53 protein-coding genes and 1 pseudogene are annotated in these 56,270 nt (G+C 72.3%); 12 read left to right on the top strand and 42 right to left on the bottom strand.

Annotated features, from left to right (window positions below; genetic code table 11):
* Positions 1-57: 57 nt before the first annotated feature.
* The 7 genes from ETD85_RS11555 to ETD85_RS11525 all read right to left on the bottom strand — a co-directional run bounded on the left by ETD85_RS11555 (position 58) and on the right by ETD85_RS11525 (position 6,302).
* Positions 58-552: a DinB family protein gene (locus ETD85_RS11555; protein WP_138689650.1), complete on the bottom strand. Its 495-nt coding sequence runs from the start codon at positions 550-552 to the stop codon at positions 58-60.
* Positions 506-1,120: a hypothetical protein gene (locus tag ETD85_RS11550; RefSeq protein ID WP_138689649.1), complete on the bottom strand. Its 615-nt coding sequence runs from the start codon at positions 1,118-1,120 to the stop codon at positions 506-508. The genes ETD85_RS11555 and ETD85_RS11550 overlap by 47 nt, the downstream gene beginning before the upstream one ends.
* Positions 1,121-1,234: 114 nt before the next feature.
* Entirely contained in the window at positions 1,235-1,615 is a 381-nt protein-coding gene (locus ETD85_RS11545; protein WP_138689648.1) for a hypothetical protein, read from the bottom strand.
* 31 nt (positions 1,616-1,646) lie between these two features.
* On the bottom strand, positions 1,647-2,840 hold the full coding sequence (locus ETD85_RS11540; protein ID WP_138689647.1) for an alpha/beta hydrolase family protein: 1,194 nt from the start codon (positions 2,838-2,840) through the stop codon (positions 1,647-1,649).
* 95 nt (positions 2,841-2,935) lie between these two features.
* The gene (locus ETD85_RS11535; RefSeq protein ID WP_138689646.1) at positions 2,936-4,375 is read right to left on the bottom strand and encodes a S41 family peptidase; all 1,440 of its coding nucleotides are present in this window, start codon (positions 4,373-4,375) and stop codon (positions 2,936-2,938) included.
* On the bottom strand, positions 4,372-5,430 hold the full coding sequence (locus tag ETD85_RS11530) for an ABC-2 transporter permease (protein WP_138689645.1): 1,059 nt from the start codon (positions 5,428-5,430) through the stop codon (positions 4,372-4,374). Before ETD85_RS11530 ends, ETD85_RS11535 begins: the two co-directional genes overlap by 4 nt.
* Complete coding sequence (locus ETD85_RS11525; RefSeq protein ID WP_138689644.1) at positions 5,427-6,302, bottom strand: ABC transporter ATP-binding protein; 876 nt, start codon at positions 6,300-6,302, stop codon at positions 5,427-5,429. The genes ETD85_RS11530 and ETD85_RS11525 overlap by 4 nt, the downstream gene beginning before the upstream one ends.
* Positions 6,303-6,583: 281 nt before the next feature.
* On the opposite strand from ETD85_RS11525, the gene ETD85_RS11520 reads away from it, so the two are divergent.
* Complete coding sequence (locus tag ETD85_RS11520; RefSeq protein ID WP_138689643.1) at positions 6,584-7,132, top strand: dihydrofolate reductase family protein; 549 nt, start codon at positions 6,584-6,586, stop codon at positions 7,130-7,132.
* A 7-nt stretch (positions 7,133-7,139) separates the two neighbouring features.
* On the opposite strand, the gene bla is transcribed toward ETD85_RS11520, so the two are convergent.
* Complete coding sequence (gene bla, locus ETD85_RS11515; protein ID WP_138689642.1) at positions 7,140-8,033, bottom strand: class A beta-lactamase; 894 nt, start codon at positions 8,031-8,033, stop codon at positions 7,140-7,142.
* 271 nt (positions 8,034-8,304) lie between these two features.
* Here bla and ETD85_RS11510 point away from each other — a divergent pair, with 271 nt between their 5' ends.
* Positions 8,305-9,000 carry a helix-turn-helix domain-containing protein gene (locus tag ETD85_RS11510; protein WP_138689641.1) on the top strand — a complete coding sequence of 232 codons (696 nt, stop codon included), beginning with the start codon at positions 8,305-8,307 and terminating at the stop codon, positions 8,998-9,000.
* Between the two features lie 519 nt (positions 9,001-9,519).
* Here ETD85_RS11510 and ETD85_RS11505 read toward each other — a convergent pair.
* Positions 9,520-10,011, bottom strand: a complete 492-nt coding sequence (locus ETD85_RS11505) for an RrF2 family transcriptional regulator (protein WP_138689640.1) — start codon at positions 10,009-10,011, stop codon at positions 9,520-9,522.
* A gap of 80 nt (positions 10,012-10,091) precedes the next feature.
* Between ETD85_RS11505 and ETD85_RS11500 the strand changes: the two genes are divergently transcribed.
* Complete coding sequence (locus ETD85_RS11500) at positions 10,092-10,835, top strand: SDR family oxidoreductase (protein WP_138689639.1); 744 nt, start codon at positions 10,092-10,094, stop codon at positions 10,833-10,835.
* 18 nt (positions 10,836-10,853) lie between these two features.
* Here the strand turns inward: ETD85_RS11500 and ETD85_RS11495 are convergent, their stop codons facing one another.
* On the bottom strand, positions 10,854-11,909 hold the full coding sequence (locus tag ETD85_RS11495) for a class I SAM-dependent methyltransferase (protein WP_138689638.1): 1,056 nt from the start codon (positions 11,907-11,909) through the stop codon (positions 10,854-10,856).
* 147 nt (positions 11,910-12,056) lie between these two features.
* Positions 12,057-13,361: a S1 family peptidase gene (locus ETD85_RS11490; protein ID WP_170246625.1), complete on the bottom strand. Its 1,305-nt coding sequence runs from the start codon at positions 13,359-13,361 to the stop codon at positions 12,057-12,059.
* Positions 13,362-13,551: 190 nt separating this feature from the next.
* Here ETD85_RS11490 and ETD85_RS11485 point away from each other — a divergent pair, with 190 nt between their 5' ends.
* Positions 13,552-13,932 (top strand): hypothetical protein, encoded by a 381-nt coding sequence (locus ETD85_RS11485; RefSeq protein WP_240779095.1) that lies wholly within the window; start codon positions 13,552-13,554, stop codon positions 13,930-13,932.
* A gap of 76 nt (positions 13,933-14,008) precedes the next feature.
* On the opposite strand, the gene argG is transcribed toward ETD85_RS11485, so the two are convergent.
* The 4 genes from argG to ETD85_RS11465 form a co-directional block, all read right to left on the bottom strand.
* The gene (gene argG, locus ETD85_RS11480; RefSeq protein ID WP_138689636.1) at positions 14,009-15,457 is read right to left on the bottom strand and encodes an argininosuccinate synthase; all 1,449 of its coding nucleotides are present in this window, start codon (positions 15,455-15,457) and stop codon (positions 14,009-14,011) included.
* 141 nt (positions 15,458-15,598) lie between these two features.
* Entirely contained in the window at positions 15,599-15,910 is a 312-nt protein-coding gene (locus tag ETD85_RS11475; protein WP_138689635.1) for a transcriptional regulator, read from the bottom strand.
* The gene (locus ETD85_RS11470; RefSeq protein ID WP_138689634.1) at positions 15,910-16,383 is read right to left on the bottom strand and encodes a hypothetical protein; all 474 of its coding nucleotides are present in this window, start codon (positions 16,381-16,383) and stop codon (positions 15,910-15,912) included. The genes ETD85_RS11475 and ETD85_RS11470 overlap by 1 nt, the downstream gene beginning before the upstream one ends.
* Before the next feature lie 96 nt (positions 16,384-16,479).
* Entirely contained in the window at positions 16,480-17,538 is a 1,059-nt protein-coding gene (locus ETD85_RS11465; RefSeq protein ID WP_240779094.1) for an NAD(P)-dependent alcohol dehydrogenase, read from the bottom strand.
* A 100-nt stretch (positions 17,539-17,638) separates the two neighbouring features.
* Between ETD85_RS11465 and ETD85_RS66770 the strand changes: the two genes are divergently transcribed.
* Positions 17,639-19,915 (top strand): LuxR C-terminal-related transcriptional regulator, encoded by a 2,277-nt coding sequence (locus tag ETD85_RS66770; protein ID WP_138689633.1) that lies wholly within the window; start codon positions 17,639-17,641, stop codon positions 19,913-19,915.
* Position 19,916: 1 nt separating this feature from the next.
* On the opposite strand, the gene ETD85_RS11455 is transcribed toward ETD85_RS66770, so the two are convergent.
* The 23 genes from ETD85_RS11455 to ETD85_RS11345 form a co-directional block, all read right to left on the bottom strand.
* Entirely contained in the window at positions 19,917-20,651 is a 735-nt protein-coding gene (locus tag ETD85_RS11455; protein ID WP_138689632.1) for an MBL fold metallo-hydrolase, read from the bottom strand.
* 110 nt (positions 20,652-20,761) lie between these two features.
* Positions 20,762-21,265, bottom strand: a complete 504-nt coding sequence (locus ETD85_RS11450; protein WP_138689631.1) for a MarR family winged helix-turn-helix transcriptional regulator — start codon at positions 21,263-21,265, stop codon at positions 20,762-20,764.
* Positions 21,266-21,330: 65 nt separating this feature from the next.
* A complete protein-coding gene (locus ETD85_RS11445; protein ID WP_138689630.1) occupies positions 21,331-22,974 on the bottom strand; it encodes an FUSC family protein in 1,644 nt (547 codons plus the stop codon).
* 85 nt (positions 22,975-23,059) lie between these two features.
* On the bottom strand, positions 23,060-24,271 hold the full coding sequence (locus tag ETD85_RS11440) for an MFS transporter (RefSeq protein ID WP_206058245.1): 1,212 nt from the start codon (positions 24,269-24,271) through the stop codon (positions 23,060-23,062).
* 269 nt (positions 24,272-24,540) lie between these two features.
* Positions 24,541-25,131, bottom strand: a complete 591-nt coding sequence (locus tag ETD85_RS65655; protein WP_138689629.1) for an alkylhydroperoxidase domain protein — start codon at positions 25,129-25,131, stop codon at positions 24,541-24,543.
* The gene (locus tag ETD85_RS65650; RefSeq protein WP_138689628.1) at positions 25,128-25,718 is read right to left on the bottom strand and encodes a CMD domain protein; all 591 of its coding nucleotides are present in this window, start codon (positions 25,716-25,718) and stop codon (positions 25,128-25,130) included. The genes ETD85_RS65655 and ETD85_RS65650 overlap by 4 nt, the downstream gene beginning before the upstream one ends.
* Positions 25,715-26,707 carry a putative FMN-dependent luciferase-like monooxygenase gene (locus tag ETD85_RS11425; RefSeq protein WP_138689627.1) on the bottom strand — a complete coding sequence of 331 codons (993 nt, stop codon included), beginning with the start codon at positions 26,705-26,707 and terminating at the stop codon, positions 25,715-25,717. The genes ETD85_RS65650 and ETD85_RS11425 overlap by 4 nt, the downstream gene beginning before the upstream one ends.
* A 419-nt stretch (positions 26,708-27,126) precedes the next feature.
* Positions 27,127-27,693 (bottom strand): RrF2 family transcriptional regulator, encoded by a 567-nt coding sequence (locus tag ETD85_RS11420; protein ID WP_138689626.1) that lies wholly within the window; start codon positions 27,691-27,693, stop codon positions 27,127-27,129.
* A gap of 61 nt (positions 27,694-27,754) precedes the next feature.
* Entirely contained in the window at positions 27,755-28,696 is a 942-nt protein-coding gene (locus ETD85_RS11415) for a sulfite exporter TauE/SafE family protein (RefSeq protein WP_138689625.1), read from the bottom strand.
* A gap of 73 nt (positions 28,697-28,769) precedes the next feature.
* The gene (locus tag ETD85_RS11410; protein WP_138689624.1) at positions 28,770-29,570 is read right to left on the bottom strand and encodes a GntR family transcriptional regulator; all 801 of its coding nucleotides are present in this window, start codon (positions 29,568-29,570) and stop codon (positions 28,770-28,772) included.
* An 86-nt stretch (positions 29,571-29,656) separates the two neighbouring features.
* On the bottom strand, positions 29,657-30,790 hold the full coding sequence (locus tag ETD85_RS11405; RefSeq protein WP_138689623.1) for an MsnO8 family LLM class oxidoreductase: 1,134 nt from the start codon (positions 30,788-30,790) through the stop codon (positions 29,657-29,659).
* On the bottom strand, positions 30,787-31,821 hold the full coding sequence (locus ETD85_RS11400; protein ID WP_138689622.1) for an LLM class flavin-dependent oxidoreductase: 1,035 nt from the start codon (positions 31,819-31,821) through the stop codon (positions 30,787-30,789). The genes ETD85_RS11405 and ETD85_RS11400 overlap by 4 nt, the downstream gene beginning before the upstream one ends.
* Positions 31,818-32,993 carry an LLM class flavin-dependent oxidoreductase gene (locus tag ETD85_RS11395; RefSeq protein ID WP_138689621.1) on the bottom strand — a complete coding sequence of 392 codons (1,176 nt, stop codon included), beginning with the start codon at positions 32,991-32,993 and terminating at the stop codon, positions 31,818-31,820. The genes ETD85_RS11400 and ETD85_RS11395 overlap by 4 nt, the downstream gene beginning before the upstream one ends.
* Entirely contained in the window at positions 32,990-34,339 is a 1,350-nt protein-coding gene (locus ETD85_RS11390; protein ID WP_138689620.1) for an NtaA/DmoA family FMN-dependent monooxygenase, read from the bottom strand. Before ETD85_RS11390 ends, ETD85_RS11395 begins: the two co-directional genes overlap by 4 nt.
* Positions 34,340-34,381: 42 nt before the next feature.
* Positions 34,382-36,013: a dipeptide ABC transporter ATP-binding protein gene (locus ETD85_RS11385; RefSeq protein ID WP_138689619.1), complete on the bottom strand. Its 1,632-nt coding sequence runs from the start codon at positions 36,011-36,013 to the stop codon at positions 34,382-34,384.
* A gap of 19 nt (positions 36,014-36,032) precedes the next feature.
* On the bottom strand, positions 36,033-36,827 hold the full coding sequence (locus ETD85_RS11380; protein WP_138689618.1) for an ABC transporter permease: 795 nt from the start codon (positions 36,825-36,827) through the stop codon (positions 36,033-36,035).
* Position 36,828: 1 nt separating this feature from the next.
* Positions 36,829-37,740, bottom strand: coding sequence for an ABC transporter permease (locus tag ETD85_RS11375; RefSeq protein WP_138689617.1), 912 nt, complete (start codon positions 37,738-37,740; stop codon positions 36,829-36,831).
* Positions 37,737-39,347: an ABC transporter substrate-binding protein gene (locus tag ETD85_RS11370; RefSeq protein ID WP_138689616.1), complete on the bottom strand. Its 1,611-nt coding sequence runs from the start codon at positions 39,345-39,347 to the stop codon at positions 37,737-37,739. Before ETD85_RS11370 ends, ETD85_RS11375 begins: the two co-directional genes overlap by 4 nt.
* 87 nt (positions 39,348-39,434) lie before the next feature.
* Positions 39,435-39,788, bottom strand: coding sequence for a hypothetical protein (locus tag ETD85_RS11365; RefSeq protein WP_138689615.1), 354 nt, complete (start codon positions 39,786-39,788; stop codon positions 39,435-39,437).
* Positions 39,789-39,964: 176 nt separating this feature from the next.
* A complete protein-coding gene (locus ETD85_RS11360) occupies positions 39,965-41,332 on the bottom strand; it encodes a hypothetical protein (RefSeq protein WP_138689614.1) in 1,368 nt (455 codons plus the stop codon).
* 199 nt (positions 41,333-41,531) lie between these two features.
* Complete coding sequence (locus ETD85_RS11355) at positions 41,532-42,572, bottom strand: endo-1,4-beta-xylanase (RefSeq protein WP_138689613.1); 1,041 nt, start codon at positions 42,570-42,572, stop codon at positions 41,532-41,534.
* 130 nt (positions 42,573-42,702) lie between these two features.
* Complete coding sequence (locus tag ETD85_RS11350) at positions 42,703-43,332, bottom strand: NAD(P)-dependent oxidoreductase (RefSeq protein ID WP_138689612.1); 630 nt, start codon at positions 43,330-43,332, stop codon at positions 42,703-42,705.
* On the bottom strand, positions 43,329-43,790 hold the full coding sequence (locus ETD85_RS11345; protein ID WP_206058244.1) for a DUF6640 family protein: 462 nt from the start codon (positions 43,788-43,790) through the stop codon (positions 43,329-43,331). The genes ETD85_RS11350 and ETD85_RS11345 overlap by 4 nt, the downstream gene beginning before the upstream one ends.
* Positions 43,791-43,913: 123 nt before the next feature.
* Between ETD85_RS11345 and ETD85_RS11340 the strand changes: the two genes are divergently transcribed.
* From ETD85_RS11340 to ETD85_RS11330, 3 genes are all read left to right on the top strand, one after another.
* Positions 43,914-44,555: a TetR/AcrR family transcriptional regulator gene (locus ETD85_RS11340; RefSeq protein WP_138689611.1), complete on the top strand. Its 642-nt coding sequence runs from the start codon at positions 43,914-43,916 to the stop codon at positions 44,553-44,555.
* Positions 44,556-44,647: 92 nt separating this feature from the next.
* A complete protein-coding gene (locus ETD85_RS11335; protein ID WP_240779093.1) occupies positions 44,648-45,910 on the top strand; it encodes a cytochrome P450 in 1,263 nt (420 codons plus the stop codon).
* Positions 45,911-45,969: 59 nt separating this feature from the next.
* Positions 45,970-46,581, top strand: coding sequence for a TetR/AcrR family transcriptional regulator (locus ETD85_RS11330; protein ID WP_138689610.1), 612 nt, complete (start codon positions 45,970-45,972; stop codon positions 46,579-46,581).
* Between the two features lie 29 nt (positions 46,582-46,610).
* On the opposite strand, the gene ETD85_RS11325 is transcribed toward ETD85_RS11330, so the two are convergent.
* On the bottom strand, positions 46,611-48,290 hold the full coding sequence (locus ETD85_RS11325; RefSeq protein WP_138689609.1) for a glycerol-3-phosphate dehydrogenase/oxidase: 1,680 nt from the start codon (positions 48,288-48,290) through the stop codon (positions 46,611-46,613).
* 97 nt (positions 48,291-48,387) lie between these two features.
* Here ETD85_RS11325 and ETD85_RS11320 point away from each other — a divergent pair, with 97 nt between their 5' ends.
* Both ETD85_RS11320 and glpK read left to right on the top strand, forming a co-directional pair.
* The gene (locus ETD85_RS11320) at positions 48,388-49,197 is read left to right on the top strand and encodes an MIP/aquaporin family protein (protein ID WP_240779092.1); all 810 of its coding nucleotides are present in this window, start codon (positions 48,388-48,390) and stop codon (positions 49,195-49,197) included.
* 80 nt (positions 49,198-49,277) lie between these two features.
* Positions 49,278-50,795 (top strand): glycerol kinase GlpK, encoded by a 1,518-nt coding sequence (glpK, locus tag ETD85_RS11315; RefSeq protein WP_138689608.1) that lies wholly within the window; start codon positions 49,278-49,280, stop codon positions 50,793-50,795.
* Positions 50,796-50,803: 8 nt separating this feature from the next.
* Here the strand turns inward: glpK and ETD85_RS11310 are convergent, their stop codons facing one another.
* Positions 50,804-51,211: a hypothetical protein gene (locus tag ETD85_RS11310; RefSeq protein WP_138689607.1), complete on the bottom strand. Its 408-nt coding sequence runs from the start codon at positions 51,209-51,211 to the stop codon at positions 50,804-50,806.
* Positions 51,212-51,226: 15 nt separating this feature from the next.
* Complete coding sequence (locus tag ETD85_RS11305) at positions 51,227-53,386, bottom strand: hypothetical protein (protein ID WP_206058243.1); 2,160 nt, start codon at positions 53,384-53,386, stop codon at positions 51,227-51,229.
* A gap of 191 nt (positions 53,387-53,577) precedes the next feature.
* Between ETD85_RS11305 and ETD85_RS11300 the strand changes: the two genes are divergently transcribed.
* A complete protein-coding gene (locus ETD85_RS11300) occupies positions 53,578-54,519 on the top strand; it encodes an AraC family transcriptional regulator (protein WP_138689606.1) in 942 nt (313 codons plus the stop codon).
* On the opposite strand, the gene ETD85_RS11295 is transcribed toward ETD85_RS11300, so the two are convergent.
* Positions 54,516-55,664 carry a DUF418 domain-containing protein gene (locus ETD85_RS11295; protein WP_138689605.1) on the bottom strand — a complete coding sequence of 383 codons (1,149 nt, stop codon included), beginning with the start codon at positions 55,662-55,664 and terminating at the stop codon, positions 54,516-54,518. The two genes, ETD85_RS11300 and ETD85_RS11295, sit on opposite strands and share 4 nt — an antisense overlap.
* 160 nt (positions 55,665-55,824) lie before the next feature.
* On the opposite strand from ETD85_RS11295, the pseudogene ETD85_RS64585 reads away from it, so the two are divergent.
* Positions 55,825-56,270 (top strand): annotated as a pseudogene (locus tag ETD85_RS64585) (proline-rich domain-containing protein); the annotation flags it as partial.

Here is a 56,270-nt window from a genome sequence, read left to right as displayed (position 1 = left end):
CGAGCAGGGCGGCACCGCCTGTGCCGAGGCACTCAGGGCGCTGACGTAGCTCCGTGCTCAGCGGCCGGTGGTGCCGTCGAGCTGTTCGCGGAGGATGTCCGCGTGTCCGGCGTGCCGGGCGGTTTCGCTCGTCATGTGGGCGATGACCCATCGGAGCGTGTGCCGGTTGCCGTCGACCGGCACGGCGAAGCGCGCGTCCGGGCCCCCGGCGGCGCGGATCGCGCGGTCGCTGTCCTCGATCGCCGCCCGGTAGTCCCGCAGCACGTCGGCGGCGGTGCGGGAGGGTGGGACGGCCATGCCGTGCTCCCCGTCCGCGGACCAGGCGGCCCCGGCGAGGTGGTGGCCGAACCAGTACCGCTCCGCCTCCGCCAGGTGCTGGACGAGGCCCAGGATGGAGGTGCCGCTGGCGACCAGGACGCGGCGCAGCTGCTCGTCGGACAGCCCACCGGCCTTCTTCAGCACGCAGTGCCGGGCGAACGACAGGAACGCCATGGCGGTGTCGAGCTCACCCGCGTCTACGCGTGGCACCGGCTCCCGCTGGGTCTCCGCCATGCCACCACGGTAACGCGGACGCGGGCGGGCCACCGGCGCGCTGCAACCGGCTGGTCCCCCAGGAGCTCATGACGAAGAACCCGTCGTGGGCCGAACACGCGCCGGGAGGCCGGTCGAAGGTGGGGACGGAGGGGATCGGCGGGGTGAGGCCGGCCGGGAAGTCCGAGCCGCCCGCCTGGAACAGGACCCCCTCCAGGATCTGCCCGGCGCCGGGGACCTCGACGCCGCGTCTGCCGTCCGGCGCGCGAACGGGTCTCGTGCCCTCGGGCCACACGGGAAAGAACGTCCTGAACCGGTTCGTCGGGTTGTCTTCCCGTTGAACGACCAGGCAGGACTCGCTCTCCACCCACCGGAGCCGGCCGGTCAACGGCATCAGGTTGGAGTAGAAGGGCCCCCGATAGACGACGATGGCCGGGTCGGTGCCGACGACGGCATGGCAGGTGCGATCGGACGGGCACGGCGAGGGCGGCGGGACCGCCCCGGTGGAAGGGGCGCTTCGGCCGGCGGTGCAGGCGGTCAGGGTCGCGGCCACGGCGAGCATTGCCGCGATGTCCCGCAGTCGCCTCATCGGAGCCGACCTTCCGGTCATGGAGCCGGCTGGACCGCACCGAAGGTATCGCGGCCGAGCTGGCCCGAGCCGGCCGGACGCTGCGTCGCGGCGGAGCTGGCCCGGTCGCCGCCGTCAGGGGAGGAACTCGCCCCACATGGGCAGCGGATCTCCCTTCACCCAAGGTCTCGCGACCCCCAACCAGGCACCGCGTTCCACGTCGCCCAGGACCTCGCGGACGGGGCAGTCCAGATGGAAGCGAAGCTCCTCGTCCTCCCCTTCGCGCCAGTCCGGCCAGGGTCGCTCCCACGTGGCGCCCTCCTCCGGCCGGGCAGAGTTGATCGGAAGCCCGGCGGCGAGGAAGGCGCGGTGGTCGTTGGCGAACTCGACGCCGTGTTCCGCCTCGATCTGGGCGAACTCCCGGTCGGTCAGACCCGGCCTGATCTCACAGACCCCGGACAACGCCAGGCGTCGGGCGGCTTCCCGCCCGAGATCGACCGCCGCTGGATGCAGCACGCCGTGCACCTTACCGAGTGGCCTGCCATTGTCAATCGCACGTCTTCCGGTCCGGGTCGCAGAGTTTGACCTCGGGGTAGCGTGGCGACGGCTTGTCCAGCAGGGGTTGCGGCTGGTGACGCAGGTGCAGGTCGAGGAAGGCCCGGACGTACGTGCGGGTGATCTCTGTGGAGCGGGCCGCGGTCAGATCGCCCGGGATGGGGATGCCGAGCGGGCCCGCCAGCAGGGGAACGTCGGTGAAGGACTGGTGATCCGCGCCGGGCAGCGCGAGCCAGCGTTTCCAGCCGGTCAGGAGGTTCCAGTCGCGCTCCCACGAGTTGTCGCGGCCTCCCAGCAGGTGGCCGGCCGAGCCCATGAACAGGAACGGCCGCGACAGCCCGCTCTTCGGGATCCGGGCGTACGTGGTGCCGTCCATGTCGATCCCCGCCCGTATCCGGGGGTCCGCCAGCATCGCGGCCACCGCGCCGGCTCCGCCGATCGACTGGCCGGCCATGGCGATCTCGGAGGTGTCGATCAGGGAGGAGCCCGGCCACTTCGCCTTCGGCCCGGTCAGCTGGTCGAGGACGAAGGAGACGTCGGCTGCCCGGACCCCGGCCACCTTCGTGCCGAAGCCGAAGTCCGAGTCGCTGTCGCAGGCGACGCAGTCGGCGACCCGCCCGCCGGGGAAGGTCGTGGCGTAGTTCTCGTAGGTGTGGTCGACGCCGGCCACCACGTACCCGCTGCTGGCCAGGTCCTCGGCCAGCGAGGTGAGCGTGCTGCGGGGCATGGTGAACCCCGGGGAGAGCACCACCAGCGGCAGGCTGCCCTTGCGCCCGGCCGGTCTCGCGTCGCTGAAGGCGTTGGTACGTGTCTTGCTCAGCAGGTCGTACGACGTGGTGGCCACCCTCTTGCCCTTCAGGAGGAGCTCCGACTCCTTCGGCGTCATGTAGGGGGCCCGCTGCCCCGCACGTGCCCGCGTCGGATACCACAGGGTGACCATGAGCTCCCTGGCCTGGTCCTCGGGCACCCAGGGGTCGGGGCGGCCGGTGTCCTTCAGCTGCAGGACGGTGGTCCCGACCGGGTGCTCGCCGATGGGCGCGGGCAGGATCGGGGTCCCGGTGGCGGCCGACGGGCGGGCGGTCGCGGCGGACCGGGGAGGAATGGGCGTGGAGCAGGCGGCCGCGGCGAGGACGACCAGCCCGGCGGCGGCGACCAGGCCGCGACGCGCCTTGGTGGCATGACTCATGAAGCAGTCCGTCCTTTCTGTGGGACGACCTGACGGCAAGGGATGGGCCCGGATCACCCGGGCCGCAGGGTCGGGGCTCTGGCCAGCTGCAGGGATCACCCGGGCAGCAGGGTCAGGGCTCTGGCCAGTGCGGGGTCGCGCCCGGCGGCGGCGTCCTGCGGGGTCAGCGGCACGTGGTGGTCGGGCGCCACGCCGATCCGGTCGATCTCCTCCTGGTCGGGCGCCAGGTGGTGCAGCGACGGGAAACTCAGCATGACGCCGTTGCCGAGGCGGTACGGCTGGGCGGGGCCGGCGACGATGCCCGCGGTACGCGTACCGACCAGCTGACCGAGGCGGAGATCCTTGACGGCGGCGCTGAAGTGCTCGCACGCCGAGGCGCAGCCGCGGTCGGTGAGCACCACCAGGGGCAGGTCGAGCAGCGCGACGCTGTCGTCGGTCCGCATGGTCTGGCAGGTCCCGTTCACGGCGCACTGGTACGCGGTCACCTTGCCGTGGGCGAACGCGCTCAGCAGCCGGGTCGCCTCAACGGGGCTGCCGCCGGTGTTGCCGCGCAGGTCCAGCAGCACGCCGGTGAGCGTCCGGCCGGTCCCCAGCCTGGAGATCGCCCTGAACACCCGGTCCGCGGCGTCGGGCGCGAACCCGCGGAGCCGCACGTAGGCGACGCCGCCCCGCAGCAGCTTCGGCGTCACCGCCTGCATGGTGGCCGGGTCGGGCTGGAACAGGCCGGGCTTCAGCGTCACGCTCCAGCGGCGGCCGGTGTCCTGCCGCAGCAGCCGGAGCCGGACCGGAGCGGCCTGCGGGTACTGCGGGTAGAGCGCGATGACCGCGGCCGGGGTGACGTCTCCGTCGATGAAGGGGGCCGATCCGTCGACCGACTCGATGACGTCGCCGGGGCGCAGGCCGGCGGTCTCCGCCGCTCCGCCCTGGACGGCCGTGACGAACAGCGGGGGCAGGGCGGCTCCCGGGTTGGCGTTCACCTCGGGGCCGGCGCTGGCCTTGAGGCCCAGGCCGTACAGGTCGCCGTCGTAGTAGCCGGGCGGCCGCCGGCCGCCGCGAAGCCAGCGGGCATGGTTGTCCCCCAGGCTGGCCACGATGGCCTCCAGGGTGGCGGCGGCCAGCTTCTCCTGCAGGTCGGCCTGGCCCGGCAGCCCGCCGGTGACCTGCCGGTAGACCGCCTCGAACGCGGCCCAGTCGGCCTTGCGGTCACCGGTCAGCGCCGGCATCGTGGCGTCGGGCAGGTCGCGCCCGCTGCGGTTGAGCTCCTGCGTGAAGGCGATGAATCCCGCGGTCAGCAGCGAGCGGGTGTCCAGCGTCGATCCGCTGTAGTAGTTGGCGAGGATACAGAGGTAGGCCTGCTCGATCACGTCGATCGTGGTGGGCGTCTCCGGCGGTGTGGCGGCGCCCCCCTCGGGCGACGCGCAGGCGGGAGATCCGGTGCCAGCCGTCGCGCCGGGCAGGCTGCGCGGCGGCGTCTGGCCCGTGCAGGCGACCGCCATGAGGAGGACGAGCCCCGCCGTCACGGCCTTGACGGTCATGACAGTCGCCTTCTGATCCACCGGAAGCAGAGGCCGGCGAGGCCGAGCGTGAGGAGGGAGTAGAACCCGGTCTCGATCCACTGGAAGGGCCAGAACCGCTCGAAGGGCTGGTAGGTCGCCCCTTGCCGGTAGCCCAGCCGGTTGATCTCGGCGATGCACCCGTCGAAGCCCTGCCGGCCCTGCGGCTCTATCGCGGACGGTGCGCAGGGTCCGGAGGTCATGGACACCTGGACGGGCCCGCCGGTGACGTCGCCGATCGGGCGTCCGGACGGATCGAGCAGGCGGCTGGACAGGACCCAGGCACCCACGTGGCCGGGGATGGCCTGCTCCAGCATCAGTCGCGGAGACGAAGCGCCGTGAGGCATGCCGAACGAGTCCACGTTCGCCGGGTTGAGCTCGAAGGTCGAGGTGATCGGAGGGAGCAGGTGGGGCCGTACCGTCAGCGGCAGGAGGATCTGGAGTGCGGCGAAGATGGCCAGGGTGAGGGCCATGGCGGGCAGGGTGCGGCGGACGAGCATCCCCACGGTCACGCCGAGGACGAAGGCGAAGGCCGCGTACCCCATGGGCGCGATACCGCGCGCGCTGAACACCAGGGGGTCCATCAGCCCGAAGCCCGGTGCGGCGGACTGGTCCAGCGGGCCGGACCACCAGGTCACGGCGAGGCTGCACAGCCCGGCGGCGGCCACGGTGGCCAGGCCGGTGACGGTGAGTTTGACGGCCAGCCAGCGGGTGCGGGTGATGCTCTGGTTCCAGACCAGCAGGTGGGTGCCGGTCTCCAGCTCGCGGGCGATCAGCGGCGCCCCCCAGAAGAGCCCGATCAGGCCCGGCAGGACCAGCACGATGACGGTGGCCCCCAGGAAGGCCATCTGGTACTCGTCGAAGAACCTGTCGAAGAAGCGCGTGCAGTCGGCGTTCTGGGTGCAGGAGGTGATCCCGGTGGCGTAGCCGGAGGCCAGGCCCGGGCCGGTCAGTGCCAGGACGGCGGCGAGCCCGGCCAGCAGGACGGCCATCATCGCGGCCGCGCCGCGGAGCTGGCGCCAGGTCAGCCAGATCATCGCTGCACCTCCAGGTCGGCGGCGGACTTGTCCATGTACGCCAGGGCGAGGTCTTCCAGGCTGAGCAGGCTGACCGTCCAGGCGGGGTCCAGGATCGGGGCTTCGGTGCGGACGATGATGGTGCTCTGCCGGTCGGTGTGGCGGGCGGAGACGACCTCCTGGTCGGCGGGCAGCCGGGCGGGGTCGCGGCGCGGGCCGGTGAGCCGGTGATGGGTGGCCAGGAGCTTGTCGACCTCTCCCGTCACCAGGACGCGCGAGTCGACCAGCACGATCAGGAAGTCACACGTCCGTTCCAGGTCGGAGATCAGATGGGAGGAGAGCACCACGCTGAGCTCGTGCTCCGCGACGGCCTCCATCAGGCCCTGCAGGAACTCGCGGCGGGCGAGCGGGTCGAGCGCGGCGACCGGCTCGTCCAGGATCAGCAGCTCCGGCCGTTTGGCCAGGCCCAGGGTGAGCGCGAGCTGGGCGCGCTGGCCGCCCGAGAGCTTGCCCGCCCGGTGCGCGGGATCGAGGCCGAGCTGCCCGATGCGTTCCCGGGCGAGCGCGGCGTCCCACCCGGGGTTGAGCCTGGCTCCTAATCGCAGGTGGTCGGCCACGCTCAGCCCCCCGTACACGGGGGTGTCCTGGGCGACGAACCCGACCTTGGCCAGTTGCGCCGGACCGCTCGCGGGCCGGCCGCCGAGGACGGTGATGTCGCCCGACGTCGGCGCCAGCTGGCCGCCGGCCAGCTTCAGCAGCGTGGTCTTGCCGGCGCCGTTCGGGCCGACCAGCCCGACGACGTGCCCGGCCGGAATGTCGATGGTGCAGTCTCTCAACGCCCATCGCTTGCCGTACTTCTTGCCCAGTTCCCGGGCCTGTAGGACAGCGGTCACGCTACGTCCTCCTGAGAGGCGGTCCGAAAGGTGGTCACGGACGGGGCCTCGATGCTTCCGTCGTCGAGGGGTGATCGCCGGCAGTGCCGCCACGTCCGTCCGGATGGAGCTCGATCACTAAAGCTCCATTTATCTAGCTTCCTAGCACTTTAGGATCATGGCCGTCAGCTGGCGGTTAACGAATGCCGTGCCACCTCCCGGCGCTGTCGCTTCTGTACAAGACTCGAACGCGTCTTCCCATCTAGCCTCGTGGCGATCCCGATGGACTGAGGAGCAACACAATGGGCAAGATCATCTCCAGCTTCTTCATCTCCCTGGACGGCGTCGTCGAGTCGCCGGACCAGTGGCACTTCCCGTACTGGAACGACGAGATGGGCGCCATGGTCGAGGCGGGCATGCAGAGCGCGGCGGGTTTCCTGATGGGCCGCAAGCTGTACGACGAGTGGTCCTCCTACTGGACGACGACCGACCAGGACCAGGACGCCGCCAGGGCACTCAACAACGCTCAGAAGTGGGTGGTGTCGAACAGCCTGCAGAAGGCGGACTGGGCCAACACCACGATCGTCTCCGGCGACGTCGCGGCCCGGCTGCGCGAGCTCAAGGAGCAGGTCGAGGGGGACATCCAGATGTCCGGCTCGGCCACGACCGTGCGCTGGCTGCTGGCCAACGGGCTGATCGACGAGCTGGCCCTGCTCGTGCACCCGATCGCCGTCGGCCATGGCCGGAGGCTGTTCGAGGACACCCCGACCTACCCGCTGAAGCTGGTCAGGTCCGAGACGTTCGAGACCGGCGTGCTCAACCTGACCTACGCCCCGGTCGTGGCCTCGTGACGGGCGGTCAGAGCTTGCCGAGCCCGCGGGCCAGGATGGCGGCGGTCTTCGCGATGGCCTGGTTGTCGGTGGGCAGGCCCGCGGAGCGGTTGGTGTAGATCGCCATGATGATGGGCGCGGCGCCCTTGCCCGGCCAGATGACGGCGATGTCGTTGCCGCCGCCGAACCCGTCGGAGTTGGTGCCGGTCTTGTCGCCGATCGTCCAGGTCTTGGGCAGTCCGGCGCGGATGCGCTCGTCGCCGGTCCTGTTCGCCAGCAGCCAGGCGTTGAGCTGCTCGCGGTCCTTGTCGTGCAGCGCCTGTCCGGTCGTGAGCACGCGCAGGTCGGCGCTGATGGCCGCGGGCGTGGTGGTGTCGCGCACGTCCTTCGGCGTCCAGTCGTTGAGCTCGGGGTGCCAGCGGTCCATCCGCGAGGCCGAGTCCTTCAGCGTACGGAAATACCTCGTCAGGCCCGCGGGACCGCCGATCTGCTTGAGCAGCAGGTTGGACGCGGTGCCGTCGCTCCGGGTGACGGCCGCCGCGCACAGCCGGCCGACCGTCAGACCGTCCTTGACGTGCTTCTCGGTGACGGGCGAGTTGGGCTTCATGTCGGCGGCCGTCCACTTGACGACCCTGCCCATCAGGCCGGGCGCGGAGGTACGGGCCTTCTGCAGCACGGCCGCGCAGAGGGGCGCCTTGAACGTGGACAGCATCGGGAAGCGCTCACCCGCCCGGTAGGCCACCGTCTTACCGGTGGCCGTGTCGATGGCGTACGCGCCGATGCGGCCCTTGAAGGAGACCTCCAGCTTGCGCAGGTCCTTCCTGGCCCGGGCCTCCCCTTCGGAGACCGCCGCCGAGGCGGTGCCGCCGGCCAGGAAGGAGATCGCCAGGGCGGTCGCGGCCGCGAGCCGGGAGTAACGCATGTCGGATCCTTGCTGATCGCCTGTCTGAGCTCAGGAGCGAGCCAAGCAGATGTGATCAGCCGCTGTCTAATAGCGATCTCGGGCGTCCGCCGATATCGATTTCCCTATGAAGGCAGGTCAGGCGGGTCGCGCGCGGGCCGCGGTGAAGCGGTTGCTGTAGTGGTCGGCGTTGCCTACCGGGCGGCCACCAAGGAGCTGCGGGACGAGGCTGCGCGCACTGTGTGACGGGTAGCCTGCCCCAAAACGGATTTAGCGCGACATAATCGCTCAGGTGGGGTTGGAAGTCGAAAGCCGGCCGTCCGAGTCGCCGTACATCGAGCGGGTGTGGCGCAGCCGCAGCGATGGCGTCGATCAGATGACCTCGATCGCCGCGTCCCGCTGGGACCTCGTCTTCTGGGAGCAGGGCGGTCAGGTCTGCGTGGGCGTGCAGGGGCCGGTGTCGAGAGCGAGCCCGGCTCCGGTGCCGGCCGAGGCCACGTTCTTCGGGATCAGCTTCTCGCTCGGCACGATGATGCCGCATCTGCCGGTCCACGGGCTCGTGGACGGTTCCGCGGAGATTCCCGATGTGACGCCTGGATCGTTCTGGTTGAAGGGTTCGCACTGGCGGCTGCCTGACTACGACAACGCCGAGTGGTTCGTGCGGCGGCTCGTACGTGAAGGCGTCCTGGACCGTGACCCGATCGTCGCGGACGTGCTTCGCGGGGCGGCGCAGGAGGTGTCCGAGCGGACACTCCAGCGGCGCTTCGTGGCGGCGACCGGCCTCACCCGCGGCGCCGTCCGCCAGATCGACCGGGCCAGGCAGGCGGCGATCCTGATCCAGCGCGGCGAGCCGATCCAGGAGGTGGTCCACCGGCTCGGCTACTTCGACCAGCCGCACCTGGCGCGGTCGCTGACCCGTTACGTCGGGCGGACCGCCACGCAGTTGAGCGTCCGCCAACCGCCGGAGCCGTTGTCGCTGCTGTACTAGACCTGTCACCTGGGCTCGACGCGGCACGCGTCGGGGATGCGAGCACACAGGACGGGAAGTCCGCTCCCCGCGTCCAGCACCACCCGATCGCCCAGCGGCCGGACCAGCTCGACCACGGCTCGCCGACGCGGCCGACGCCCGCGCACATGCCGCCGCCGCCCCGAGAGGTGACCACGATCCCCAGGACCACCACGTCCGGCGGTCGATCGGTCCTGGCAGGTTCGAGAAGCGCAGCCGCCACGCGGGCACGGTCGCCAGGCCGCGTCCTCCTGCTCGATCTTCCTGGCCACCTTCGGCGACATCTGGCTCAGACTCCCGATGGGGACGAAGCCGTCACGCCAGATCTCCGCGGCCCCTCCGTTCCGCCAGCTCCGGAGGCCAGTGCGGCCAGAGCCTCGAACGTCGGCGGTGCGGCCGGCAGACGGCTGCCGGCCAGGAGCGTCAGCATCGCCAGAAGTGTCACGGCTAATCGAAGCATGTGGTGATCTTGGCAGAATGCCGGGTACGGTCACCGGTCCTTCAGCGGGAGGGTGTGGAGCGGGGGATGGCGGCCAGACGGGAGCGGGTCCTGGCCGGAGCCGACGGGGGCAGCTCGGCGAGGATGTCGGCGAGCGAGACCCCCTCCAGGCTGCGCCGCCACGCGCTGTGCGCCTCGGCCATCTTCTCGGCAAGGATGCAGGTGCGCCGGCACTCCTCCTCGGGCAGCGCTCCGCGCCCCTGCTGGCGGATCTCCTTGCACTGGTAGGGCGGGGAGGCGCCGTCGACCGCCCTGACGATGTGCAGCAGCGTGATGTCGGCCGCCGGCCGGGCGAGCTGGAATCCGCCGCGCGGGCCGGTCGTCGCGGCGAGCACACCGGCCCTGACCAGCGCCTGCAGCTGTTTGGCGAGATAGGGCGCGGGGAGGTCGTAGTAGTCGGCGAGCTGGGCCGCCGACGCGGTGGCTCCCGGCTCCAGCTGCGCCAGTGTCGTGGCGCAGTGCAACAACCATTCGGTGCTCGCAGGCAGCTTCACAGCTCACAGGATATCGCGGATATTGAGGATCTATTTAGTCCGAGATAGAGTCGGCGCGTAACGCCAATTGAGGAGAGATCATGCGGATCGCAGTAGCCGGAGCCACCGGCAACATCGGAGCCTTGACCGTCGCCGCCCTCGAACGGGCCGGGCATGACGTCGTGGGCATCAGCCGCTCACTCGGTGTGGACCTCCTGACCGGCGAAGGGCTCGACGACGCCCTCGCCGGCGTCGAGGCGGTGGTCGACGTCACCAACGCGCCGGCCACCGATCAGGAAGGAACGGTGGAGTTCTTCGCCACCACCACGCGCAACCTGCTCGCCGCCGAGGAGCGGGCCGGCGTTCGGCATCACGTGCTGCTCTCGATCGTGGGAGTCCACCAGGTTGCCGGCAACCCGCACTATGCGGGCAAGCGGGAGCAGGAGCGCCTGGTCGCCGCCGGTCCGGTGCCGTGGACGATCGTGCCGGCCACGCAGTTCCACGACTTCGCGGCGATGGTGGCGAGCTGGACCGAGCGCGACGGCGTCGCCACGATCGCGCCGCTGCTCGTGCAGCCGATCGCGCCCGCGGACGTGGCCGGCGTGCTCGCCGAGATCGTCGCGGGCGAGCCCCAGGGCCACTACGCGGACGTCGCGGGGCCCGAGCAGCAGGACCTCGTCGACCTGGCCCGGCGCACCAACCAGGCCCGCGGTCACGAGGTGCGGCTCGTGCCCACATGGTCGGGGTTGTTCGGCCCGGAGATGGCCGGCAACGTGCTGCTGCCCGGCGACGGGGCCCGCATCGCCCCGACCACGTTCGACGACTGGCTCACGAAGCAGGGATGACGCTTCCGGCGGGAGCGGTCAGGGCCTGACCTCGTAGACGATGTTGAACGGGGTCTCCGCCACGCGGGCGAACCGGCTGAACCCCGCGTCGGCCGTCAGCTGCCGGATCGGCTCCTCGCCGGCCTGCGCGCCGAGCGCGTAGCCGCCCTCCTGCGACAGCGCGTTCGGCACGCACAGGAACGCCGAGAACGCGTAGTAGACGCGGCCCACCGGGTTCATGTTCTCGCTCACCGAGCCTCCCGCGGCCGGCTCCACGATCATCCAAGTGCCGTCCTCCGCCAGCTGCTCGCGCACGCGCCGGGCCGCCCCGAGCGGGTCCCCCATGTCGTGCAGGGCGTCGAACGTGGTCACCAGGTCGTACGGGCCGCCGTCGAAGTCCTGCGCGCCGGCCAGCTGGAACCGGACGCGGCCCTCCAGCCCCAGGTCCGAGGCCCGCTTGCGGGCCTGCTCGACGGAGTCGCCGTGATAGTCGGAGCCGGTGAACACCGACTCGGGGTAGGCCTGCGCCATCAGCGTCGTCGAGGCGCCGTGCCCGCAGCCCACGTCGGCGACCCGGATCCCGGCGCGGAGCTTGGCCTCGACGCCGTCGAGCGCCGGCAGCCAGGCGGCGACCAGGTTGGCGCTGTAGCCGGGCCGGAAGAAGCGCTCGCACCCGGCGAACACGTCCGCGTCGTGCCGGTGCCAGCCGACGCCCTCCCCTGTGCGGAACGCCTTCGTGATCTCCGGCTCCGCCTTCAGCGCGCCGAGTGCGAGCTGGAACGCGCCCGGCATGAAGACGGGGCCGTCCGGATCGGTCAGGGCGAACGCCTGCTCCTCGGTCAGGGAGTACTCCTCCGTCCCCGCGTCGTACGTGACGTATCCCCCAGCGGCCTGGCCGCGCAGCCACTCCTCGACGTAGCGCGGGGCCGTGCCGGTGCGTTCGGCCAGCTCACCGGCCCGCATCGGCCGGTCGGCGAGCGCGCGGTAGAGCCCCAGCCGGTCGCCTATCACGACGCCGCCCGCGGCCATCGTGGCGCCGAGATCCCCTACGAACTTGTGCAGAAACTCCATGAGTCGTTCTTCGTTGACTGCCATGTTTCCCCCTCTATCTCCTCCGTGCCCCGCCCACGGTTGATCAGGCGCTTCACCCGACCCCCCAAGACAACCGCCCGGCCCGGCATCGGCCCAGCTCCACTCAGGACGCGAAGTCCCGGCATAGTGGTCCGGTCGAGGGCGTGCGGGTCAGGCGGCGTTCCTGGGCGTCCTGTCCCGTCCGGCCGCGATGGCCTCGCGGGTGTCGCGGAGATAGCCGGCGACGTACGGGTGCGCCGGGTACAGCGCGCGCACCTGGCGGAACTTGGGCAGCGCCGCCCGGTAGCGCCTGGCGAAGAAGTCGTCCAGCGCGGCGCCGTAGATCAGCGAGGTCCTGGACTGGACCGGCTTGACCCCGGCGGCGGCGAGGTGCTTCTTGATGATGCCCACGGGCAGGATGTAGCTCTGGTTCTCCTGGGCGTCGTCTCCCGTGCCCGCGATCAGCGTGCCGATCACCCGGCCGCGCTTGTCGAACACCGGGCCGCCCGAGTTGCCGCCGTACGAGGGGGCCTGCGCCTGGATGTAGGGCACGCCGGAGATGGTGGTCCGCCTGGCGTTGAAGGCGCCCTGCGTCAGCGCCGGGTACATCTTCGACTTGGGGTTGAAGGCCGGGCTGGTGGTGATGACCCCGGGGAACCCGTTGATGTAGAGCTCGTCGCCCACCTGCACGTCGGAGTCGGAGCCGAGCTGCAGGGTGGGCAGGTTCCTGGCGCCGTTCAGCTTGAGCAGGGCGAAGTCCTCGCCCGGGTAGTCCAGGCCCCTGGCCACCAGCCGCAGCGGGGTCACCTTGGAGGTGGCGTCCCGCCCGCCGCCGGGCAGGGCGCGTACGACGCCGATGCCGCGGCGGACCCCGACCACCCGCATGTTCTTGGTGTTGAACCCGCTGAACAGCGTCCCGGCCAGCCTGACCATCTCGTCGTCCGGCTGGGCGACGCCGACGATGCCCTTGAGGTAGTTCTTGACCTCCTGGGCGTTGATGACGGGCAGCACCCCCTGGCCGAACCGCTGGCGCAGGAGCTTGTTGTCCAGGCCGACGCAGTGCGAGCCGGTCACCATGTACCCGTTGGGGGTGATCCACCATCCGGTGCAGTGGCCGCCGACGCTCTGGTTCTTCAGCTTGATGTTCTGCTTGGTCGGCTTGAGGTAGCGGCTGACGTTCGATGAGGCCGTCCGCAGGATCCACTTGATCTGGCTCTGGTGGTCGGCCGGGATGCGCCCGGCCTTCGCGTGCTTGCGCGCCTTGGCGGTGAGCGCGTCGAACGCCTTGGTCCGGGTCGGCAACGGCACGAGCACCGTCCCCGTGTATCGCAGCTCGATCAGGACCACCGCGGGGTCACTGCGGGCCGCCAGCCGGGTGCCGACCGCCACGTCCTCTGGTTTCGAGACCTGTTTCGCGCCGTCGGCCAGCGCGTTTCCCTGCGCTAACGTGGCCCCGGCCAGGATCGCGCCCGTCATCGCCATGAGTCTCACTACCGGCTTGCCCATCGTCACACCCTGTCTCTCCGTCGTTCCCGTGACCGGAGTGTGCGGCGGCCCGCTGGCAGTCTGCTTGTAATCCACATACGGGCGATGTCACGGGATGGAACGGAATGTCACATCACGGCGCGTGGTGATCAGGACCTTCGCCCGGCGCTATCATGCGACCGTGACCCGTTCACGGCCGCGGCTGGCGGCGTTGCCGTGCGAGCTGGTCTGGGCGACGACCTGGATGGAGGACGCGAACGAGTGCGTCGCGCCGCGGCTCGGCCTGCCGCCGTTGCCCGTGGTCACCTGGCCGGAGCCGTCCGACGTCGATGTGCTGGACGCGTGGGACGGGCTGCACGGCAAGACCCGCACGCTCGTCGGCTGGGCGGCGGGGCGGCCGTTCGCCTGGGTCGACGACGAGCTCACCGACGCCGACCGGGCGTGGGTGTCCGCGCACCACCGCGGACACGCCCTGCTCCACCGCGTCGACCCCGGCCGGGGTCTCGGCGAGGCCGACTACGCCGCGCTGGCGGATTGGCTGCGCCAGGTGAGCGGCCCCTGACGCTTCTCAGCCATGTACGGTCACCGTCCCGCTCGATACGGATCAGGACGCCTGACCCCCGGGTACGGCGCCGGCATCAGTCGGTGCCGGACTCCATCGCGGCGTGGTCGAGCAGCGCCTCGTCGGCGGGGACCTCGCCGCGGGAGGCGATGGCCTCCGCCCCGCCCTCCGGCATCTCGCCGATCAGCCCGGTCGAGGGGGCCGGCGCGGCGACGATCAGCGTCGGGTGCGGGCCGCCCAGCAGGCCGAGCCCGGCGTACTGCTCCAGCTTGGCGCGCGTGTCGGCGATGTCGAGGTTGCGCATCGTGAGCTGGCCGATGCGGTCGACCGGCCCGAACGCGGAGTCCTCTGTCCGCTCCATGGACAGCTTGTCCGGGTGGTAGCTGAACGCCGGCCCTGACGTGTCCAGGATCGAGTAGTCCTCGCCGCGCCGCAGCCGCAGGGTCACCTCGCCGGTGACCGCCGTGCCGACCCAGCGCTGGAGCGCCTCGCGCAGCATCAGCGCCTGCGGGTCCAGCCAGCGGCCTTCGTACAGGAGCCGGCCGAGCCGCCGCCCGTCGCTGTAGTAGCTGGCGAGGGTGTCCTCGTTGTGAATCGCGTTGACCAGCCGCTCGTAGGCCGCGTGCAGCAACGCCATTCCCGGCGCCTCGTAGATGCCACGGCTCTTGGCCTCGATGACCCGGTTCTCGATCTGGTCGGACATGCCCAGGCCGTGCCGGCCGCCGATGGCGTTGGCCTCCAGGACCAGGTCCACGGCGGAGGCGAACTCCTTGCCGTTGATGGTCACCGGCCGCCCCTGCTCGAAGGCGATCGTGACGTCCTCTGTGGGGATCTCGACGTCGGGGTCCCACGAGCGGACGCCCATGATCGGCTCGACGATCTCGATGCCCGCGTCGAGGTGCTCCAGCGACTTGGCCTCGTGGGTCGCGCCCCAGATGTTCGCGTCGGTGGAGTAGGCCTTCTCGGTGCTGTCCCGATAGGGCAGGCGGCGGGCCAGCAGCCACTCGGACATCTCCGTACGGCCGCCGAGCTCGCCGACGAAGTCGGCGTCCAGCCACGGCTTGTAGATCCGCAGCGAGGGGTTGGCGAGCAGGCCGTAGCGGTAGAACCGCTCGATGTCGTTGCCCTTGAAGGTCGAGCCGTCGCCCCAGATCTGCACGCCGTCCTCGAGCATGGCGCGCACGAGCAGGGTGCCGGTGACGGCGCGCCCGAGCGGGGTGGTGTTGAAGTATGTACGGCCGCCGGACCGGATGTGGAACGCCCCGCAGGCCAGGGCCGCGAGCCCTTCCTCGACGAGAGCGGCCCGGCAGTCGACCAGCCGGGCGACCTCCGCGCCGTACGCGGTGGCACGGCCGGGCACCGAAGCGATGTCAGGCTCGTCGTACTGGCCGATGTCGGCGGTGTAGGTGCACGGGACGGCACCTTTCTCGCGCATCCATGCGACCGCTACGGAGGTGTCGAGGCCGCCAGAGAAGGCGATGCCGACACGTTCACCGACAGGCAGAGAGTTGAGCACCTTGGACACGAGTAGAAGTATATACATACCGATGCATGGCCATGCAATGCCGGGGCCCGCCGAACATGAAGTGATGTTCACGAAATCACCCCCGGACTCCGGCGTCCGGGGGTGCTCGGCAGCTCGTTCCGACCTGGCGCTTCTTTGTGCTCAATCGGGCCGATCGGCAGGCAGGCGGGCGGCGGCGACGATCCGCTCCAGTGCGGCCGCGTGCCGGTGGAACGCCGCCCGCCCTTCGGGGGTCAGCCGTACGTACGTCCGCCGCGCCCTGCTCTCCTGCCCCTTGCGGACCTCGACGTATCCGGCGCCGGCCAGCGCGGAGACCTGCTTGGACAGCGCCGAGTCGCTCGTTGCGACCGCGTCGCGCAGGAAGCCGAAGTCCACCCAGTCGGCCGGGGCGAGCACGGCGAGGACGGACAGCCGCGCGGGCACATGCAGGAACTCATCGAAACAGGGATCCATCAGCCGCGCCTGGCATCGTGCCGCATGATCGCCAGGTGGGCCCGGCGGGTCAGGGGCGTGGCCAGGACGTACGCCACCGTCGCCGCCACACCCCCGGCCATGCCCTGCGACAGCAGCCCGTGGGCCGGTAGGCCGAACAACGCCCAGGAGGCGATCCTGAAGACGATGTAGACCAGCAGGACGCCGGCGGAGATCGCCGACTGCAGCCCCAGCAGGGGAAGGCTTCCCTTCATGCGGGCGGAAGCCCGGCGCTCGTGCACGATCGCCACCCCGACGAACAGGCCGAAGCCGAGCACCATGGACAAGGTGCGCCAGGAGTTGTCGAGATCGGTCCCGCCGAACCCGATGAGCAGCCCCACCGCCCCGAGCAGCACGTAGGGGAGGGTGAAGTTGTGGCGGACGATCTCGTCGTGAGTCTTGCCCTGGAGCCGGCGGATGTCGTCGAGTGAAGACTGGGCGTCAGTGGGGTTCATAGAGCCATCCCTGATCATATGTCCACTTTCCTCTGAGGAAAGTAGCACACACTTTCCTCAGAGGAAAGTCGTCACCCCGACGCCTTCCTCGCCGGCTCAGACAGTGATCACGACCTTGCCCCTGGCGTGTCCGCGCTCGACGTACGCGACCGCCTCGGAGATCTGGTCCAGCGCGTACGTCCGGTCGATCACCGGCGCGATCTTGCCGGATTCGAGCAGCTCGCCCAGGACCGCGAGATCGTCCCTGCGTACCTGGGCCAGGAAGAAGACCAGCCGCTGCGGCACGATCCGGGAGAGCGCCATCAGCTTGAGCATCCCGAGCACCGGGCCGAGCCACAGGCCCTCGAAGGGGGCGCATTCCACGAGCACGCCCTTCCGCACGAGTACGCGCCGGTTCTCGGTGATGGTCCGGTTCGCCACCAGATCGAGCACGATGTCGTAGCGCTTGCCCGCGCGGGTGTAGTCCTCCTTGGTGTAGTCGATGACGTGGTCGGCCCCCAGCGACCGGACCAGCTCCACGTTGGGCGTGCTGCACACGCCGGTCACCTCGGCCCCCAGCGCCTTGGCCAGCTGCACCGCGAACGTCCCCACGCCCCCCGCCGCGCCGTTGACCAGCACCCGGTGGCCGGGCCTGATGCGGCCCTTGTCGCGCAGCCCCTGCAAGGCGGTGAGCCCGCCCATCGCCACGGCCGCCGCCTGCGTGAAGGTCAGGCCGGCCGGCTTCGTGAGCAGCATGTCGTCCCGGTGGAAGATCGCGTACTCGGCGAACGACGCGCTGCGCGCCTTGAGCGGGACCCCGCTTCCGCCGTACACCTCGTCCCCGGGCCGGAGCCCGATGACGTTCCTGCCCACCGCCTCGACGCGGCCCGCCACGTCGTTGCCCAGCGCGTTGACCTTGGGGCGGGCCAGGCCCATCGACAGGCGGGCGACGTAAGGGGCGCCCCTCATGCCGTGCCAGTCCAGCGGGTTGACCGCGGCCGCCCGTACGCGGACCAGCACCTCGTCGTCTCCGACGGCGGGCACGTCGGTCTCCTCGATCTGGAGGACCTCGGGCGGCCCGTAAGCGTAGAAACGGACCGCCTTCATGGTGGAGGGAAGGGGGCCGGGCTCGACGCGGCTGACCCCCGCTTGCTGCATCGCTGCTTTCTCAGCCATGGTTCTCAGGGTCGGGCAGCATGCCGGGCGGCGAAATCACGGAAATTCGTGATTGGCGGGCCAGCCGCGCCGCACGGCCGGTAGTAGTGTCCGACGCATCATGGCCAGACCCCCGCGCCGCCTGGGAAACCTGCCGGCTGAGGCGACCAGCTTCGTCGGCCGCCGCCGCGAGCTCGCCGAGGTCAGGAGGAAGCTCTCCGAGGCCCGGCTGGTCAGCCTCGTCGGCCCGGGCGGGGTCGGCAAGACGCGCCTCGCGCTCCGGCTGGCGGGCGATCTCGGGCGCGCGTTCCCCGGCGGCGCGTGGCTGGTCGAGCTGGCCGAGGTACGCGACTCCGCGCTGGTCGCCGACGCCGTCCTGGCCGCGCTCGACCTGCGCGGCCAGGCCGCGGCCACGCCCTCGGCCCAGCTGCTGTCCCACCTGCGGGACAAGAGGCTGCTGCTGGTGGTGGACAACTGCGAGCACCTGCTGGCGCCGGCCGCCGGGCTCGTCGCGGACGTCCTGCGGGCCGCGCCGGGCGTACGCGTGCTCGCGACGAGCCGGGAGCCGCTGTCGGTGCCGGGAGAGCACGTGGTCCCCGTGCCCTCGCTCGACCTGCCCCGGGACGGCGTGCCGCTCGCCAGGCTGCGGCAGAACGAGGCGGTCCTGCTGTTCGCGGCGCGGGCCGCGGCGGCCTCCGGGGCGTTCGAGCTGACCGCGGCGAACCAGGCGGCCGTGGCCGACCTCTGCCGCCGCCTCGACGGCCTGCCGCTGGCGATCGAGCTGGCCGCCGTACGGACGCGGGTCCTGACCGCCGAGCAGATCCTCGACCGGCTGACCGACCGGTTCGGCCTGCTCACCGGCGGCGGGCGGGCCGCGCTCCCCCGCCACCAGACGCTGCGCACCACCATCGACTGGAGTCACGACCTGCTGGCGGCGGGCGAGCAGGCGCTGCTGCGGCGGCTGTGCGTGTTCGCGGGCCGGTTCACGCTGGAGGACATCGAGTCGGTCTGCGCGTACGGGGACGACGTGCCTGCCGCGTACGCGCTGGACCTGCTGTCCTCGCTCGTCGACAAGTCGCTCGTGCTGAAGGAGGACGTCCGGGGCCTGGCCTGCTACCGCCTGCACGAGTACGCCGGGCTCAGGCTGCGCGCGGCCGGCGAGCACGAGGCCCTCGGGCACCGGTACGCCGGCTACTACACCACTCGGTGCTGGAGAGAGGCGGCCACGGCCCGGCAGCGGCTCGCCGAGTGGCTCGACTGGATGGACCTGGAGATCGACAACCTCCGGTCGGTCCTGCGCGGCTGCGTGACCGGCGGCGACTCCGGCCGCGGCCTGTCCCTGGTCTACGCCGTCGGCTACTACTGGGTCACCCGCGCCGCCAACGAGGGCGTCCGCTGGCTGGAGGAGCTGCTCGGCTCCGGGGGCGGCGATCCGCACGGGCGGGCGCAGGGGTGGTTCATGCGCGGCTTCCTGGGCGTGCTCCAGTCGGACGCGGCAGCCGCCAGGCCGGCGCTCGACGAGGCGGTGACCTGCGCGCGGGAGGCCGGGCTGCGGCCCGTCCTGGCGCAGTCGCTCTCGCTGGCCTCGATCGCCGCGAGCATGGCGGGTGACCGGCCGGCCTCCGTCCGGCTGGCCGCCGAGGCGCGCGCCGCCACGGACGGGCTCGGCGACGACGCCGCCACGCTCATGTTCCTGCAGTCGCGGGCGCTCGTCGGGCTGTTCGACGGCGAGCTCGACGTGGTCAGGTCCGTCGCGGCGGAGGGCGTGCGCCTCGGCCGGGCGACGGGCGACCTCTACAGCCTCGACATGATGCTGCTGAACCTGGGGGCCGCCACGCTGATCGCCGGCGAGCTCGACGAGTCGGAGCCGCTGCTCACGGAGGCGTTGCGGATCGCGTACCGGATCGACGATCGGGTCGGGCAGTACGTCCTGCTCGACGCCCTGGGCTGCCACGCCGCGGGCTCCGGCCTGGCGCGGCGGGCGGCGCGGCTGCTGGGGGCGGCGGAGACCGTACGGGCGGGAGCCGGGGCGAGCCTCCTCCCCTACCTCGCCCCTCTGCTGGCCCGCGCCGAGGAGCTGGGGGTGGCGGCGCTCGGGGCATCCGGCTTCGCGGCCGAGTACGCGGCGGGCAAGGGCCTGAGCAGGGACGCCGCCGTCGGGCTGGCGCTCGGCGAGCCTGGCCCGGCCCCCGCGGACGCGGCGGAGGAGTCGCCGCTCGGGCGCCGGGAGGCCGAGGTGGCGCGGCTGGTCGCCGAAGGGCTCAGCAACAAGCAGATCGGCGCCCGCCTGTTCATCTCCGAGCACACCGTCGACAGCCACGTCCGCAGCATCCTGAACAAGCTCGGCGTCAACTCGCGGGCGCAGATCGCCGCCTGGATGGCGGCGTCGAAGCCGTAGGTCAGATCCGGGTACGCTCCCCGGGCGCGAGCAGCCGCAGGCCGTCGCCGAACCCCGCGAACGCCTTCGCCACGCTCTCCCTGCCCTGCGTGAAGTGGGCCCAGTGCTCGAAGTGCAGCGGCACCACGTGCCGGGCCCCGAGGATCTCGGCCGCCGTCACCGCGTCCTCGCTGGAGAGCGTCAGGTTCCCCTCCACCAGCGGCGTCCTGGCCGCGCCCGCGAACAGCAGCGCCACGTCCACCGGCCCGACCCGCTCCGCGACGGCCCGCACGACGTCGAGCGAGGCGTTGTCGCCGCTCACGTAGACGGTCGGCAGCCCGTCACCGGCGAGCACGAAGCCGGTCACCTCTCCGACCAGGTGCTCGGTGCCATCGGGGCCGTGCTGCGCGGGCACGCCGGTCACCCGCAGCCCGTCGCCGCCCAGCTCGACGGTCGTCCAGTTGGGCAGGGCGCGTACCGGTGCGCCCAGGCGCTCGGCGGCCGCGCCCGTCGAGAGCACCAGCGGTACGGAGGACAGGTACGCGCGTCCGGCCCTGTCCAGGTTGTCCGGATGCTGGTCGTGGGAGAGGAGCACGGCGTCTACCGGTCCGACCTCAAAGGCGGGCCCCGCGGTCTTCGTCAGCGCCCGGTTGCCGATCGGGTAGTCGCCTGGCTCGTCGAACGTGGGGTCGGTGAGCAGCCGCAGGCCGCCGATCTCCAGCACCGCCGTCGGCCCGCCGACATATCGAATGTCCATGATGGTGATCGACGCCCTGGGACGGACGGTTATTCCGGTACGGGCCGACCGGACGGGACCGGTCACCATCGCACGGCACCTCAGGCGCCATATCGCGGTCCCCCTCGTGATCAGCCGATCATGCCGCCCAGGCGGCCCTCCAGCGTCAGCAGCAGGTCGGCCAGCAGGTCGGCCAGCTCGCGCTCCCGCTCGGCGGGCAGGCCGGACAGCAGCGCGGTCTCGTATTCCAGCTGTTCGGGCATCAGCCGCAGGATGAAGTCCCGGCCGGGCTCGGTGAGCGACAGGTGGGCCACCCGGCGGTCCCGGTCGTCGATGCGGCGGGCGACCAGGCCGAGCTCCTCCAGGCGCTTGATCCGCTTGGTCACCGCCGCGCCCGAGGCGAACGTCTCGCGGGCCAGCCTGCCGGGGGTCAGCTCGCCGCCCACCCTGAGCAGGGCGCACAGGAGGTCGAACTCCGCGCGGTTCACCCCGGCCCGGCCCAGCGGGGCGTCCGTGGCGTGCTGAAGGAGCGCGGCGCACCGGTTGAGCCGGCCGATGACGGCGATCGTGTCGAGGTCGGCGTCGGGGAGGACCTCCCGCCACTGGCGCAGCGCGATCGCCACGGCGTCCTCCACGGGCTCGGTCCTTCCTGTGCTGCGGGGTCTGGGTGGGATCGATCGTACGCGCCGCAGAGGGCGGGTCAGGTCGCCAGTTCGGCGAGGCGGTGGTGCCCCGCGCGTTCTGCGGCCGCGATGCGCTCGTGGGGCAGCGCCGCGCTCCACCACTCGCCCGCCGCGACGTCGGCGGCCTCGCGCAGCTCCACCAGGGCGGCGCGGAGCCGGCCGCGGGCGGCGTCGCGTCCGGCGGGCGGCGAGCCCTCCTGCGCCACCGCGCTTTCGAGACGGTCGAGACCGTCGCGCACCCGCTGGGCGGCCCGCCGGTCAGGCAGGAGCGCACAGGCCAGGAGCCCGGCGGCGGCCCCCACGCAGGTGTCCAGCCAGCGGTCCGCCACGAGCGCGGGCACCGGCTGAGCCCCCGCGAACTCGGTCATCAGGATGGCCATCGTCGTGACGAACACGCTGCCCAGCCAGTAGTTGCGCGTGACGGCCGCCTCGGTGACGAACTGCATGACGAGCACGGTCCCGATGAGCGCGAGCGCGCCCAGCCTGGTGACGGGCACGAGCAGGGTGAACAGGGCGACGCCCAGCAGGTTGCCGACCACGCGCTGGAGTGCCCGGTTCCAGGACAAGGTGGTGTTCGCGGCGAACACGGCCGCGGCCGTCACTACGGCCCAGTACGGGCGGCCCACCCCGAGCGCCATCGACGCCCAGCCGGCCACGGCCGCGCCTCCCGACACCGTCAGCACGGTCCGCCACCTGCGCGCGATGTCGAGGAGCGGGCGGCGGATCGCCCTGCGCGCCGGCGCTCTCTCCTCGGCCGTGATCCCGGCCAGCTCCGCCTGCTCGGCCGCCGCCGTCTGCGGATCGACGTTGGACGGCTCGGGCAGGCGGCGGCCCTTACGCAGCTCGCGGGCGAAGGCGGCCAGCCGGTCGGCGTCCGCCACGAGCTCCGCCGCGGGCACGCGGGGCCGCTCGGCCGACACCAGCGCGACAGCCGTCTCGCCGCGGACCAGCAGCCGCCGCAGCCCCTGGCGCCGATCAGCGGCACCGGAGCGCAGCAACGTCTGCCAGGCGGCGTTGACGGCAGCCGCGGCCGCCTGGCGGGCCTGATGCAGATCGCTTCCAGCCTCGACCCGGACGGCAGCCCGGTCGTTCTCCGCCCGCGTGCGCAGCAGCCGCGCCGCCGCCTCCAGCGCCCGGGCCACCGCGATCCGCTCGGGACCGTCGGGCCGGATCAGCCCCGGCGCCATTCCCACCGCCCAGGCCACGACTCCGCCCAGCACCCCGACCCCCAGGTGCATGGGAACGTCGGCGAGGTGTTGCGGGACGAATGCGGCGCTGGCGGCGATGAACGTGAGCACCACGTTCCCCGGCGGCCCGATCCTGGTCGCGTCGCACACGGCCTTGTGCAGCCCGGCCAGGATCGCGGCCACCGCCACCCGGACGGCGATCGAGTCGGTGAGTGCCGCCGTGACCAGCGCGACGCCCGTGCCCGACAGCATCCCCAGCGTCACCCAGGCCAGCGCCTTGGCCCGGGTGGCGTACGGCAGGCCGTGACCGTACAGGGCGCACATCGAGCCGGCGGCGGCGTACAGCACCAGGTCCAGCCGCCCCGCCAGGTAGAGCGGGAGCAGCACGAGGGCGAGCGCGGCGACGGCGCTCAGCGCGGGCTTGTGCCAGATGTCACCGAGCGGCGACAGCCGCAGGGCGGCGCGGACGGGCATACGGATGCGTGGACGTGGACAGGGTTGGTCGAAGGGGACAGCACTCACCCCTAAAGCTTAGCAAGTGTTTTACTCGTAAAACAAATCAGGCCGCAGAACCTCGCTGGTCAGCCCATCGCCGCAGGCGGTTCGAGAGGATGACGACGGGGGCGACGGCCAGGAGCAGCGCGAGCGCGGCGTACCCGTGGGCGAGCGTCGCGGCGGTGGCCACGCCGGCCACCAGGAGCGGGCCGCCCGCGTCGCCGAGCTCGCGCCCGAGCTCGGCCGTCCCCATCGTCTGCCCCAGCCGTTCCCGCGGCGTCGAGGCGGCCAGCGCCGCGAAGCCGAGCGGGGTGATCAGCCCCGTGCCCGCGCCGATCAGCACAGCCGGAACCAGCAGCCCGGCCAGGCCCGGCAGCAGGGCGCAGGCCAGCCCGGCGGCGGCGACGGCCAGGCCCAGGCCGAGCCCCGAACGGGTGGTGATCCGGCCCGCGTCGAAGGCCCGGCCGGCGGCCGGCTGGACCACGGCGGCGCAGGCGGCCAGGACCGACACCGTGGCGCCGGTGGCCACCGGGCCCAGACCGGCGGCGGCGCCGGAGACCGGCAGGAAGCCGACGCCCACCGACAGCGCGGCCGTGGCGGCGGCCAGGGCGGCCGTCGGCTGCCAGAAGGCCCGCTCGGCCAGCCGCCGTCCCAGGTCCAGCACGGTCTGCCGGGTCTTGGGCAGCGGCGGCACGGCCGGCACCGCCGTCGCGGCCCACGCCGCCACGGCCACGGCGAGCACCGCCATCACCGCGAACAGCAGCCGCAGCCCGCCGGCCCACACCAGCACGCCGCCGAGCAGCGGGCCTGACGTGTAGCCGAGGCTCTTCCAGAAGCCGTAACCGCCGAACGCCCGGCCGTGCCTGGCCGCCGGGCTGAGCCGGGCGACCAGGGCGGAGGCCGACGGGGAGAACGCCGAGGCGGCGGCCCCCTGGCCGAGCCTGGCCGCCCACAGCCAGCCGGAGCTGTCGGCGACGGCGTAAAGGGCGGAGGCCGCCGCGAAGGCGATCAGGCCGCCGAGCAGCACCGGGCGAGCGCCGATCCGGTCGGCCAGGGTGCCGAAGAGGGGCTTGAGCAGGACCTCCGCGCCGTCGTAGAGCGCCAGCAGCCCGCCGAGCACCAGCAGCGAGGTGACCGCCTCCGAGGATTGGCCGCCCAGGCTCGCCGCGACGCCGTGCGCGCCGAACGCCGTGGTGAACCCGGCCGCGTAGAGCGGCCACAATTGCCGGCGTCCCGGGTTCTCGTCAGCGGACTTGCGATCGGCCGCCTCGACCACAGCACCTCACTTTCGCCGCCTCGCTCTTCTCCGCTCAGGTTTCAGCCGTCAGGACATTTCGCACCCCTGCCGGGCCTGCGTCAAGTGTGGGGTGATCCCAGCCCGGACCCGACGCTTTCGGGTGCTCCTGGCGTCTGGTCGAGGTCGGCGCAAGGTGGCAGGCCCGAGCAGGCGGCGAGCACGGCCCGCAGCGCGTCCGGGTCAGGCTCCAGGTACGACAGGTCGGGGGTGGCCGGGGGGCGGATCGATGGTTTGGAGGTGCCCGGGGGTCAGGGGGCGGGCTCTTTGACGGGCTCGCCGAGCGAGAGCATGAGCCGGTTGGCCCAGTTGAAGAAGGCGGCGGCGTGGATGACGTCGCTGATGGCCAGGTCGTCGAGCCCGGCGACGCGCAGCGCCTCGATGTGGGCGGCGTCGAACTCCTCCGGGGTCGCGGTCAGCGCCACCGAGGCGTCGGTGATCGCCTGCCACCTGCCGTCCTGCGGCGCGTGCACCCCCTCGTCGAGCAGCCGCTGCACGTCCGGGCCGCGCTTGGAGTAGTGGGCCGCGAAGCGCGCGTGCACCGAGGCGCAGTAGACGCAGCCGTTGCGCCGCGAGGTGGCCGTCGCCGCCAGCTCGCGCTCGGCGCGCGGCAGCCCGCCGTCGGTGTTGTGGAAGATGTCGTTGTCGGTGTTGGTCCTGGCGTGCAGGATCGCGGGATCGCGGGCCAGCAGCAGGAAGTACGGCGACTTGGCGCGGGCCTTGTCCACCAGCGCCTCGTAGTGCTCGTCGGTCAGCTCCTCCGTGGTCAGCGGCGCCAGCCACGGCTCCCAGCCGAGCCGATCCTGGGTGAAGGCGAGCTGCGCCCGCTCGGAGCCGGTCATGAGGCGAGTCCCTTCTGCAGGTGACGCAGCCCGGCGGCCACGCGGATCTGGAACGTGAGGAAGGCCACGAGCTGCGACAGCGTCACGATTCCGGTGGCGCTCCAGCCCGCGCCGGCCAGCGCGTCCAGTGACTCCCGCCCGGCCTCGCGCGGCCGGAACACCAGCAGGTGAGCGTGCTCGAACGCGGCGGCGAGCCGTACCCCGACCTCCTCAGGCCGCTGCACCCGGTAACGCAGCCCCTCGTCGCTTTCCAGCGACAGCGGGCCTTCGCCCGGATAGACCCCGTACGGCCCGGTCGTCCCGCCGGCCTCGACCTCGGCCTCCACGACCGCCAGCAGGCCGGGGGCGAGCTCGGCCAGCCGGTCGGCGTAGAAGCGGGTCGCGGCGGGGTCGTGGTGCAGCCCGGCCACGAACGCGGCGATCGCGTCGCGCTCGACCAGCGTGACCTCGTCCTCCGCCCACGGGCTGAACAGCGCGTCGTAGCTGCGCTGGGCGTGCTCGCGGGCGGCGGGCCGCCTGCCGCGCAGCAGGTCGAGTGGCGAGCCGGGTTGGATGCCCGCCAGGTGGTCGATGACATCAGTGATCACGTCGAGCTCAATTCTGTGGAGGGGACCCAGCCGAGCGCGGGCGCGACCTCGGTCGCCAGCAGCTCGATCGAGCGGAGGATGAGCGGGTGCGGCGGATCGACCGAGTGCGCCTGGAAGACCAGGTCGGTGACCCGGGAGAGAGTCGGATCGGCCCGCAGGCTCTCGATGACGTCCTGGGGGGTGCCCACGTGCACGTCGAACGCGGCGATGCGCCGGTCCAGGTCGCTGTCGGGCAGCTCGAACGGCAGCCGGCCCCGGCCGAGCCCGAGCTCGGCGTACCGCAGCGCCTCCGCCCTGCTGTCGGCCACGAACGCGGTCCGCGAGGCCATGATCCGCGGGGTCGTGCCGGGCGGCAGGTTCTCGTAGTAGGCGTCCACGATGGGCCGCTGGATCTGCGCGAGCGTGGCCTGCGGGTCGTCGGCGGGTCGCGGCTGCGTGCGCGACAGCATCAGCCCGTTGCCCGCCTTGCCCGCCCGCGTGCCGCCGCTGACCGAGAACGTCGCCTCCCAGACGGCCTCCAGCAGCCTGGGAGCGGGCGGGTAGAGCCGGTTGCCGCCGCCGAGCTCGCCGCCGGACCAGGCGTTGACCAGCGTCGCGAGGTGTTCGGCGTAGATGGCGGAGCGCTCGGCGCTGTCGTGGCCGAACGGGGCGAACGACGCGGGCGTCCCGCCGCTGCCCACGCCGACCTCCAGCCGGCCGCCGGTCAGCAGGTCGAGCACGGCGGTGTCCTCGGCCACCCGCACCGGCTGCTCCAGCGGCAGCGTGATGATGCCGGTGCCGAGCCTGATGCGGCTGGTCCGCGCGGCGACGTGGGCGAGGAACACCAGCGGCGCGGGCAGCCCGCCCTCGGCGCCGTCGAAGTGGTGCTGGGCGACCCAGGCCGTGTCGAAGCCGAGGGACTCGGCGTGCGCGATCTGCTCGGTGGCCAGCCGGTAGCGCTCTGCCGGTGCGACGTCGTCGAGCAGCCGGGTGAAGAAGCCGATCCTCATAGCGCCGGCTCCGGAATTGCGGCCAGGAGCTCTTCGGTGTGGTCGTGCCGGGGGCCGGTGCAGAGCCCCCGGGTCGTTCCTGCTTCCACGATGGTTCCCTTGTTCTTGGCGGAGGCGGTGTGGGGTCTGCCGCACCGCCGCCAGGTCGTACATGAGCGCGGCGGCACCACCCGATCGAGCGGGTCGCGCGCGGGCACGCCGGGCGCCTCGGTGACCCCCGCCCCGCGATGGTCACCGTTCCCGGCGTGGGCTCTTCGAAGCGCACCACGATCCTGGCCGTGGCGGTCTCGCCCGAGCTTGACGTGCTTGACCAGGCCACGGACCGTGATCGCGGGCCGGCCGGCCCGGCAAACCCAGCATAACCTACCTAAAGAGCATGAATTTGCCGGGCATGTCCCCTCGACGCCACCGTGCGCCACTCAGCGGGTCGACCGGTAGTCCGGGGAGCGGCGATGGACGTGCCGCGACTCGGCCCGACCGGGCGGGTCGGGACGGATGAGCGGCTCACCACGGGCGGGCGAGTCGGCGCGGGCGGGTGACTCGTCGTGGGCTGGCGGCTCGTTGGCGGCGGGCGGCTCGGTCGAGGCCGGTTCAGTGGAAGCCGGTGGCCCGGTGGAAGCGACGATGTCGCCGAGGGTGATCTCGCCGAGCAGGGCGTCCTCGTGGTCGCGGAGCTGGGCCCAGATGGCGGCCAGCGGCGCGGCGGCCTTGGGGAAGGGCCGGGCGGCCTGCTCGACCCCCTCGGTGACGCGGATCACGTCGGCGAGCGCGATCTCCTTGGCCGGCCGGGCGAGCCAGTAACCGCCTTCGGGGCCGCGCTGGCTGTGGATGAGCCCGGCGCGGCGCAGCTGGAGAAGGATGTTGTCGCAGAAGCGGCGCGGAATCTCCTGCGAGTCGGCGATCCACTCGGCGTGCACCGGGCCGTCGGCCTCGGCCAGAGCCAGCATGGCGCCAAGGGCGTACTGGGTGCGGGCAGAGATTCTCATAGGCGTGTGAGCGCCACGAGCCCGGCTCCCATGGGAGACCGGGCCCGGCGGCGCGGGGGCCTCAGGCGGAGGCCGTCTCCTCCTCCTCGGTAGCCTTACGCCGCAGCTCCAGCTCCAGCGCCTCGACCGACTCGTTGGCCTTGTCCCGGCGGTATTCACGCACCGAGTAGGCGATGGCGGCCGCCCAGATGGCGGCGATGACCAGATACGCGATCGTCTGGACGGCACCGGAGGCGTCGATCCAGTCGCTGCGCAGCAGGGTGCGCACGTTGGTGAGGACGATGACGCCGCCCACGGCCGAGCCGAGGATGCGCGGCGGGATGTGCCGCACCAGCCAGGCCGCGATCGGCGCGGCGATGACGCCGCCGAGCAGCAGCACGGCCACCCAGGCGAAGTCGATGTTCTCGGAGCCGATGCCGATGAAGAAGCCGATGCTGGCGGCGATCGCGACCAGGAACTCGCTCGCGTCGATGGAGCCGATCACCTTGCGCGGGGCCAGGCGGCCGCTGGCCAGGATGGCGGGCGTGCCGACAGGACCCCAGCCGCCACCGCCGGTCGCGTCCACGAAGCCGGCCAGCAGGCCGAGCGGCGCGAGGAAGCGCCTGCGCAACGGCTTGCCCAGGTTGCCGCGCGGCAGGCCGAAGGCGGTGAAACGGATCAGGATGTACACGCCGAGTGACAGCAGGATGATCGACATGACCGGCGCGGCGATCTCGGTCGACAAGCTGGACAGGAACGTGGCCCCGGCGAACGCGCCGACGGCTCCCGGGATGCCGATCTTGGCGACGACCTTCCAGTCGACGTTGCCGAAGCGCCAGTGGGAGATTCCCGAGGCGAGCGTGGTGCCGATCTCGGCCAGGTGCACCGTGGCGGAGGCGGCCGCCGCGTTGGTGCCGATGGCCAGCAGAAGAGTGGTCGACGTGACGCCATAGGCCATGCCCAGGCTGCCGTCGACGAGCTGGGCTGCAAAACCGACCAGCCCGAGCAGGATGAGCGCTCGCACAACCGCCCCTTTCCTATCATTCCTACTGTACAAGTAGGGATAGCTTTTATCAGGTTCAAGATCTAGTCAAGTCCTAATTCCTACTCTTCCGATCAGATTTCCTGCGGGAGCGCTCTCCGCGCGTATGCCCGCACGTCGGCGTCGGGGTCGGTGCAGGCTTCCCTGAGCGCCGCGGCCACCGCGGGAGCCGGTCGCCTCTGAAGCGGATGAACTCCAGGTCGACCGGCCGGCCGTCGGCCAGGTGGGTGAGCCGCTCGACCATGAGCAGCGCGGCGGCGCGCGGCGCTTCGAGCGCCGCGGCGGTGTGGGTGTCGGCGTTGACCGCCTCAAGGGTGAGCTCGGCCGTCCCGAGCGGCTGGCCGGCGATCCGCTCCAGCAGCACGAAGATGTCGTTGTGCTCCAGGTCGGCGTCGAACAGCGGCTCGCCGACGTCGCGCACCAGATAGGTCAGGTCCAGCGAGAGCGGCAGGCCGTTGAGCCGGCGCAGCCGTTCAAGATAGACGACCTGCTCGCCGGCCGAAAGCCCGAGCCGATGGCTGACCGCGGCGGGCGGCTCGATCAGGCTCATCGTCCTGACCTGGTTGGTCACCTCACCGTGCTCGTGCAGGGTCTCCGCCAGGCCGAGCAGCCGGTGCAGGCCGTGCGGGTACTTCTCCCTGGCCACCGTGGTGCCCACGCCCGGGCACCGCTCGACCAGCCCTTCCTCGCGCAGCAGGCCCAGCGCCTCGCGCACGGTGTTGCGGGAGGCGCCGAACTCGCGGGCGAGCGCCGCCTCCAGCGGGAGCCGGCCGTGCGGGAAGTGCCCCTGGACGATCTGCCTTCTCAGCAGGTCGGCCACCTGCCGGGCCCGATCGGCCCGGCGTCGTGTGGCCATCACGCGTCCCACTGCCGCCCTCCCGGGGTGCTCGTCGGGCCGCTGCCTCCGGAAAAAGGGAAGATCCGCCACCCTGCGGGCGCTGCCTACACCCATGCGCCGGCCAGCAGCTCGAAGGAGCGCACGCGGTCGGCGTGGTCGTGGGTGATGGTGGTGACGAGCAGCTCGTCGGCGCCCGTGACGCGCTGGAGCACGCGCAGGCGATCGGCCACCGTCTGCGGCGAGCCGGCGAACTGGGTGTCCAGCCGGTCGGCGACCAGCGCCCGGTCCTGCTCGCTCCACACGTGCGCGTCGGCCTCCTCCGGGCTCGGGTACGGGATCGCGCCCCGGCCGCTGCGGATGCTGCGTACCCACAGCCCGTACGGCTTGGCCAGCTCGGCCGCCGCCGCGTCGTCGTCCGCCACGACCACGTCCGCCGAGACGACGACGTACGGCTCCGCCAGCACCTCGGACGGCTTGAACGCCTCCCGGTAGGCCGCCACCGCCTCCAGCACGCTCGACGGGCTGACGTGGTAGTTCGCCGCGAACGGCAGCCCGCGCTCGCCCGCCACCTGGGCGCTCTGGCCGCCGCTGCTGCCGAGCACCCACAGCTCGATGTCGGCGCCCTCGCCCGGCACGGCGTGCGCGGTCAGGCCGTCCGGCGAGGTGTAGGTGCCGCGCAGGAAGGCGATGATCTCGTCCACCTGGTCGGCGAAGTCGGGCGCCTGCGCGCCCGGCTGCTGCAGCAGCGACGCCTGGAAGGCCAGCTCGGGAACCTTGACGAGCTGGGACCAGTCGAACGGCGGCGGGATGAGCAGCCCGTCCACGACGCGTGACCCGGTGACGCCCGCGGCCGGCGGGGCCCCGTCGTTCGCGGCGGCCTTGGCCTTCAGCTCGGCCCGGCGCTGGCCGGAGCGGCCGAGCCCCAGGTCGATCCGGCCCGGGTGCAGCGCGTCGATGAGGCCGAACTGCTCGACCACCGCCAGCGGCGTCTGGTGCCCGAGCTGGACGGCCCCCGACCCCACCCTGATCCGGCCGGTGGCCGCCGCCACCAGGGCGATGAGGATCGCGGGCGCCGAGCTGGCCACCCCGGCCGCGAAGTGGTGCTCGGCCAGCCAGTAGCGCCGGTAGCCGAGCTCGTCGGCGCGCCGCGCGAGGTCGATCGTGTTGCGCAGCGCGTCGCCCGCGCTGCCTCCCGACGGGATCGGCGCCAGGTCGAGGATGGACAGGGGTACGGTCATGACAGCCCTCCGGGGAACGGCCTGCTGGGGATCTCCTTGCGCAGCGCGGGCGCGATCTCCGCCTGGAACAACTCCAGCGCGGCCCTGTGCTGCCCGTCCGTGAGGCCGTCGGCGTCGGCGTGCAGGTGCATCACCTCGTGCCCGAACCTTTCGTGATATCTGAGCACCTTGTCGATGATCTGCTGCGGACTGCCGACAAGGATGGAGCTGCGGTCGATGGCGTCCTCAAGGGAGTGGAAGACCGGCGGCACGCCGTACCTCTTGAAGGTTTCGAGCCGGGCCTGGAAGATCGGCCGGTACGTCTCGATCGCCTCCTGCGAGGTCCTGGCCGCGTAGTATCCGGCGCTGCCCGCCCCGACCAGCGCGTCGGCGGGATCGTGCCCGTAGTGGGCCCAGCGTTCCCGGTAGTACGCGATCAGCTCGGCGTAGGGCTCGATGGGGTTGGTGACGTTCGCGGAGAAGAGCGGGTCGCCGAAGCGCGCGGCCAGGTCCACCGACTCCTTGCTGGTGGCGCTGCCGTGCCAGACGCGGATCGGCTGCTGCAGCGGCCTCGGCCAGGTCTCCGCGTCCGTCAGCGACGGGCGGAAGCTCCCCTCCCAGGTCACCTTGTCCTCGCGCCAGAGCCTGCGGAACAGCTCGTAGCCCTCGCGGTTGCGCTCCCACTGGTCGTCTGCGGTGACGTGGAAGAGCTGGGCCTGGGCGGCGCCGTTGCCCTTGCCGATGATCAGTTCGAGGCGGCCGTCCGACAGGTGGTCGAGGGTGGCGTAGTCCTCGTAGGCCCGTACGGGGTCCAGGAGGCTGAGCGTGGTGACGGCGGTGAACAGGCGGATGCGGGAGGTCCTGGCGGCGATGTGGCTGAGCACCACGGGCGGGGAGGAGGAGATGAACGGCCGCTCGTGCCGCTCCCCCACGCCGAAGCCGTCGAAGCCGAGCTCCTCGGCCAGGACCGCGTTGTCGACGACCTCGCGGAAGCGCTCGTTGGTGGACTTGCGACCGTCGTGCACGATCAACGTGATGGCAAGAAATTTCACGCTATATCAGCTTTCTGTACGGCGTAACGGCTGGCTGGGCGGGGCAGGCCCAGGTGCCCGCGCAGGGTGGTGGCCTCGTACCGGCTTCTGAAGGCGCCGCGTTCCCGCAGCGCGGGGACCAGGCCGCGGGTGATCCCCTCCAGGTCGATCGGCACCGCGCCGGGCCGCAGCCGGTAGCCCTCGATCCCGGCCGTCCGCCAGTCGAGCAGCAGGTCCGCCAGCTCGTCCGCGGTGCCGGCGAACACGTACGCGTCCGAGGTGAGCTCCGCGCCGGCCAGCTCGTCGAGCTTGGCCTTGCGCCCGGCGGCGTCGTCGCCGACGAACACCAGCAGGTCGGCGAAGACCTTCAGCGGTCCCCGCCGCACGCTCTCGACCTGCCGGACGATGGCCGCCGCGCCGTCCCGGTCGTGCGGGGTCACGAAGACGACGTCGGCGGAGCCGGCGGGCAGCTCGTACGGCACCGGCGACGCCCCGTGGTCGAGCACCGCGACGACCGGCTGCCCCTGCGGCGGCCGTGGCGTGATCGAGGGCCCCTTGACCGAGAACCGGTCCCCCGCGAAGTCGATGTAGTGCAGCCGGTCCCGGTCGATGAACCGCCCGGTGGCCACGTCCCTGATCTCGGCGTCATCCTCCCAGCTGTCCCACAGCCGCCTGGCCACCTCGACGGCGTCGGCCGCCTCGGCGAACAGCTCCGCCACCAGGTCCGCGCGCGCCGGATCGAGGACCGGCAGCTCCCTGCGGCCGAAGTGCGCGGCCTCCGTCCTGCGCCCCGACACCTGCACCCGCCAGCCCGCGCGCCCCGAGCTGACGTGATCCAGGGTCGCGATGCCGATCGCCACGTGGAACGGCTCGGTGTGCGTGGTCGTGGCGGTCGGCACCAGGCCGATGCGCGTGGTCAGCGGCGCGAGCGCGGCGGCGAGCAGCACGGCGTCGAACCGGCCGCGTACCTGGTCGGTGCGGTCGTCCGGGCCGTCGAGCAGCGTGGACTGCAGGCCGAGCGCGTCCTCTATGGTGACGAAGTCGAGCAGCCCGCGCTCGGCCTCGGCGACGAGCCCGGCCCAGTGCCGCGCGGTGAACAGCTCCCGCGCCTTGACCGCCGGGTCGCGCCAGGCCGCCGGATGCCAGCCCGCGCCGTCGAGGGCGACGGCCAGGTGCAGGTGATCGGCGCTCACGCGGCACCTCCCAGTCGCGCGTCCCGCGGGTCGGCGTCCAGCCCGAGATGGTCCCGGAGCGTGGGGCCGCCGTAGTCGGCGCGGTAGACGCCGCGCTCCTGCAGCAGCGGCACCACCTTGGCGGCGAAGTCGTCGAGCCCGCCGGGTGTCAGGTGCGGGACCAGGATGAACCCGTCGGCGGCGTCGGTGGCCACGAACTCCTCGATCTGCCTGGCCACGGTCTCGGGCGAGCCGACGAACGACTGGCGGCCGGTCATCTCGATGGCCAGCTCGCGGATGGTCAGGTCCTTCTCCTTCGCCACCTCCCGCCACCGCGCGGCCACCCCGAGCCGGTCGGCGACCTGGACCCGCCCCTGGGAGACGTCCTGCGCGCCTTCGGGCTCGACGTCGGGCAGCGGGCCTTCGGGGTCGTAGGCGGACATGTCCCTGCCCCAGATCTGCTCCAGGAAGGCGATCGCGGTCTGCGGGCCCACCTGGAGCCGGCGGATCTCGGCGGCGTGCTCGGCCGCCTCGGCGTCGGTGTCGCCGAGCGCGAACGTCGCGGCCGGCATGATCTTGAGCTGGTGCGGCTGCCGCCCGTACTTCGCCAGGCGGCGCTTGACGTCGGTGTAGAAGGCCCGGCCCGCCTCCAGGGTGCCGTGCCGGGTGAAGATGACGTCGGCCGTGGCGGCGGCGAACTCCCTGCCCTCCTCCGAGTCGCCCGCCTGGATGATCACGGGCTGCCCCTGCGGGCTGCGCGGGACGTTGAAGCGGCCTTCGACGGTGAAGTGGCGGCCCTGGTGGCGGACGGCCGACACGGCGTCGGAGCGCAGGAACCGGCCGCTCTCCTGGTCGGCGAGCACGGCGTCGGCCCGCCAGGAGTCCCAGAGCGCGCGCGAGAGCCGGACGAACTCCTCCGCCCGCATGTAGCGCTCGGAACGGTCCAGGAAGCCGCCGCGGCGGAAGTTCTCGCCGGTGAAGGCGTCGGAGGTGGTGACCACGTTCCAGGCGGCCCGGCCCTGGCTGAGGTGGTCGAGGGTGGCCAGCCGCCGGGCCAGCTCGTACGGCTCGTTGAAGGTGGTGTTGACCGTGGCGGCCAGGCCGAGCCGGTCGGTGATCGCGGACAGCGCGGCCAGCACCGTCAGCGCCTCGGGCCGGCCGACCACGTCGAGGTCGTGGACGCGGCCCTTCAGCTCACGCAGCCGCAGCCCTTCGGCCAGGAAGAAGAAGTCGAACTTGGCGCGCTCGGCGGTGCGCGCCAGGTGCTGGAAGGAGGCGAAGTCGATCTGGCTTCTGGAGCGGGGATCGGCCCAGACGGTGGTGTTGTTCACGCCCGGGAAGTGAGCGGCCAGGTGCACCTGTTTCATGGAGTGCTCCTCGTGCGGTGGGGTGGGGTAGGTGCGGTCGGGTCAGCGGACGGCCTTGTGGTCCGGATCGGGCAGGCGGGGGACGGCCTCGACCAGCGCGCGGGTGTAGGGGTGGACCGGCTCGGTGAAGACCTGCTCCACGTCGCCCTCCTCCACCACGGCGCCGTCCTTCATGACCAGGACGCGGTCGCTCAGGTGGTGCACGACGCCGAGATCGTGGCTGATGAACAGCAGGGCGGTCCCGTACTCGGCTTGGAGCTCCACGAGCAGGTCGAGCACCTGGGCCTGGATCGAGACGTCGAGCGCGGACACGGGCTCGTCGCAGACGAGCACGTCGGGACGGGGGCCGAGGGCCCGGGCGATGGCGACGCGCTGGCGCTGGCCGCCGGACAGCTCGCGCGGGTGGCGGGCGGCCACGCCGGAGGGCAGCCCGACGCGGGTCAGCAGGTCGAGCACGCGCTCCCTGCGCTCCTTGCGGGCGCCGCGGGGCAGTTCGAGCGGCTCGGCGACCAGGCGGCCGACGGTGTGGCGGGGGTCGAAGGAGTCGAGCGGGTTCTGGGAGATGAGCTGGATCCTGCGGCGCAGGGGGCGGCGCCGGCGTTCCGGCACGCCGCTCCACTGCCGCTGGTGCAGGCTCACCCGGCCGTCGCCGGGTTCGAGCAGGCCGAGGACCAGCCGGGCGAGCGTGGTCTTGCCCGAGCCGGACTCGCCGACGATGCCCAGGGTCTCGCCCTCGTGCAGGGTGAAGGAGACGTCGTCGACCACGCGGCGCGGGCCGTACGACCTGGTCAGGCCGCTGGCGGCGAGCACCTGCGCCGAGGGGTTCGGCGCGCGGCGCGCCAGGGGCGGCCCGCCCGACAGGCGGGTGCCGCGCGAGGCCGCCGAGGGCACGGCGGCCAGCAGCGAGCGGGTGTACTCGTGGGCGGGCGCGGCCAGGACCTGCCCGGCCGGGCCCTCCTCGACCGCGCGGCCGTCCCGCATGACGATGATGCGATCGGCGATCGAGGCGACCACCGCCAGGTCGTGGCTGATCAGCAGCAACGCGGTGCCCGCCGCCTTGCGCTCGGCGAGCAGCCGCAGGATCTGGGCCTGCACGGTCACGTCGAGCGCCGTGGTGGGCTCGTCGGCGATGATCAGCTCCGGCTCCGCCGCGATGGCCGAGGCGATCAGCACGCGCTGCCGCAGGCCGCCGGAGAGCTGGTGGGGGTGCTGCCGCGCGCGTACGTCCGGCTCCGGGACGCCGACGGCGTCCAGCAGCTCCAGCACCCGGTCCGCGCGACGGGCCCGCGGCACGACGTCGTGCACCGCCAGCACCTCCGCGATCTCGGCGCCCACGGTCCTGAGCGGGTCGAGCGAGACCAGCGCGTCCTGCAGCACGAGCCCGGCGAACCGGCCGCGCAGCTTGCGCCAGTCCCCAGGCCCGAACCCGCGCACGTCCCGGCCGCCCACGCTGAACCGCTCGGCGCGCACCTTGGAGCCCGGCCCGGCGAGGCCGAGCAGCGACCTGGCCGTGACGCTCTTGCCCGATCCGGACTCGCCGACGATCGCCACGCACTCCCCCGGCGCGACCGACAGCGACAGGCCGCGCACGACCTCGTTCGCGCCGAAGCTCACCCGCAGGTCCTCCACGCTCACGAGCGTCGTGACAGAGGGCGGGGCCGCGTACGTGGTCATGGGGTGCCCTTTCCGCCGGTCATGAGGTCCTTCCTTCGAAGCGGCGCTGCAGGCGGCGGCCGACGACCGTCAGGCAGACGACGGTCAGCGTGACGGCGACGCCCGGGAACAGCGCCTGCCACCAGGCCACCCGCAGGTAGTTGCGGGCCTCGGAGAGCATCGCGCCCCACTCGGCGGCCGGCGGCTGCGGCCCCATGCCGAGGAAGCTGAGCCCGGAGGCGGCGATGACGGCCTGGCCGAGCCCGATCGTGGCCAGCACCGGGATCGGGCCGAGCACGTTGGGCAGGACGTGACCGGCGACGATCGCCACCCGCGACCGGCCGAACGTGACCGCCTGCTCGACGTATCCGGCATGCCGCACCACGAAGGTCTGGGCGCGGATCACCCGGGCGTAGTTCGGGAGCGCGGCGACGGCGATGGCGAAGATGACGTTCCCGGTGCCCGGGCCGGTGATCGCGATGACGAGCAGGGCGAGCAGCAGCTCGGGCAGCGTGGACAGGACGTCGAAGGAGCGGGCCAGGGCCTCGTCCAGCCATTTCGGCGACAGCCCGGCGGCCAGGCCGAGCAGCACGCCCGCGGCCACCGCCAGGGCGGTCGCGGTCACGCCGATGCTGAGCGAGTGGCGGGCGCCGTACACGACCCTGGACAGCACGTCGCGGCCCAGGTGGTCGCTGCCGAACCAGTGCGCGCCGTCCGGCGGGGCGAGCGCGCTGAGCGGGTCGGCGGCCAGCGGATCGACGCCGGTGAGCAGGCCGGGCACGGCGACGGCCAGGGCGAGCACGGCCAGGAAGGCGAAGGGGGCGAGCAGGCGCACCTCAGCCCCCGATCCGCGGGTCGATGGCGCGGTAGGCCACGTCGAGGAGCGTGCTGATGGCCACGTACACGATCGCGGACAGCAGGACGACGGCCATCACCACCGGCATGTCGCGGCCGGTGACCGCCTGCATGGCGACCTGCCCGAGCCCTGGCCGGCCGAACAGCACCTCGGTGATCACCGCCCCGCCGAGCAGCGTGCCGGTGAACCAGCCCGCGAGCGTGACGGCCGGGATCAGCGCGTGCCTGAGCGCGTGCCGGACCACCAGCATCCGCTCGCTCAGCCCGCGCGCCCGCGCGGTGACGGCGAACGGCTGCTCCAGCGCCCGTTCGAGGCCGCCGCGCAGCACCTGGCCGAGCACGCCCGCGATCGGCAGGCCCAGCGCGAGCGCGGGCAGCACGAGCGCCTGGGGTCCGGCGGCGCCGGAGACGGGGAACCAGCCCAGCGCGAACGAGAACACCGACAGCAGCACGAGCCCGATCAGGAACGGCGGCACCGAGACCGACACCAGCTCGGCGGCCGAGGCCGTGCCGCGCAGCCACCGGCCGCGGCCCGCGGTCACCGCCGCGATGATCCCGGCCAGCGCCACGCCGACCGCCGCGGCGGCGAGCGTGAGCTGGACGGTGGGCCCGATCTGGGTGGCCAGGATCTCGCCGACGCCGAGTTGCAGGTGGTAGGAGCGGCCGAGGTCGCCGTGCAGGAGCCGCCACAGGTAGGACAGGTACTGGACCACCTCGGGCCGGTCGAGCCCCCATTCCTCGATGATCCGCGCGCGGATCTCCGGGGTGTCGGCGCCGTCGCCGATCAGGATGTCGATGGTCTCGCCCGGGGCCAGGAGCAGCGCGATGTACGCCGTGCTGGCCGCCGCCCACAGCACGACCAGTCCCGTGAGCAGCCGTCTGACGACGATCATGTGCCGATCCGGACGTCGTACGCGTTGCGCGGGGTGCCCGAGCCCGGGTCGAAGCCAAGCCCCTGCACGCTCTTCTGCGCGGCGATCTGGTCGGCGGGCACGTAGATCGGCAGCACGATCGCCTTGTCCGTCACCGCCAACCGCTGGACCTTCGTGTAGAGCTCCTTCCGTTCGGCCTGGTCGGAGGTGGCCGTGGCCGCGGCGAGCCACTTCTCCATCTGCGGGTCGGAGTAGTGCGTGCGGTTGATGGCGCCCTTGCCGGGGAGCAGCAGGTTGAGCGCGGCGCCCGCGTCGGAGTCGCCGCGGGAGTTCTCGAAGAGCTCGTACTCGTTGTCGTCCAGCGCCTTCTGCGCCGTCCCCTGGTCGACGATCTTGACCTGGAAGTCGATCCCCGCGCTCTGCTTGACCTGCGCCTGGATGGCCTGGGCCAGGACGTCGCGGCGGTCCCTGATGAAGGCGGAGGCGGAGAGCGTGCGCACGGTCAGCCGCTTGCCGTCCTTGACCCGGAAGCCCTCGGCGTCGCGCTCCTTCCACCCGGCCTCGTCGAGCAGGGCGTTCGCCTTGGCCGGGTCGGTGCCGAACGTGCCTTCGAGCGTGGCGTCGTAGAACGGGCTGGCCTTGCCGACCACGCTCCACGCCCTGGTGGCGGTGCCCTGGTAGACGGCCTTGAGGACCGCGTCCAGGTCCGTCGCCGCGCGGAACGCCTCGCGTACGCGCTGGTCGTCGAAGGGGGCGTGGGAGGTGTTGAAGTAGTAGGTGAAGGCGGTGCCCGAGTTGAGCGCGCTCTGGTAGGTCAGGTTGGGGTCGCTCTTGATCAGCGCCGTCTCGGTGGCCGGGACGCCCTCGATGACCTGCACCTGGCCGGAGGTGAGCGCGCCGACGCGGACGGCGGCCTCCGGCAGGAACCGGTAGGTGAGCTGGGAGAGGTGGGCCGGGCCCTGGTGGCCGGCGCCCGCCGGCGGCCACTTGTAGGCGGGGTTGCGGCGGTAGCGGATCTCCTGGCCCTGCACGAACGCGTCCAGGATGAACGGCCCCGTGCCGACCAGGTCCGGGCCGCCGAACTTGAGGTCCTTGGCCGACTGCAGCGACTTCGGCGAGATCTGCCCGGCGTACGGGGAGGCCAGGAAGTCGAGGAAGAGCCCGTCGGGCTCGGTGAGCGTGATCTTGAGGGTGGTCGGCGACAGCACCTCCGCCTTGTCGAAGGACTTGAGCTGGATGGAGGCGACCGTCGGGTTGTAGCCCGGCTTGCGGAACTGGTCGAGGTTGGCCTTGACCGCGGCGGCGTCGAACTTGGTGCCGTCGTGGAAGGTCACGTCGTCGCGTAGCTCCAGCGTGTAGACCAGCTCGTCCTCCGACACCTGCCACGACTTGGCCAGCCAGGGCTGGAAGGAACCGTCGGCGGTGCGCGAGAGCAGCGCGTCGAACTGGTTGAACACGAGCAGCCTGACCTTGTTCTGGGCCCACTGCTGCGGGTTCAGGGTGATCGGCTGCGTTTCGATGGCCCAGGTCAGGGAGGTGACCTGGGCTTGCTGGACGGGTTGCTGAGAGCCACAGGCGGTCAGGGCGACGACGAGTACTAGGGGCGCGATGCCCTTGGTTCGCTTCACGGGCCATCCTTGGGACCAGAGCCATTTACCTACCTAAAAAGTAGGTAATACATGAATAGCTGTCAACGGCCTTCACGCGGCGAATTTCTAGAACCGCTGGAGGACGAGCGCCGCGGGGCGGTCCGCGGACAGGGCCCCCTGCAGCGTGTTGAGCTGCACCCGCGCCCGCCGGTACGACGAGGAGATCCAGCGGATGCTCACCTCGCCCAGCTCGGTCAGCCCGTCGAACGCGCTGCCCCGATAGAAGTCCTGGGTGGTGGTGGCGCGCAGGTCGAAGCGGATCTGCCGGTCGGCCGCCGGGTTGACGGCGCCCTTGAAGCCCGTCGCGGGGTGCAGGTAGGAGAACTGGTCGAACGTCAGACTGAAGGGGCAGGGCGTGCCCGGCCGCACGAGGGTGAAGAGCCTGGCGCCCACCCCCTTCAGGTAGGAGTGGTAGTCCACCCGGGGATAGACGGGGATGGGGGTGACCGCGCCGGCGTCGGCGTCGGACTGCCCGGGGCGGAGCCCGGCAGCGGCGCGGTCTCCTGCACCGGCACGACGTCCTGCGCCTCCGGGAGGAAGACCGTCCCGAGGCGTTCCTGCAGACGTGACGTCCGTGGCATGTGCTCACTCCTCTCTCAGGCTGTGGCGGCCACGCCGGCCAGGATCGCGTGCGCGACCTCGCGTCCGGTCACCGCGCTGTGGTTGGGGATGAAGGCGTCCGCCAGGAGGTTGTGCGGGACGCCGGGGCGCAGGTCGTAGGGGCGGCCGACGGCGAGCAGGGTGCCCCGGACGGTCTCCGGCGTCTGCTGCGCGCCGTTGGCGCCGATCCCGCCGTAGCGGCTGGCCGGCCCGAAGACGTCGGCGGCGACGCCGTCCTGGCCTGCCTGGCCGGCTTGGCCTGCCTGGCCTGCTTGGCCTGCCTGGCCGGTGACATCGGCGACGTCGGCGCCGGTCTGGCCGGCGAGCTGGGAGGCGATGCCGTACGCGATGCTGACGAGCTTGTCGTTCCTGGTGTGCGTGATCAGCATCGGCCCGGTGACGACCCCCGAGGTCACCGCCGAGCGGAACAGCCCGTCGTGCCCCGGCAGGTACTTGCTGGCGAAGCCGTAGTGCGAAAAGGCGCCCTGGAGCAACGCCATCGAGCAGGCGCGCGCGCCGATCCCGCCCGGCGCGGCCGCCGCCGCGGCCACCAGCCGCGCGCCGAAGCTGTGGCCGACGAGGTGTACGCGGATCCCGCCAGGGAGCTGCGTGCGCAGGAAGCGGGCCAGCCCTTCCCTGCCGACCGTGCCGGCCCGCTCCTTCATCTCGTAGTAGGCCACGAAGTCCACCAGCCGCCTTGCGCCTTCCAGGAAGCCGCCGACGACGTTCCGCAGCAGGCTGTCCGCGGGCACGGCGAGGTCGGCGTCCCGGTCCGTCGCGGGCGGGAGCCGGTGGGTGAGCTGCTCGGCGAGAGCGTCGTCGGAGAGCGTGAAGAGCTCGTCCGGCACGTCGTCGTCCGGCGTGTCCGGGGCCTCGCGGGCCGGCAGGAGGCCGCGGACCAGGGCGACGAACTCCCGCTGGGCCTGCCTGGAACGTTCCAGATCCGGAAGGAGGGCGCGGGCGGCGGACAGCCGCTCCTGCTGCTCCGGGGCGGCGAAGACCTCGCGCAGCCCGTCGAGCCGGATGCTCAGCTCCGTGCCGGGCAGCGCATTCAGCGAGTCGAGAGTGCCGGTCAGCCGCTCGAACCAGTCCCACTTCGAGGACGGCCACAGGACTCCGTACAGGGCGACCGTGCGACCGGCGAGCGCCGGCGTCACCTGCCTCAGCGAGCGGGCGAGCTCGCCGTACAGCTCGCGGGCGACCGTGGGCGTGTTGTTCCAGCCGTGCACGAGCATGATCAGGTCCGTGGGCGGCCGCCTGTCCACCAGGCTCGACACGTCGGTGGCGGCGGGCTCGGTCAGCAACCCCCCGTTCGACGCGAACTCCGCCTCCAGGTACGGGTATCCCGCCAGATCGCGTGCCATGTCGTGCTCCCTTCAGCAGCCTCGTTCACCGGCCCCCACCGGACTCTAGACAGCCGTCCGGTGGGGCCGCTTCGGGAGGCGACCTGGGGAAACCCCCAGCCTGGCGGGCGAGTGCCGCGCCGGGCTGGGGACGCGCCTGGGGGAAAGCCCTCATCCGGCCCCGCGGCGCCGGTCGCGCCGGCCGGTGCCGGAGCGGCGGCTACCTGGGGTCCCGGACCGCCAGCAGCGCCCGGTAGGCGGGCTTCGGCGCCAGGCTCTCGTCGAACAGGCAGGCCGAGCCCTGCCCGTCGAACCAGCCGGGCACCCACGAGTGCCGGTCGGTGAAGCCCCAGACCGTCAGCTCCTTGCACGCCTCGACGCTGAGACAGTCGGTGAGCGCGCGGCTGTAGTACGTGGCCTGGGTCGCGAGCTTCTCCTCGGTGACCGGCAGCTCCATGCGCACGTCCAGCTCCGTGACCGCGACCTCCAGGCCGAGGCCGGCGAAACGGCCCATGACGTTCGCCCAGTCACCCGGGTAGTCGTACTGGATGCCGAGGTGGCCCTGGAAGCCGACGCCGTGGATGGGCACGCCGCGCGCCTGGAGGTCCTTGACCAGGGCCAGGGTGGTCTCGATCTTGGGTGAGTTCCATTCGAGGTTGTAGTCGTTGATGAAGAGCTTGGCCTGCGGGTCCGCGCGGTGGGCCCAGCGGAAGGCGTCGGCGATGTAGCCGGGGCCGAGGTGGTCGAGCCAGATGCTCTTGCGCATCGTGCCGTCCTCCTCCACCACCTCGTTGACGACGTCCCACGCCCTGATCTTGCCCTTGTAGCGGCGGACCTCGGTGGTGATGTGGTCGCGCAGGATCGACCTGAGCTCGCCGGAGTCGATCGAGCCGTCGGCGACCCCGGTGGTCAGCCAGGCCGGCAGCTGGTTGTGCCAGACGAGGGTGTGGCCGCGTACGCGCTGGCGGTTGCGGCGGGCGTTCTCGACGAGGGCGTCGGCGTCGGCCCAGGTGTAGACCCCCCGCTCCGGCTCGACCGACTCCCACTTCATCGCGTTCTCCGCGGTGACGTGGGTGAACTCGCGGTTCAGGACCTTGCGGTAGTCGGGCTCGCCGCGCAGGGCGGCGATGTCGACGGCGGTGCCGATCCTGATGCCGTGCTGGTGCGCCAGTTCTCGCAGGTCACGCGGTGCGCGCGGATTCGCGTACGCGGGAAGGGGGGCGGCGAGTACGAGCGCGAGGGCGATGATCAATGGCTTCACCGGTGACCTCCGTTGCCGGTTGGGGGGATGACCACGACCCGCCTCCGAAAGTTTCGGAATTGTGTCGATAATTTCACTGGTCGCCGGAAACGTAAGCGCTCATGGAGGCCCCCGTCAACACCTGTCCTTCTCAGCGGGAGATCTCGACCGTGGCCCGCCAGGTCGCCCGGTCGCCGAGATGGTTGAGCATGTAGTGCGCGAGATCGGCCCGCGACAGGGAACGGGTGCGCGGCAGGTGCTCGTTGACGGCCGTCCGGTAGTCGCCGGTGAGCCCGCCGTCGGTGAGCACCGGCGGGCGGATGACGGTCCAGTCCAGGTCGCTGGCGGCGAGGAGGCCCTCCATCTTCGTCATGTCGGCGTACATGTGGCGATACAGCGGCCGGACCACCCGGCCGATCAGCAGACGCTGGCCCAGCGGCGCGGCCGGGGACAGGCCGAGGCTGGCCGAGGTGACGCAGAGCAGCCGGCGCACTCCGCCCTCCGGCATGGCCGCGATGATGCCGGCCATGCCCTGCGAGTAGATGGTCGTGGGGCGCCGGTCAGCGCTCCCCAGGCAGGACAGCACCGCGTCGTGCCCGGCCAGTGCCCCGCGCCAGCCCTGAGGCTCCAGCACGTTGCCGCGCAGGACCGTCAGGCCGTCACGGGAGGGGATCGACCAGGGGTCGCGGGCCACGGCGGTGACCCGGTGGCCGGAGCCGAGCGCCTGGGTGAGCAGCTGCGCGCCGGCCCGGCCGCTCGCGCCGAAGACGAACAGCCTCACGACGCGACCTGGCTGCGGCGTGACACGGCGAGAGCCGCCGCCACGGCGAGGATCACGAGGGTGACGACGGCCATGAACAGCTGGCCGTGCAGGCCGAGGACGAACTGGGTCTCCTGCTCGAACTCCGGGTCGTACGTGGCGGTGCCGGGGAACAGCAGGGCGGGGAACATGCTCGCCCAGGGCACGGCCAGGATGCCCGCCGACCACAGCAGGCGGGAGTGCGTGTCGCCCCGGCGGCGGGCGAGCAGGGCCAGGGCGAGCAGCCCGAAGGCCAGCGACGTGACGATGTATTGGGCGTCGTGGAACTTGGCGTGCGGGGGCCAGGCCGGGTTGAACATGTGCTCGTGAGCGGTGTCGTGGAGGACCAGGTCGAAGAGGAGCGCTCCCACCGCGGTCTCGGCCGCCATCAGGCCGATGAGCACTCTCGGCAGGGACCAGTGTCGCCTCGATGTCGCCATGTCTTGCCTCTCATCTCTATGTGGACGCTCCATGAGTGTAGTCACTACATCAATAGAGTTATTACATGACTAGAGTCACACTATTCGTGTAGCGACCGCCTCGAAGGCCCGTACGCTGGGCCTATGAGCGAGACGACGAGCCGGCGGGACCGCAAGAAGCTCCAGACGCGGCAGGCCGTCGGCGACGCGGCGATGCGGCTTTTCCTCGCGCAGGGGTTCGACGCCGTCACCATCGCCGACGTCGCCAGGGAGGCGGACGTGGCGGTCCAGACGGTCTTCAACCACTTCCCGACGAAGGAGGATCTCTTCTTCCAGGAGCGCGACAGCTTCGTGACGTCGCCGAGCGCGGCCGTCCGGGCTCGGCAGGACGGCGAATCGATCGCGCACGCCCTGACCTGCGGCTACCTGCGCCTGCTCGACGATTACCACGTGGCCGGGCTGCTCATGCACAGCGTGGACTACCAGCGGACCCTCGACGCCAGCCCCGCGCTGCGCGGCAGGGAGCTGGAGCTGCGCCGCGAGCGAGAGGAACTGCTGGCCGCCACGCTGGCCGAGGCCACGCCGCCGCTGAGCGATCCGCTGCGCCCCAGGCTGGTGGCGGCGCTCGCGTCGGCCGTCGATCGAGTGCTGGACGGGGAGTTCCGGCGCCGGCTGCTCGCCGGCGAGCCGGTCGGCGAGGTCCGCGTGTTGCTGAAGCCGCTGGCCGAAGAGCTGTTCGGCACCATCGACGCCGCCTGCAGGCACCTCGACGAACCGGGCCGCTGACCGCACCTTCCACGAACGGGGCCATTGACATAATGACCTCAGGTCAATATTAATGACCTGAGGTCAATAACGTGCACCCCCAAGGAGCGCAGATGTCCATGGCAACGGACAGCGAGACGACGTCCGGCATCCACCTGGTCGGCAAGCTGCTCGACCCCGCGTCGAGGATCGACCCGTACCCGGTCTACGCCGAGTTCCGGGCACGCGGCCCGGTGTGGGTCGAGGAGATGTCCTCGCTGGTGGTGACGGGCTACCGCGACTGCGAGACGCTGCTGCGCGACCCGCGGCTCAGCGCCGAGCGCTGGCGGTTCTTCAACCCCGACCCGTCGGCCGACCCCTACCCTCCGGACGCGCCGGCCTCGGTCCGGCAGCCCTGGTTCCTCTCCCTGGACCCGCCGGACCACACCCGGCTGCGGCGCCTGGTCAGCAAAGCGTTCACCGCACGCACCGTCGCCCGGATGGAGTCCTCCGTCGCGCGGCTGGTCGGCGAGCTCCTCGACCAGGCGGCCGGGGGCGAGACGTTCGACGTGCTGTCCGGCCTGGCCTACCCGCTGCCCATGATGGTCATCTGCCGCATGCTCGGCGTGCCGGCGGCGGACGAGCGGCTCTTCCACGGGTGGTCCACCCAGCTCACCCGGCTGCTCGACGGCTTCTCCGACCCCGGCGACGCCTCCGGTCAGACCCCGGAGTGGGTGCACGGCTCGGTCGAGATGCACCGGTACGTCAACGAGCTCGTCTCCGACCGGCGCAAGAGCCCGCTCCGGGACGACCTGATCTCCGAGCTGCTCGCCGCGGAGGACGGCGGCGACGTGCTCAGCCACGACGAGCTGGTCTCCACGATCGTGCTGCTGCTGGTGGCCGGGCACGAGACGACCGTCAACCTGATCGCCAACGGCGTGCTCGCCCTGCTGCGGCACCCCGGCCACCTCGCCGCCCTGCGCGCCGACCCCGGCCTGGCGCCCGCGGTCGTCGAGGAGGTCCTGCGCTACGATCCGCCGGTCCAGCTCACCGCCCGGGTCGCCCGCGAGGACGTGCCCGTCGGGCCGGCGAAGCTGCCCGCGGGCAGCCTGGTCATCCTCCTGCTGGCCGCGGCCCACCGGGACCCGGAGGCGAACCCGGATCCCGACCGGTTCGACCCGGGCCGCGAGCAGGTGCGGCACCTGGGCTTCGGCTTCGGCTCGCACTTCTGCCTCGGGGCGCCGCTGGCCAGGCTCGAAGCCCGGCTCGCCTTGGCCGCGTTCGCCCGGCGCGTCCGGGAGCCCGCGCTCGTCGCCGACCCGCCGCCGTACCGGGAGCACATCAATCTCCGCGGCGTCCGCGAGCTCCTCGTCGCCCACGCGGGGGTGACGAGGTGAGGATCCCCATCGGGCGGGAGGCCGCGGACGGGGCCCGCGGGGTCCACTAACCTGGTGCCGTGGTCACCTCCAGGAGCCGCCGCCGCCTCTCTCCCGAGGCCAGGCGCAGTGAGCTCATCGACGCCGCCATCCGGCTCCTGGAGTCCCGGCAGGACGTTAGCAACTGGGTCCAGGCCGTCACCGCCGAGGCCGACGCCGCCAAGGGCACCTTCTACGTCTACTTCTCCTCCTGGGAGGAGATGCTGGCCGCGGTGCGCGACCGCGTGCTGCGCGACTACGTGGACCGGTTCCACCAGCTCGCCGAGTCCACCGAGCCGATCGACTGGTGGGCCACCCTCGACGCCGAGTGCGCGGCGGCCGTCGGCGTCATCTCCCAGCCCGGCGGGCTCCACGACGCCGTCTTCCACTTCGGCTCCGCGGCCGCGCCCGTGGACGAAGGGCTCGACGTCATCGCCGCCATCGCCAGGGCGCTGCGCCGCGGCATGGCGGAGGGCGCGTTCCGCCCCGTCGATCCGCGGATCGCGGCCACGTTCCTGTTCACGGTCCTGCACGGCGCCGGGGACGCCATCGCCGCCGGCGACCAGCCGGAGCGCTGGCTGGCGGCCGTCCACGACCTCACCCGCCACTGGCTCGCGGCGCCACCGGGCGGCGGCGCCGCGGACACCCCGTAGCGGCCGCGACCAGCAGCCGAACGGCCCGCTCAGGCGCTGGCCAGGCGCGGGGCCTTCGCCTCGTCGAGCGCGGCGCGCTCCGCCTCCACCAGGCTCCGGCAGCGCGCGACCTCCTCCTCCACCCGGGCGTCGTCCCAGCCGAGCAGGTCCGCCATCAGCCGGGCGATCAGCGGCGCGGACTCCTCGGCGAGCACGTTCGACTCGATGAGCATCCGGGTCCTGCGGGCCACGATGTCCTCGGCGTGCAGCGCGCCCTCGTGGGTGACGGCGTAGCAGACCTCGGCCCTGAGCCACGGGCCCTCCTCCATGAGCGGCTCGCCGAGCGCGGGGTCCTCCCTGACCAGCTCCAGCACCTCCATGGCGAGGCTGCCGTAGCGCCTGATCAGGTGGGTCACGGTGTCGGTGTCCAGGTCGTGGTCCTCGGCGATGCGCCGGACGGAGAGCTGGAGCGCGGGCAGCCCGTCGGCGCCGAGCAGCGGCAGCCGGTCGGTGACCGACTCGGGCACGTCGTAGCCTTCGAGCACCGCGTCGATCACGTCCTTGGCCATGATCCGGTACGTGGTGTACTTCCCGCCCGCGATGGTGGCCAGCCCGGGCACCGGCACGTCCACGACGTGTTCCCTGGACAGCTTGGTGGTGGACGAGCGCTGGTCGGCGGCCACCAGCGGGCGCAGCCCCACGTAGAGGCCCACGACGTCGTCCCGGGTCAGCGGCCTGGCCAGCACGGAGTTGGCGTGCTCCAGGATGTAGTCGATGTCCTCGCCCGTGGCCAGGGGCTCGGCGCGCTCACCGTCGTAGTCCGTGTCCGTGGTGCCGAGGATCCACCGGCGCCTGGTCCACGGGATGATGAACAGCACGCTCTTCTCGGCGCGGATGATCATGCCGGTCCGCGACTTGATGGCCTCGCCCGGCACCAGCACGTGGACGCCCTTGGACATCCGCACCTTGAAACCCGGCTCGGCCCCGCCGGGCAGCTCGTTGACCAGGTCGGTCCACACGCCCGCGCAGACCACGACGGAGTCGGCGCCGACCTCGATCTCGCGGCCCGTCTCCTCGTCGCGCACGACGGCCCCGACGATCCGCTCGCCGTGCTCGTCGCGCAGCAGCCGCGTGGCGCTCGTCCTGGTCGCGATCACCGCGCCGTGCGCGGCGGCCGTGCGGGCCAGCATGAGCGTGAAGCGGGCGTCGTCGACCTGCGCGTCGTAGTAGATCATGGCGCCGGTCAGCACGTCGGCCCGCAGCCCCGGAGCCAGGCGCCGAGCCTCCTTGACCGACAGGGATCGGTGCCTGGGCATCGGGCGGCGCATGCCCTCCAGCGCGTCGTACAACGTCAGCCCCGCCGCCACGTACGGCTGCTCGACCACCTTGCGGCGCAGCGGATAGAGGAACGTGACGGGCTTGACCAGGTGCGGCGCCAGGCGGGAGACCAGCAGGTCACGCTCCTTGAGCGCCTCGCGGACGAGCTTGAAGTCGAGGTGCTCCAGATAGCGCAGCCCGCCGTGGATCAGCTTGCTGGACCGGCTCGACGTGCCCGACGCCAGGTCACGGCTCTCCACGAGCGCGACGCGCAGCCCCCGTGAGGCGGCGTCCAGCGCGGCGCCCGCGCCGGTCACGCCCCCGCCGATGACGAGCACGTCGAAGGGCTCCCCCGCGAGCCGGTCGATGGTGTCCTGCCGGTTCCTGGCATCGAGCACGCCGGTCAGGCCCATGGCACATCACTCACTTTCCGCAACAGATCCAGCACAGTCCGTATGCATTCCCGCTAATCGGGAATGGCACACAAGGGGATAGAAAGCGGGGGTTGAAGTGGCCGTACGTCTCTACAGGATGGGTCTGGCCGGCGAGCTGATCGCGGAGTTCGCCGGCACCATGGTGCTCATCCTCTTCGGCGCGGGGGTGGTCGCGCAGGTGGTGGCCGCCGAGCTGGGCAACCACGACAGCATCGCCTGGGCGTGGGGAATCGGCGTCGCGCTCGGCATCTACGTCGCGGGCCGGACCACGGGCGCGCACCTCAACCCGGCGGTCACGCTCGCGTTCGCCGCCTTCCGCGGCTTCGCGTGGAACAAGGTCGTGCCGTTCGCCCTGGCGCAGACCGCGGGCGCCTTCGTCGCCGCGCTCCTGGTCCGCTGGAACTACACCGAGATCCTGTCCATGGCCGACCCCGGCCACACGTTCAAGACCCAGATCGTCTTCTCGACCCTGCCGGGCAACGGCACCCTGCCGGTGGGCCTCTGGGGCGGGCTGCGCGACCAGATCATCGGCACCGCCATCCTGCTGTTCGTCATCTTCGCCCTGTCCGACACCAGGAACATGGCGCCGAGCGCGAATCTCGGCCCGGTCGTCATCGGCCTGCTGATCGTCGCGATCGGCATGGCCTTCGGCGCGGACGCCGGCTACGCGATCAACCCCGCCCGCGACTTCGGCCCGCGCCTGGCGTCCTTCCTGACCGGGTACTCCACCGCGTGGCGAGATCAGTACGGCGACCTGTACTTCTGGGTGCCCATCGTCGGCCCCGTGATCGGCGGGGTCATCGGGGCCGCCCTGTACCAGGCGTGCATCGCCCGGTTCCTGCCGCCGGGCGAGGACCGCGACTCCGTGAAGCCGTCGGACGCCTGAGGTCTCTTCAGATCGCCCGAACCCGCCCGAACCAGCTCGAACCCGCTTGAAACTGCCGGAAACCCGCGAAGGAGAACGACATGCCCGATTTCGTGGGCGCCATCGACCAGGGCACCACCAGCACCCGCTTCATGATCTTCGATCACGCGGGCGCCGAGGTCGGCAAGTTCCAGCTCGAACACCAGCAGATCCTGCCCAGGGCGGGCTGGGTGGAGCACAACCCGATCGAGATCTGGACCAGGACCGCCGCCGTCGTCCAGACCACGATCCAGCGGGCCGGGCTGCACGACACCGACCTGGCCGCGCTGGGCGTCACCAACCAGCGCGAGACCACGGTCGTGTGGAACCCGCGCACCGGCCGCCCGTACTACAACGCGATCGTCTGGCAGGACACCAGGACCGACCGGATCGCCGCCGCGCTGGAGCGGGACGGCCGGGGTGACGTCATCCGCAGGAAGACGGGCCTGCGGCCGGACGCGTACTTCTCGGGTGGCAAGATCCAGTGGATCCTGGAGAACGTGGACGGCGTCCGCGAGGCGGCGGACCGGGGAGAGGCCGTCTTCGGCAACACCGACACCTGGACCGTGTGGAACCTCACCGGCGGCACCAACGGCGGCGTGCACATCACCGACGTCACCAACGCCAGCCGCACGATGCTGATGAACCTGGAGACCCTCGACTGGGACGACGAGCTGCTGTCCTTCTTCGGCATCCCGCGCCGGATGCTGCCGGAGATCCGGCCGTCGTCGGAGCCGGCCGCCTACGGCACGACGATCCCGTACGGACCGGTCGGGGGCCAGGTGCCGATCACCGGCATCCTGGGCGACCAGCAGGCCGCCACCGTCGGGCAGGTCTGCTTCTCGCCCGGCGAGGCCAAGAACACCTACGGCACCGGCAACTTCATGCTGCTCAACACCGGCACCAACCTCGTACGCTCCGAGAGCGGGCTGCTCACCACCGTCGCCTACAAGTTCGGCGACCAGCCCCCCGTCTTCGCGCTCGAAGGCTCGATCGCCGTGACCGGCTCGGCCGTGCAGTGGCTGCGCGACCAGCTGCACGTCATCAGCTCCGCCCCGCAGAGCGAGGCGCTGGCCCGGCAGGTGGAGGACTCCGGGGGGATGTACTTCGTGCCGGCGTTCTCCGGCCTGTTCGCCCCCTACTGGCGCGCGGACGCCCGGGGCGCGATCGTCGGCCTGTCGCGCTTCAACACCGACGCCCACCTCGCCCGCGCCACCCTGGAGGCGATCTGCTACCAGAGCAGGGACGTCGTCGAGGCGATGCAGGAGGACTCCGGGGTGGTCCTGGACGTGCTGAAGGTGGACGGCGGGGTCACCGCGAACAACCTGTGCATGCAGCTCCAGTCCGACATCCTCGGCGTGCCCGTCAGCCGCCCGGTCGTCGCCGAGACCACCGCGCTCGGCGCGGCCTACGCGGCCGGGCTCGCGGTCGGCTTCTGGCGGGACACCGAGGAGCTGCGGACCCACTGGGCGGAGGACCGCCGCTGGGAGCCCACGTGGACCCAGGAGCAGCGCGACGAGGGCTACGCGGGCTGGAAGAAGGCCGTGACGAAGACGTTCGGCTGGGGCGAGATCGGCTGATCGGGGGCTCAGCCGATGGTGTAGCTGGTGTCGCCGTCGGTGAAGTAGAAGAAGTCGCCGTCCCCGCCGATCGACGCGCCGGTGTAGTCGCTGTGGTACGACCACGCGCCGCCGTCGTCACCGCTCCCGGGAGCCGCCTGGGAGCCGTCGTCACCACCGCCGGAAGCCGCCTGCGAGTCGTCGGCGACCGGGCCGGCGCCCCAGCCCTCGTCCCAGCCCGCGCCCCAGTCGGCCGTCCCCTCCCCGGGCTCGGTCGCGGCGCCGGCCTCGCTCGCCGCCGCGAGTGCCGCGACGCCCGCGGCCGCGCCCGCCACGGCGACGGCGGCCGGGATCCAGAAGCGGCGCTCCGACGCCTCCCCCGCATAGGCACGCGACACCTCGCGGGCCCGGTCGAACTGGCTGCTGAAGATCGACATGATGGTTACGCCCTTTCAGAAGTCGAGGAAGCGCGGAGTGCGTACGGCCTCGCGTGCGGCCCGAAGGTGGTCGGCGATCTCGCCGCGCCGCAGCCGGACCCCTGAGCCGCCCGGATAGCGCCGCATGACGTCGAGCGTGGCCAGCCGGCGGGCCACCGCGCGCAGCACCGGCACCCGGGCCGCCTCCGGGGCCGCGCGGAGCTCCTGGCCGATCCGGCGGGCGCTCTCCCAGCGCAGGCCGAACGCGTTCTCGGTCAGCACGTACCCGAGGACCGGCAGCGCGGTGCCGACCAGCGCGTTCCAGCGGTCCAGCACCATCGCCCAGCCGCGCTCGGACTGCGCGGTCACCTGCGCCTTGCGCTGCTCCCCCTGCGCGTGCGACGAGTACGCCTGCGAGATCCCCGACACCGCGAACACCGGGTTCAGCAGCGCCGCCGCCCCGAACGACAGCGCCGCCCCGGCGTAGCTGACCTTCGGCAGCGCGGCCGGATCGAGGTCCATCACCCGCGACAGCTGCCCGGCCAGCTGCGCGGTCTCCGCCGCGGCCCGCTGCACCGGCGCGAACGCGGCCCGCAACCGGGCCTCGCCCGCCTTCAGCCAGTCCGGCTCCGCGCCACCCGTGACCGCCGCCAGCAGGCACGCGTCCCGATGCCGCAGGAAGGCCGGCAGGACGTGGCCCACCTGGTCGAGGTGTGCCTGCAGCTCGCCGATGCCGACCTGCAGGACGGCCGCCACGCGCGAGCGCTCCTCCGGCGAGCCGGGCGGCGGGATCGGCGCGCCCAGGCCGTCGGCCCCGACGTCGCCGAGCAGGGCGGCATGCAGCTCGTAGAACGGGCCGAACACCGTGTAGAGCAGGTAGTCCTCCTCCAGCCCGACCGCCGCACGCAGCATGTCCGGGATCTGCCCCGCGCCCGCGCACGCGTTGCCCCACGCCCTGACCTCGGTGTGCAGCGCCTGGACGAGCTCCGCCTGGGCGACGATCCTGAGGTCGGTGCGCTCGGTCGTCAGCCGCATCTCCGCCCGCGGCGGCCCGGGCTCGGCCTCGACCGTCCTGATCGACTCGTACGCGATCCGCAGGTTGACGCCCGAGCCCTTGACCCGCATGCCGTCCGGCGCGAACGCGCACGCGACCGGCCGGCCGTCGGCCAGCTCGGCGGGCAGGACACCCGAGGTGAGCGTGCGCTCGGCGGCGCCGCGCAGCCGGGCGTTGCCGTACAGCCGGCGTCCGAACACCTCGGAGGCGCACTCCACCGTCACCGGCCCGTGCGCCGGGTTGAACACGACGAATCGCTCGGCCGTCCCGGCGATCCGCAGGTGCGTGTCGTCCAGGTCGAAGTGCGCGAGCACGCGCTGGGTGTCCGGCGACTGGAACTCCAGGGCGTCGTCGCTCAGCACGCAGTCCGCCTTGCGCGCTCCGGCGCCGCCCAGGCCGCGTACCGACACGGGCGCGGAGGTGCCGACCGTGCTCGGGCCCGGCCCCGCCGACCCGATGACGGCGAGGAAGGCCCGGCGTACCAAGGGGGTGACGAGGTGCAGGGTGGCGCCGGTCAGGAAGTGCCCGCCGAGCAGGGCGCCGCCCCGCAGCTCGACGGCGCTCTGCCCGGCGGGGGTCACGGTGACCCGGTTCACGGGCCATTCCAGGGGGATCTTCCCGCGGCTGCGCAGCTGGAGCCGCCCTCCGGCGACGACGACGTACGCCATCAGCTCGGCGGGGGCGGAGTCGTCCGACTCTTCCCCGTCCTGCGCGGAGCGGTCGGGCTCCGACTCGTACCAGGGGGTGACGGAGACCGCGCAGGGGCTGATGAAGTCGGTCGTCGCGGCGTCCGGCATCAACCGGCCGCGCAGCCCGGTCAGCGCGGCGAGCGCGGGCTCTGGCAGCTCCCCCGAGGTGAGCCGGATCGACCGGCCCTGCGGCAGCCGGAGGTCGGCGACGAGCCTGGTGCTCCTGTCGGCCAGCCCGATGGTGGCGTCGGGGTCCGCCGCCGGATCCAGCGCGATGATGGCCGGGCTGCCGAGCCCGCCGGTGTCGTGCACGTACACGGCCGGCTGGTCGGTCAGCAGAAGGGAGCGGCTGCCGGTCCAGGAGAACCCGGACGACTGCTGCTCCACGAACAAGTGGTGATGCGAACTGTCGAAGACGACTCGTCCGCGTACGGCTCCCCAGACCACCGGCACGGCCGGCTCCCTCCTGCCGAGGCGGTCCCCTTGCTCAGGATCGTGCCTCGGTAGAGAGCGCCGGTACAGGCAGAAATACCCACAACTCACACCCTCGGCGAGGGAGCACGAGCCAGCCCCCGGGACTGAGCCGCCCGATGTGGTGATTTCCGCTATTCATACGCAGGAGTCTCCCGCTGTAGAGTCCGCTCATGGATGTCCTCAGCGACGTCGTCGCGCTCATGCGGACCGGCCGGCCGACCTCCGCCCGCATCTCCTGGCGGGCTCCCTGGGGCCAGGAGTTCCCGTCGGCGCCCGGGTCCGCGGGCTTCCAGGTGGTGCTGCGCGGCTCGTGCTGGCTCATCCCGCCGACCGGCGAGCCCGTCCCGCTGAGCGTGGGCGACGTGGTGTTCCTGCCGCACGGCGACGGTTACGGCCTGGCCGACGATCCCGGCCGCGCGCTGACCGCGCCCTCCTGCGGCGAGGACGCCGGGCTGTTCGCCTCGGCCGGGTTCGGCGGCGCGGGGGCCGAGACGGTCACCCTCAGCTGCGGCTACCAGCTCGATCCCGGCAGGACCCACCCGATCCTGGCCGGGCTGCCCGACGTGATCCACCTGCCCACGACGCTCGGCCGCCATCCGGAGCTCAGGGCCGCCGTCGAGCTGCTGGCCGGCGAGATAGACAACCCGCGGCTCGGCGCGGACACCGTGGTCACGTCCCTGCTCGACATGCTGCAGCTCTACATCCTGCGCGCCTGGTTCGACCTGGCGGGCGAGGTGTGCGAGCGCTCCGGCTGGGCCGCCGCGCTGGCCGACCCGGCCATCAGCCGCGCGCTCGACGCCATCCACCGCGCCCCCGCGGACCGCTGGACGGTCGAGTCGCTCGGCAGCCACGCCGGGCTCTCGCGGGCCGGCTTCGCCCGCCGCTTCACCGGGCTCGTCGGCCGGCCGCCGCTGGCCTACCTCACCTGGTGGCGCCTGGCCCTGGCGGCCCGCCTGCTGCGCGAGTCCGACGCCTCGGTGGCGGAGGTGGCCACGCGGGTCGGCTACGGGTCGGAGTTCGCGTTCGGCAACGCGTTCAAGCGCGAGTACGGGCTGGCCCCCGGCCGCTACCGCCGCCACGTCTGCGGCGAGTCGGCCGCCCGCTCGGCCTAGCTCCCGTTCGTCAGGCGGCGCAGGCCGTACTCGACGGGGCCGTAGCGGTGCGTACGCAGCCAGCGCGCGCTGAGCCACAGCAGGACCGCGTAGATCACCAGAGCCACGCCCATCACCGCGATCGGCGACAGCCGGCCCGCCAGCGCCAGCCCGTACCCGGTGAAGACCAGGCAGGCGAGCACCGACTGCCCCAGGTAGTTGGAGGCCGCCACCCGGCCCGCGGGCGCCAGCGCCCGGCCGGCGGCCGGGAAGCGCCTGATCACCCGCAGCAGCGTGGCCACGTAGGCCGCGGCCAGCAGCAGCGAGGTCACGTTGCTCACCGCCATGCCCACCAGCTCCAGCGGTCCCTCCTCGCCGGCGGTCAGGGCGAGCAGGATCCCGCCGAGAACGCCGAGGCCGAAGCCCAGCGCCTGGATTCGCGGCAGCAGGTGCCACCACCGCTCGGTCTCCTCCAGCAGCCTCGACTTGCCCGCCGCCAGCCCGAACAGGAACATGGCCAGCGCCATCGGCCCCTGGAACAGCCAGATCATCGCCACGAGCGGCGGATAGAGCTCGACCTGGAGGCTCAGGAAGTCGAGCGGCCCGCCGGTGGCCAGCGCCAGCGTCCTGGCCGCCGCGCCGGGATCCGCCGCGGGCGCCTGTCCCGCCGCCGGATCGAGCGTGCTCAGCCACGCGAGCGCCGCGAGCAGCAGGGTGAGCCCGCCGACGATCACCGAGCCGGTGACGACGGCGGTCCTCGGCCTGATGCCGCGCAGGGCCAGCAGGACGAGGCCGAGCACGGCGTACAGGGTGAGGATGTCGCCGACCCACAGCAGCACGCCGTGCAGCACCCCGATCACGAACAGGCCGAGGCACCTGCGCAGCGTCCTGGCCCGCACGCTCGCCCCGGCCCGCTCCGCCGCGCGCATCTGCAGCGTGAACGAGTAGCCGAACAGGAAGGAGAAGATGACGTAGAACTTGGTCAGGACGAAGGCGGTGATGGCCAGCGCCACCGGCCCGTCCGGGATCGGCATGCTGCCTTCGACGGCGTAGCCGGGGTCGGCGAAGAAGCCGATGTTCGCGACGAGGATGCCTGCGAGCGCGAATCCGCGCACCACATCGACCTCGTGGACGCGACCGGCGAGCGGCGTGCGGATTTCCGTCATGGCCCAGAAATTACGGACAGCGGGGATGCCCCGGCATCGAACCTTCGTCTCGTCCCCGGCCGACTTAAGGTGGCTTGCCGAGCGGCCTCCCGCGGCCGGCTGGGTGGCTTTTGATGGGGTAGATGGGGCGCAAGGGAATCAACTACCCCACAATGGAGGGATGGCATACCCTCCGCAGCCTTCACAGCCTCAGCCTCAACCCCAGGACCCTTGGGGTGCGCAGGGGCAGGGAGCGCCGCAGGGGTACGGCCCGCCACGGGGCCACGGACCGCAGACCCCGCCACCCGGCTACGGCCCCCAGCCCAGCCAGGGCACCCCGCCACCCGGCTACAACCCCCAGCCCGGCCAGGGCGCTCCACCGCCCGGATACGGCCCGGCTCCGGGACAGGGCGCGCCGCAGCCCGGCTACGGCCAGGGCCCCGCGCAACCGCCCTACGGCTCCCCGCCGCAGGGCCCCAACCAGGGAGCCCCTCAGCAGGGCTTTGGGCAGGGCTTTGGGCAGGGCTATCCCCAAGGCGGACCGCAGCAGGGCTACGGGATGCCGCCCGGGCAGGGCGCGGGCCCGTACGGACCGCCCAGCCCCCAGGGCAACTGGCCGCCCAACGC

This window comes from Nonomuraea zeae (genome assembly GCF_005889725.1).
GTDB classification, from domain to species: domain Bacteria; phylum Actinomycetota; class Actinomycetes; order Streptosporangiales; family Streptosporangiaceae; genus Nonomuraea; species Nonomuraea zeae.
The sequence above is the reverse complement of the archived record's forward strand: the minus strand, read 5'-3'. Positions and strand labels throughout refer to the sequence as shown.

Coding starts and splice junctions, on each gene's coding strand:
- ETD85_RS65655 (WP_138689629.1), bottom strand. CDS start 25,131: ATGACCGGCTCCGAGCGGGCGCAGCTCGCCTTCACCCAGGATCGGCTC.
- ETD85_RS11405 (WP_138689623.1), bottom strand. CDS start 30,790: ATGACCGTACCCCTGTCCATCCTCGACCTGGCGCCGATCCCGTCGGGA.
- ETD85_RS11300 (WP_138689606.1), top strand. CDS start 53,578: ATGGATGTCCTCAGCGACGTCGTCGCGCTCATGCGGACCGGCCGGCCG.
- ETD85_RS11445 (WP_138689630.1), bottom strand. CDS start 22,974: ATGCCCGTCCGCGCCGCCCTGCGGCTGTCGCCGCTCGGTGACATCTGG.
- ETD85_RS11550 (WP_138689649.1), bottom strand. CDS start 1,120: ATGAGGCGACTGCGGGACATCGCGGCAATGCTCGCCGTGGCCGCGACC.
- ETD85_RS11310 (WP_138689607.1), bottom strand. CDS start 51,211: ATGTCGATCTTCAGCAGCCAGTTCGACCGGGCCCGCGAGGTGTCGCGT.
- ETD85_RS66770 (WP_138689633.1), top strand. CDS start 17,639: ATGGCCAGACCCCCGCGCCGCCTGGGAAACCTGCCGGCTGAGGCGACC.
- ETD85_RS11475 (WP_138689635.1), bottom strand. CDS start 15,910: ATGGATCCCTGTTTCGATGAGTTCCTGCATGTGCCCGCGCGGCTGTCC.
- ETD85_RS11375 (WP_138689617.1), bottom strand. CDS start 37,740: ATGATCGTCGTCAGACGGCTGCTCACGGGACTGGTCGTGCTGTGGGCG.
- ETD85_RS11465 (WP_240779094.1), bottom strand. CDS start 17,538: ATGGCTGAGAAAGCAGCGATGCAGCAAGCGGGGGTCAGCCGCGTCGAG.
- ETD85_RS11410 (WP_138689624.1), bottom strand. CDS start 29,570: ATGGCCACACGACGCCGGGCCGATCGGGCCCGGCAGGTGGCCGACCTG.
- bla (WP_138689642.1), bottom strand. CDS start 8,033: ATGCGTTACTCCCGGCTCGCGGCCGCGACCGCCCTGGCGATCTCCTTC.
- ETD85_RS11425 (WP_138689627.1), bottom strand. CDS start 26,707: ATGAGGATCGGCTTCTTCACCCGGCTGCTCGACGACGTCGCACCGGCA.
- ETD85_RS11500 (WP_138689639.1), top strand. CDS start 10,092: ATGCGGATCGCAGTAGCCGGAGCCACCGGCAACATCGGAGCCTTGACC.
- ETD85_RS11535 (WP_138689646.1), bottom strand. CDS start 4,375: ATGACCGTCAAGGCCGTGACGGCGGGGCTCGTCCTCCTCATGGCGGTC.
- ETD85_RS11345 (WP_206058244.1), bottom strand. CDS start 43,790: ATGGCGACATCGAGGCGACACTGGTCCCTGCCGAGAGTGCTCATCGGC.
- ETD85_RS11420 (WP_138689626.1), bottom strand. CDS start 27,693: ATGAGAATCTCTGCCCGCACCCAGTACGCCCTTGGCGCCATGCTGGCT.
- ETD85_RS11360 (WP_138689614.1), bottom strand. CDS start 41,332: ATGGCACGCGATCTGGCGGGATACCCGTACCTGGAGGCGGAGTTCGCG.
- glpK (WP_138689608.1), top strand. CDS start 49,278: ATGCCCGATTTCGTGGGCGCCATCGACCAGGGCACCACCAGCACCCGC.
- ETD85_RS11470 (WP_138689634.1), bottom strand. CDS start 16,383: ATGAACCCCACTGACGCCCAGTCTTCACTCGACGACATCCGCCGGCTC.
- ETD85_RS11495 (WP_138689638.1), bottom strand. CDS start 11,909: ATGGCAGTCAACGAAGAACGACTCATGGAGTTTCTGCACAAGTTCGTA.
- ETD85_RS11295 (WP_138689605.1), bottom strand. CDS start 55,664: ATGACGGAAATCCGCACGCCGCTCGCCGGTCGCGTCCACGAGGTCGAT.
- ETD85_RS11340 (WP_138689611.1), top strand. CDS start 43,914: ATGAGCGAGACGACGAGCCGGCGGGACCGCAAGAAGCTCCAGACGCGG.
- ETD85_RS11325 (WP_138689609.1), bottom strand. CDS start 48,290: ATGGGCCTGACCGGCGTGCTCGATGCCAGGAACCGGCAGGACACCATC.
- ETD85_RS11555 (WP_138689650.1), bottom strand. CDS start 552: ATGGCGGAGACCCAGCGGGAGCCGGTGCCACGCGTAGACGCGGGTGAG.
- ETD85_RS11490 (WP_170246625.1), bottom strand. CDS start 13,361: ATGACGGGCGCGATCCTGGCCGGGGCCACGTTAGCGCAGGGAAACGCG.
- ETD85_RS11390 (WP_138689620.1), bottom strand. CDS start 34,339: ATGAAACAGGTGCACCTGGCCGCTCACTTCCCGGGCGTGAACAACACC.
- ETD85_RS11520 (WP_138689643.1), top strand. CDS start 6,584: ATGGGCAAGATCATCTCCAGCTTCTTCATCTCCCTGGACGGCGTCGTC.
- ETD85_RS11455 (WP_138689632.1), bottom strand. CDS start 20,651: ATGGACATTCGATATGTCGGCGGGCCGACGGCGGTGCTGGAGATCGGC.
- ETD85_RS11385 (WP_138689619.1), bottom strand. CDS start 36,013: ATGACCACGTACGCGGCCCCGCCCTCTGTCACGACGCTCGTGAGCGTG.
- ETD85_RS11335 (WP_240779093.1), top strand. CDS start 44,648: ATGTCCATGGCAACGGACAGCGAGACGACGTCCGGCATCCACCTGGTC.
- ETD85_RS11530 (WP_138689645.1), bottom strand. CDS start 5,430: ATGATCTGGCTGACCTGGCGCCAGCTCCGCGGCGCGGCCGCGATGATG.
- ETD85_RS11540 (WP_138689647.1), bottom strand. CDS start 2,840: ATGAGTCATGCCACCAAGGCGCGTCGCGGCCTGGTCGCCGCCGCCGGG.